The 56,634-nt window shown below is 57.7% G+C and carries 53 protein-coding genes and 1 pseudogene (1 of these 54 cut by a window edge); 19 read left to right on the forward strand and 35 right to left on the reverse strand.

What is annotated here, in order from left to right; all coding sequences use genetic code 11:
* The 4 genes from purD to AC0JZ1_RS12455 form a co-directional block, all read left to right on the forward strand.
* Positions 1–958: the 3' portion of a phosphoribosylamine--glycine ligase gene (purD, locus tag AC0JZ1_RS12440; RefSeq protein WP_471882672.1), read on the forward strand. The gene continues 305 nt to the left of window position 1, outside the view; only the last 958 of its 1,263 coding nucleotides appear in the window; the start codon falls outside the window, past its left edge; it ends in the stop codon at positions 956–958.
* A 137-nt stretch (positions 959–1,095) separates the two neighbouring features.
* Positions 1,096–1,578: a plant virulence effector HPE1-like domain-containing protein gene (locus tag AC0JZ1_RS12445; protein WP_471882673.1), complete on the forward strand. Its 483-nt coding sequence runs from the start codon at positions 1,096–1,098 to the stop codon at positions 1,576–1,578.
* Positions 1,579–1,754: 176 nt separating this feature from the next.
* Positions 1,755–3,593, forward strand: coding sequence for a methyl-accepting chemotaxis protein (locus tag AC0JZ1_RS12450; RefSeq protein ID WP_471882674.1), 1,839 nt, complete (start codon positions 1,755–1,757; stop codon positions 3,591–3,593).
* 209 nt (positions 3,594–3,802) lie between these two features.
* Positions 3,803–5,641, forward strand: coding sequence for a methyl-accepting chemotaxis protein (locus tag AC0JZ1_RS12455; protein ID WP_471882675.1), 1,839 nt, complete (start codon positions 3,803–3,805; stop codon positions 5,639–5,641).
* A gap of 67 nt (positions 5,642–5,708) precedes the next feature.
* Here the strand turns inward: AC0JZ1_RS12455 and AC0JZ1_RS12460 are convergent, their stop codons facing one another.
* From AC0JZ1_RS12460 to AC0JZ1_RS12510, 11 genes are all read right to left on the reverse strand, one after another.
* Positions 5,709–6,191: a 2-thiouracil desulfurase family protein gene (locus AC0JZ1_RS12460; protein WP_471882676.1), complete on the reverse strand. Its 483-nt coding sequence runs from the start codon at positions 6,189–6,191 to the stop codon at positions 5,709–5,711.
* Positions 6,192–6,196: 5 nt separating this feature from the next.
* Complete coding sequence (gene glyS, locus AC0JZ1_RS12465) at positions 6,197–8,350, reverse strand: glycine--tRNA ligase subunit beta (protein ID WP_471882677.1); 2,154 nt, start codon at positions 8,348–8,350, stop codon at positions 6,197–6,199.
* Positions 8,351–8,512: 162 nt separating this feature from the next.
* Complete coding sequence (locus tag AC0JZ1_RS12470; protein WP_471882678.1) at positions 8,513–8,842, reverse strand: TM2 domain-containing protein; 330 nt, start codon at positions 8,840–8,842, stop codon at positions 8,513–8,515.
* Between the two features lie 111 nt (positions 8,843–8,953).
* Entirely contained in the window at positions 8,954–10,897 is a 1,944-nt protein-coding gene (locus tag AC0JZ1_RS12475; RefSeq protein ID WP_471883436.1) for a DUF2207 domain-containing protein, read from the reverse strand.
* Positions 10,898–10,906: 9 nt separating this feature from the next.
* On the reverse strand, positions 10,907–12,163 hold the full coding sequence (aroA, locus tag AC0JZ1_RS12480) for a 3-phosphoshikimate 1-carboxyvinyltransferase (RefSeq protein ID WP_471882679.1): 1,257 nt from the start codon (positions 12,161–12,163) through the stop codon (positions 10,907–10,909).
* 58 nt (positions 12,164–12,221) lie between these two features.
* A complete protein-coding gene (locus tag AC0JZ1_RS12485) occupies positions 12,222–12,773 on the reverse strand; it encodes a LemA family protein (protein ID WP_471882680.1) in 552 nt (183 codons plus the stop codon).
* Positions 12,774–12,849: 76 nt separating this feature from the next.
* The gene (locus AC0JZ1_RS12490) at positions 12,850–13,818 is read right to left on the reverse strand and encodes a glycine--tRNA ligase subunit alpha (protein ID WP_471883437.1); all 969 of its coding nucleotides are present in this window, start codon (positions 13,816–13,818) and stop codon (positions 12,850–12,852) included.
* Positions 13,819–13,936: 118 nt separating this feature from the next.
* The gene (locus AC0JZ1_RS12495) at positions 13,937–14,131 is read right to left on the reverse strand and encodes a hypothetical protein (protein ID WP_471882681.1); all 195 of its coding nucleotides are present in this window, start codon (positions 14,129–14,131) and stop codon (positions 13,937–13,939) included.
* A gap of 27 nt (positions 14,132–14,158) precedes the next feature.
* Complete coding sequence (locus tag AC0JZ1_RS12500) at positions 14,159–15,031, reverse strand: S49 family peptidase (RefSeq protein ID WP_471882682.1); 873 nt, start codon at positions 15,029–15,031, stop codon at positions 14,159–14,161.
* Between the two features lie 85 nt (positions 15,032–15,116).
* Entirely contained in the window at positions 15,117–15,887 is a 771-nt protein-coding gene (locus AC0JZ1_RS12505) for a tRNA1(Val) (adenine(37)-N6)-methyltransferase (RefSeq protein ID WP_471882683.1), read from the reverse strand.
* A complete protein-coding gene (locus tag AC0JZ1_RS12510; protein ID WP_471882684.1) occupies positions 15,884–16,111 on the reverse strand; it encodes a putative signal transducing protein in 228 nt (75 codons plus the stop codon). The genes AC0JZ1_RS12505 and AC0JZ1_RS12510 overlap by 4 nt, the downstream gene beginning before the upstream one ends.
* Before the next feature lie 104 nt (positions 16,112–16,215).
* Between AC0JZ1_RS12510 and AC0JZ1_RS12515 the strand changes: the two genes are divergently transcribed.
* From AC0JZ1_RS12515 to moaB, 4 genes and pseudogenes are all read left to right on the forward strand, one after another.
* On the forward strand, positions 16,216–17,232 hold the full coding sequence (locus tag AC0JZ1_RS12515; RefSeq protein ID WP_471882685.1) for a polyprenyl synthetase family protein: 1,017 nt from the start codon (positions 16,216–16,218) through the stop codon (positions 17,230–17,232).
* A gap of 227 nt (positions 17,233–17,459) precedes the next feature.
* A pseudogene (locus tag AC0JZ1_RS12520) lies at positions 17,460–19,196 on the forward strand (tetratricopeptide repeat protein); the annotation flags it as partial.
* 276 nt (positions 19,197–19,472) lie between these two features.
* Positions 19,473–20,363 carry a 4-(cytidine 5'-diphospho)-2-C-methyl-D-erythritol kinase gene (locus AC0JZ1_RS12525; protein WP_471882686.1) on the forward strand — a complete coding sequence of 297 codons (891 nt, stop codon included), beginning with the start codon at positions 19,473–19,475 and terminating at the stop codon, positions 20,361–20,363.
* Complete coding sequence (gene moaB / locus AC0JZ1_RS12530) at positions 20,350–20,898, forward strand: molybdenum cofactor biosynthesis protein B (RefSeq protein WP_471882687.1); 549 nt, start codon at positions 20,350–20,352, stop codon at positions 20,896–20,898. The genes AC0JZ1_RS12525 and moaB overlap by 14 nt, the downstream gene beginning before the upstream one ends.
* Before the next feature lie 7 nt (positions 20,899–20,905).
* On the opposite strand, the gene AC0JZ1_RS12535 is transcribed toward moaB, so the two are convergent.
* Positions 20,906–21,421, reverse strand: coding sequence for a glycosyl transferase (locus AC0JZ1_RS12535; protein ID WP_471883438.1), 516 nt, complete (start codon positions 21,419–21,421; stop codon positions 20,906–20,908).
* A gap of 132 nt (positions 21,422–21,553) precedes the next feature.
* On the opposite strand from AC0JZ1_RS12535, the gene AC0JZ1_RS12540 reads away from it, so the two are divergent.
* On the forward strand, positions 21,554–22,711 hold the full coding sequence (locus AC0JZ1_RS12540; protein ID WP_471882688.1) for a PA0069 family radical SAM protein: 1,158 nt from the start codon (positions 21,554–21,556) through the stop codon (positions 22,709–22,711).
* A gap of 207 nt (positions 22,712–22,918) precedes the next feature.
* Positions 22,919–23,572, forward strand: a complete 654-nt coding sequence (locus tag AC0JZ1_RS12545; protein WP_471882689.1) for a ribonuclease HII — start codon at positions 22,919–22,921, stop codon at positions 23,570–23,572.
* Positions 23,573–23,977: 405 nt separating this feature from the next.
* Here the strand turns inward: AC0JZ1_RS12545 and AC0JZ1_RS12550 are convergent, their stop codons facing one another.
* The 11 genes from AC0JZ1_RS12550 to AC0JZ1_RS12600 form a co-directional block, all read right to left on the reverse strand.
* Positions 23,978–24,463 carry a F0F1 ATP synthase subunit B gene (locus AC0JZ1_RS12550; RefSeq protein WP_471882690.1) on the reverse strand — a complete coding sequence of 162 codons (486 nt, stop codon included), beginning with the start codon at positions 24,461–24,463 and terminating at the stop codon, positions 23,978–23,980.
* A gap of 6 nt (positions 24,464–24,469) precedes the next feature.
* Positions 24,470–25,081, reverse strand: coding sequence for a F0F1 ATP synthase subunit B (locus AC0JZ1_RS12555; protein WP_471882691.1), 612 nt, complete (start codon positions 25,079–25,081; stop codon positions 24,470–24,472).
* Positions 25,082–25,158: 77 nt separating this feature from the next.
* Positions 25,159–25,386, reverse strand: coding sequence for a F0F1 ATP synthase subunit C (locus AC0JZ1_RS12560; protein WP_010026583.1), 228 nt, complete (start codon positions 25,384–25,386; stop codon positions 25,159–25,161).
* A gap of 66 nt (positions 25,387–25,452) precedes the next feature.
* Positions 25,453–26,205, reverse strand: coding sequence for a F0F1 ATP synthase subunit A (locus AC0JZ1_RS12565; RefSeq protein ID WP_471882692.1), 753 nt, complete (start codon positions 26,203–26,205; stop codon positions 25,453–25,455).
* Between the two features lie 60 nt (positions 26,206–26,265).
* Entirely contained in the window at positions 26,266–26,616 is a 351-nt protein-coding gene (locus AC0JZ1_RS12570; RefSeq protein WP_471882693.1) for an AtpZ/AtpI family protein, read from the reverse strand.
* A 230-nt stretch (positions 26,617–26,846) separates the two neighbouring features.
* Positions 26,847–28,016, reverse strand: a complete 1,170-nt coding sequence (locus tag AC0JZ1_RS12575) for a cell wall hydrolase (protein WP_471883439.1) — start codon at positions 28,014–28,016, stop codon at positions 26,847–26,849.
* Positions 28,017–28,145: 129 nt separating this feature from the next.
* Complete coding sequence (locus tag AC0JZ1_RS12580) at positions 28,146–30,059, reverse strand: potassium transporter Kup (RefSeq protein ID WP_471882694.1); 1,914 nt, start codon at positions 30,057–30,059, stop codon at positions 28,146–28,148.
* 14 nt (positions 30,060–30,073) lie between these two features.
* A complete protein-coding gene (locus AC0JZ1_RS12585; RefSeq protein ID WP_471882695.1) occupies positions 30,074–31,045 on the reverse strand; it encodes a magnesium transporter CorA family protein in 972 nt (323 codons plus the stop codon).
* 156 nt (positions 31,046–31,201) lie between these two features.
* The gene (locus AC0JZ1_RS12590; protein WP_471882696.1) at positions 31,202–32,371 is read right to left on the reverse strand and encodes an Mrp/NBP35 family ATP-binding protein; all 1,170 of its coding nucleotides are present in this window, start codon (positions 32,369–32,371) and stop codon (positions 31,202–31,204) included.
* Positions 32,372–32,806: 435 nt separating this feature from the next.
* Positions 32,807–33,538 carry an autoinducer binding domain-containing protein gene (locus tag AC0JZ1_RS12595; protein WP_471882697.1) on the reverse strand — a complete coding sequence of 244 codons (732 nt, stop codon included), beginning with the start codon at positions 33,536–33,538 and terminating at the stop codon, positions 32,807–32,809.
* Positions 33,539–33,705: 167 nt separating this feature from the next.
* On the reverse strand, positions 33,706–34,485 hold the full coding sequence (locus AC0JZ1_RS12600; RefSeq protein ID WP_471882698.1) for an IclR family transcriptional regulator: 780 nt from the start codon (positions 34,483–34,485) through the stop codon (positions 33,706–33,708).
* Between the two features lie 97 nt (positions 34,486–34,582).
* Between AC0JZ1_RS12600 and AC0JZ1_RS12605 the strand changes: the two genes are divergently transcribed.
* The 5 genes from AC0JZ1_RS12605 (at position 34,583) to AC0JZ1_RS12625 (ending at position 38,612) form a co-directional block, all read left to right on the forward strand.
* A complete protein-coding gene (locus tag AC0JZ1_RS12605) occupies positions 34,583–35,347 on the forward strand; it encodes an SDR family NAD(P)-dependent oxidoreductase (protein WP_471882699.1) in 765 nt (254 codons plus the stop codon).
* Positions 35,347–36,267 (forward strand): 2-dehydro-3-deoxygalactonokinase, encoded by a 921-nt coding sequence (locus AC0JZ1_RS12610; protein ID WP_471882700.1) that lies wholly within the window; start codon positions 35,347–35,349, stop codon positions 36,265–36,267. The genes AC0JZ1_RS12605 and AC0JZ1_RS12610 overlap by 1 nt, the downstream gene beginning before the upstream one ends.
* A 13-nt stretch (positions 36,268–36,280) precedes the next feature.
* Entirely contained in the window at positions 36,281–36,919 is a 639-nt protein-coding gene (locus tag AC0JZ1_RS12615) for a 2-dehydro-3-deoxy-6-phosphogalactonate aldolase (protein WP_471882701.1), read from the forward strand.
* Positions 36,916–37,803, forward strand: a complete 888-nt coding sequence (locus AC0JZ1_RS12620) for an SMP-30/gluconolactonase/LRE family protein (protein ID WP_471882702.1) — start codon at positions 36,916–36,918, stop codon at positions 37,801–37,803. Before AC0JZ1_RS12615 ends, AC0JZ1_RS12620 begins: the two co-directional genes overlap by 4 nt.
* 188 nt (positions 37,804–37,991) lie before the next feature.
* On the forward strand, positions 37,992–38,612 hold the full coding sequence (locus tag AC0JZ1_RS12625) for a PRC-barrel domain-containing protein (RefSeq protein ID WP_471882703.1): 621 nt from the start codon (positions 37,992–37,994) through the stop codon (positions 38,610–38,612).
* Positions 38,613–38,689: 77 nt separating this feature from the next.
* Here AC0JZ1_RS12625 and AC0JZ1_RS12630 read toward each other — a convergent pair whose 3' ends face one another.
* Both AC0JZ1_RS12630 and AC0JZ1_RS12635 read right to left on the reverse strand, forming a co-directional pair.
* The gene (locus tag AC0JZ1_RS12630; protein WP_471883440.1) at positions 38,690–39,997 is read right to left on the reverse strand and encodes a putative bifunctional diguanylate cyclase/phosphodiesterase; all 1,308 of its coding nucleotides are present in this window, start codon (positions 39,995–39,997) and stop codon (positions 38,690–38,692) included.
* A gap of 129 nt (positions 39,998–40,126) precedes the next feature.
* On the reverse strand, positions 40,127–41,806 hold the full coding sequence (locus AC0JZ1_RS12635) for a response regulator (protein WP_471882704.1): 1,680 nt from the start codon (positions 41,804–41,806) through the stop codon (positions 40,127–40,129).
* 280 nt (positions 41,807–42,086) lie between these two features.
* Here AC0JZ1_RS12635 and mutL point away from each other — a divergent pair, with 280 nt between their 5' ends.
* Both mutL and AC0JZ1_RS12645 read left to right on the forward strand, forming a co-directional pair.
* Complete coding sequence (mutL, locus tag AC0JZ1_RS12640) at positions 42,087–43,928, forward strand: DNA mismatch repair endonuclease MutL (protein WP_471882705.1); 1,842 nt, start codon at positions 42,087–42,089, stop codon at positions 43,926–43,928.
* Positions 43,929–43,991: 63 nt separating this feature from the next.
* Positions 43,992–44,225, forward strand: a complete 234-nt coding sequence (locus AC0JZ1_RS12645) for a DUF2093 domain-containing protein (RefSeq protein ID WP_471882706.1) — start codon at positions 43,992–43,994, stop codon at positions 44,223–44,225.
* Positions 44,226–44,232: 7 nt separating this feature from the next.
* Here AC0JZ1_RS12645 and lpxK read toward each other — a convergent pair whose 3' ends face one another.
* The 6 genes from lpxK to AC0JZ1_RS12675 form a co-directional block, all read right to left on the reverse strand.
* Positions 44,233–45,258 carry a tetraacyldisaccharide 4'-kinase gene (lpxK, locus tag AC0JZ1_RS12650; protein WP_471882707.1) on the reverse strand — a complete coding sequence of 342 codons (1,026 nt, stop codon included), beginning with the start codon at positions 45,256–45,258 and terminating at the stop codon, positions 44,233–44,235.
* Positions 45,258–45,992, reverse strand: a complete 735-nt coding sequence (locus tag AC0JZ1_RS12655; RefSeq protein ID WP_471882708.1) for an HAD family hydrolase — start codon at positions 45,990–45,992, stop codon at positions 45,258–45,260. The genes lpxK and AC0JZ1_RS12655 overlap by 1 nt, the downstream gene beginning before the upstream one ends.
* Complete coding sequence (gene waaA, locus AC0JZ1_RS12660) at positions 45,992–47,308, reverse strand: lipid IV(A) 3-deoxy-D-manno-octulosonic acid transferase (RefSeq protein ID WP_471882709.1); 1,317 nt, start codon at positions 47,306–47,308, stop codon at positions 45,992–45,994. Before waaA ends, AC0JZ1_RS12655 begins: the two co-directional genes overlap by 1 nt.
* Positions 47,309–47,436: 128 nt before the next feature.
* Complete coding sequence (locus AC0JZ1_RS12665; RefSeq protein ID WP_471882710.1) at positions 47,437–47,676, reverse strand: DUF4170 domain-containing protein; 240 nt, start codon at positions 47,674–47,676, stop codon at positions 47,437–47,439.
* A 57-nt stretch (positions 47,677–47,733) separates the two neighbouring features.
* Entirely contained in the window at positions 47,734–48,522 is a 789-nt protein-coding gene (locus tag AC0JZ1_RS12670) for a 3'(2'),5'-bisphosphate nucleotidase CysQ (protein ID WP_471882711.1), read from the reverse strand.
* A gap of 16 nt (positions 48,523–48,538) precedes the next feature.
* Entirely contained in the window at positions 48,539–49,885 is a 1,347-nt protein-coding gene (locus AC0JZ1_RS12675; RefSeq protein WP_471882712.1) for a TldD/PmbA family protein, read from the reverse strand.
* A gap of 100 nt (positions 49,886–49,985) precedes the next feature.
* On the opposite strand from AC0JZ1_RS12675, the gene AC0JZ1_RS12680 reads away from it, so the two are divergent.
* A complete protein-coding gene (locus AC0JZ1_RS12680; RefSeq protein WP_471882713.1) occupies positions 49,986–51,785 on the forward strand; it encodes a monovalent cation:proton antiporter-2 (CPA2) family protein in 1,800 nt (599 codons plus the stop codon).
* Here AC0JZ1_RS12680 and AC0JZ1_RS12685 read toward each other — a convergent pair.
* From AC0JZ1_RS12685 to AC0JZ1_RS12695, 3 genes are read right to left on the reverse strand one after another with little or no spacing between them, the layout of a single operon-like run.
* The gene (locus AC0JZ1_RS12685; protein WP_471882714.1) at positions 51,776–52,648 is read right to left on the reverse strand and encodes a patatin-like phospholipase family protein; all 873 of its coding nucleotides are present in this window, start codon (positions 52,646–52,648) and stop codon (positions 51,776–51,778) included. The two genes, AC0JZ1_RS12680 and AC0JZ1_RS12685, sit on opposite strands and share 10 nt — an antisense overlap.
* 8 nt (positions 52,649–52,656) lie before the next feature.
* Complete coding sequence (gene rsmD, locus AC0JZ1_RS12690; RefSeq protein WP_471882715.1) at positions 52,657–53,220, reverse strand: 16S rRNA (guanine(966)-N(2))-methyltransferase RsmD; 564 nt, start codon at positions 53,218–53,220, stop codon at positions 52,657–52,659.
* Between the two features lie 3 nt (positions 53,221–53,223).
* Positions 53,224–55,323 carry a pseudouridine synthase gene (locus AC0JZ1_RS12695; RefSeq protein ID WP_471882716.1) on the reverse strand — a complete coding sequence of 700 codons (2,100 nt, stop codon included), beginning with the start codon at positions 55,321–55,323 and terminating at the stop codon, positions 53,224–53,226.
* A gap of 157 nt (positions 55,324–55,480) precedes the next feature.
* Here AC0JZ1_RS12695 and AC0JZ1_RS12700 point away from each other — a divergent pair, with 157 nt between their 5' ends.
* On the forward strand, positions 55,481–55,930 hold the full coding sequence (locus AC0JZ1_RS12700) for a nucleoside deaminase (protein WP_471882717.1): 450 nt from the start codon (positions 55,481–55,483) through the stop codon (positions 55,928–55,930).
* Positions 55,931–55,934: 4 nt separating this feature from the next.
* On the opposite strand, the gene AC0JZ1_RS12705 is transcribed toward AC0JZ1_RS12700, so the two are convergent.
* Positions 55,935–56,564 (reverse strand): hypothetical protein, encoded by a 630-nt coding sequence (locus AC0JZ1_RS12705; RefSeq protein ID WP_471882718.1) that lies wholly within the window; start codon positions 56,562–56,564, stop codon positions 55,935–55,937.
* Between the last annotated feature and the right edge of the window lie 70 nt (positions 56,565–56,634).

Genomic DNA, 56,634 nt, shown 5'->3' on the forward strand with positions numbered 1-56,634 from the left:
CAAAGGTTTTACCAAGGATATCTGCGCCCGCTACAATATTCCGACCGGTGCCTATCAGCGCTTCACAGCCGCAGAACCTGCCAAGGCCTATATTCGCGAACAGGGCGCACCGATTGTGGTGAAGGCAGATGGTTTGGCCGCTGGCAAGGGCGTGACTGTTGCTATGACCATAGATGAAGCCCTTGCCGCCGTGGATGATTGCTTCGCAGGCGCCTTTGGTTCTGCGGGCGCGGAAGTGGTGGTGGAAGCTTATCTGGACGGTGAAGAAGCCAGCTTCTTCTGTTTGTCCGATGGCAAGACGGCATTGGCACTAGCAACCGCGCAGGACCACAAGCGCGTGGGCGATGGCGACACCGGCCCCAACACCGGCGGCATGGGCGCTTACTCCCCCGCCCCGGTCATGACGGCGGAGATGGTTGAGCGGACGATGAAGGAAATCATCGAGCCGACGATCCACGGCATGGCAGACAGCGGCTACCCCTTCACCGGCGTGTTTTTCGCGGGCCTGATGATCACCGCCAAAGGCCCGGAACTGATTGAGTACAATGTGCGCTTTGGCGATCCGGAAACCCAGGTGCTGATGATGCGCCTGAAAAGCGACCTTCTGGAGCTTCTCTATGCCGCCTCCACAGGTACACTGGATCAAGTCACCGCCGCATGGAGCGATGACGTTGCCCTGACAGTGGTGATGGCCTCCAAGGGCTATCCCGCCGCATTCGAGAAGAACACGCCGATCCGCTCCGTGCCGGAAGCGAGAACCGGTTCCAAGGTTTTTCATGCCGGAACAGCGCTTAAGGACGGCCAACTCGTGGCAACGGGCGGTCGAGTGCTGAACCTTTCTGCGACGGGGCCGACCGTGGCAGAGGCGCAAGCTGCCGCCTACCGCCTGGCCGATGCGGTGGAATGGGACAATGGCTTTTGCCGTCGCGATATCGGCTGGCGCGCGCTTGAGCGTTGATCCAGCCCAAACGGCCAGTGAGGTGTGCCATTTCGTTCAAAATGGCACTTCTTCAGAATTCGTTAACCTCACTCCCTGACCGGTTGGAAAGAATCTTCCGGTAATTGTTTCCTCACGATGGGGAAGGAATTGCCGAAATGTTCACCTCAATGATTGCTTTGGTTAGCTCACTTGCAGCAATATCTGCGGGTTCGTCTTCCATTGACTACCTTTCCGGCAAGCCCATCGCAAACGCACCCAGCGTCATCTACCTTGCCTGTGCGGCGTGCGACGGCACGCGAACGGCCGAGAGCCGTTCCACCTATCACGTTCCGCTTCTGGAACCCGGCAAGGACAATGTCGTGATTTCAGAGGCTGGCGGCAAACCCGTGGTCACACGCACCGGCAACTGGATGGGCGGCTCACCCGTTCGCTATGTCAGTCTGAACCCGATGTGGATCGAGAGCGAACAGCAATTCATGCTCAGCCGGTCCGGTCGCGGTGCAAAATCCGATGGCGTGGATACAAAAGCGACAACCTCAGCCGTTTCCGCAACGCCTGTATCCGCCCCTGCAACGCCCGCCGTCGAACAGCCTGCCCTGCCGGATTTCTCCGGGTTCGAATTGCGCCCGACACGCTGATAAGGCCTCAGATTCTTCTGCCTTCTTAGACATCGCATTGTCTGATTTTTAATCAATCCGATTCACACTCATAACGTGCAATGTCGTGCATGGCCTTCAAGAGGTCTTGCTGCCATGTCCGTAGCCGCCAGGTTTTGGCGGGCGGAGGCGGCGATTTCCAGACCTCAGGAGATTATATGAAGCGCCTTTCGATTCCCACGCAGCTGGCCATCCTTGTCGGCGGCCTGATCTTCGCCTTTTCCATCGCCACATTTCTTGAAATTCGCTCGTCTTCCAGCGCAATTTACAAACAACGTTACGAACTGCTGCGGACCGAAGTAGAAACGGCCCTCTCGGTTCTTCAGAATTTCTATGAGCGTGAAAAGAGTGGTGAGTTGACGCGTGAACAGGCCCAAAAACAGGCCTACGCGCTGATCACCAAAATGCGGTTTGAACCAGACGGCTATTTCTTTGCCTATGATTTTGATGTGGTGATGGTGCTTCATCCAAACCAGAAGCTGGTGGGCGTTTCCTCCAAGGGCAAACCGGATAGCGCGGGCTTCGCCTATAGGGATGAAATCGTCAAAGTAGCCCGCGCTGGCGGCGGCTATGTGGAGTTTCTGGGACCCAAGCCGAATGCGGGTCAAAACGATTACGTCTTTCCAAAAACGTCCTATAACAAGGTTTTCGAGCCGTGGTCTATCGTCATTTCCACGGGTCTTTACACAGATGATCTCGCCGCCGAAATTCGCGCCACGACCATCAAGGCGCTAAGTGCTGGATTTATCATCCTCCTGTTTGCCGTTGTCGTGTCCTACATCATTATTCGCGGCATCACGCGCCCGCTTTCGGCCATTCACGATGCCTTGGGTGCGGTGGCAAACGAAGATACCAGGATCACGATCCCGCACACGGACATGAACAATGAAGTGGGCAAGATGGCCCGTGCCACACAGGCGCTTCAAGAGAAGGTGCGCGAACGCCACGCCATGGCGGAACGCGAGCAGCAGCAGGAAGCAGAGCTTCAGGCCGAACGCAACCGTGGTGAGGAAGCCCAGCGCAAGGAAGCCGCCGATCAGGCGCATGTGGTATCCACCATCGGCTCGGCGCTGGAAAACCTCGCAACTGGCGACCTGACGGTTCGTTGCGCTGATCTTGGCCCGAAGTATGAGGGTCTGCGCGCCAACTTCAACGATGCGCTCTCGCGTCTCGAGCAAGCCATGTCGCGCGTCAGCCTCAAGGGCAATGACATCGGCGTCAGCAAGGAAGAAATCCGTCGCGCCTCCAGCGAACTGGCCCAGCGCACCGAACGGCAGGCAGCGAACCTGGAGGAAACCTCTGCCGCCCTCGACGAGCTGACAGTTGCCGTTCGCCAGACCGCTGACGGCGCACGCGAAGCCGCGCAGCGCGTGACCACCATCAGTTCCGAAGCCCGCCAGAGCGATACCATTGTCGAACAGGCGATCAGCGCCATGAGCGGCATCGAGCAATCCTCATCCGAGATTACCAAGATCATTGGTGTCATCGACGAGATTGCCTTCCAGACCAACCTTCTGGCGCTCAATGCCGGTGTTGAGGCGGCGCGCGCGGGCGAGAGCGGCAAGGGCTTTGCCGTCGTTGCCCAGGAAGTGCGTGAACTGGCACAGCGCTCTGCCGCTGCCGCCAAGGAGATCAAGGACCAGATCTCACGCTCCGGCGGTCAGGTGGAACAGGGCGTTCAGCTTGTCTCGCAGGCAGGGGAAGCCTTGAAGCGCATCTCGGCCCAGATCGAAGCGGCAAACGATGTTGTCTCCAAGATTGCCCATAGCGCACAGGAGCAGGACACCACCCTTCGCTCCATCTCGTCTGCCCTCAACCAGCTGGACAGTGCAACCCAGCAGAACGCGGCCATGGCGGAAGAAACCACGGCCTCGGCGGAAGTTCTCGCCAATGACACCGGCGATCTTCTGGAACTCATCGGCGGCTTCCGCACCGGCAATGCTTCCGGTGCCAACAGCCTGCACGGCATGGCCCAACAGATGCGACGCGCTGGGTAAGCCAGTCCCATCATGCAAAAGAGCGCCGGTCGAAAGATCGGCGTTTTTTTAGCATTTATGTTTCTTCTTTATGCATATTCAAATTTCTTAACAAAGGCGCGTTATCATCCCACGCGTGCAATGGAGCGCATGGCCTTCGGGGTCTTCTGTCATGGATCGCCGGAAAACCGGTTGGTGGACAGGGTAAAATTGACGTCCCAGGAGATCTCATGAAACGCCTCTCGATCCCCACACAACTTGCTCTTTTGGTCGGCGGACTGATCTTCGCCTTTTCCATTGCGACATTTGTAGAAATTCGTTCCTCATCCAATGCTATCTATCAGCAGCGCTATGAAATGCTGCGCACACAGGTGGAGTCAGCAATTTCCATCCTGAAGGACTTCAACGACCGTGCCACTGCTGGTGAATTCACCCAGGAGGAGGCTCAGAAGCGCGCCTATGCTTTGCTGAATAAGGTAAAGTTCGAGCCGGACGGCTATTTCTTCGGCTATGACTACGATGTGAAGATGATCTTCCACCCGACGTCACCCGATGTCGGCAAGAGCAACAAGGGCAAGGGCGATCCAACCGGCTACCTCTATCGCGACGAGCTTGTTCGCTTGGCGCAGCAGGGCGGCGGTTTTGTGGAATTCATTGGCCCCAAGCCCGGCAAAGACCCGAATGACCGCACCTACCCGAAGGCATCCTATGCCAAGGCGTTCGAGCCGTGGAAGATCGTCATCATCACCGGCCTTTACACAGATGATCTGAAGGCGGAAATTCGCGCCGCTATCTTCCAGGCCATTGGAACCGGCCTCGTCATTCTCCTGCTTGCCATTGGTGCAGCTTACATCATTATTCGCGGCATCACGCGCCCGCTTTCGGCCATTCACGATGCCTTGGGTGCGGTGGCGAACGAAGATACCAGGATCACGATCCCGCACACGGACATGAACAATGAAGTGGGCAAGATGGCCCGTGCCACACAGGCGCTTCAAGAGAAGGTGCGCGAACGCCACGCCATGGCGGAACGCGAGCAGCAGCAGGAAGCAGAGCTTCAGGCCGAACGCAACCGTGGTGAGGAAGCCCAGCGCAAGGAAGCCGCAGATCAGGCGCATGTGGTATCCACCATCGGCTCGGCACTGGAAAACCTCGCAACTGGCGACCTGACGGTTCGTTGCGCTGATCTTGGCCCGAAGTATGAGGGTCTGCGCGCCAACTTCAACGATGCGCTCTCGCGTCTCGAGCAGGCCATGTCGCGCGTCAGCCTCAAGGGCAATGATATCGGCGTCAGCAAGGAAGAAATCCGTCGTGCCTCCAGCGAACTGGCCCAGCGCACTGAACGGCAGGCAGCGAACCTGGAGGAAACCTCTGCTGCCCTCGACGAGCTGACTGTTGCCGTTCGCCAGACCGCTGACGGTGCACGCGAGGCCGCACAGCGGGTCACCACCATCAGTTCCGAAGCCCGCCAGAGCGATACCATTGTCGAACAGGCGATCAGCGCCATGAGCGGCATCGAGCAATCCTCATCCGAGATTACCAAGATCATTGGTGTCATCGACGAGATTGCCTTCCAGACCAACCTTCTGGCGCTCAATGCCGGTGTTGAGGCGGCGCGCGCGGGCGAGAGCGGCAAGGGCTTTGCCGTCGTTGCCCAGGAAGTGCGTGAACTGGCACAGCGCTCTGCCGCTGCCGCCAAGGAGATCAAGGACCAGATCTCACGCTCCGGCGGTCAGGTGGAACAGGGCGTTCAGCTTGTCTCGCAGGCAGGCGAAGCCTTGAAGCGCATCTCGGCCCAGATCGAAGCGGCAAACGATGTTGTCTCCAAGATTGCCCATAGCGCACAGGAGCAGGACACCACCCTTCGCTCCATCTCCTCTGCCCTCAACCAGCTGGACAGTGCAACCCAGCAGAACGCGGCCATGGCGGAAGAAACCACGGCCTCGGCGGAAGTTCTCGCCAATGACACCGGCGATCTTCTGGAACTCATCGGCGGCTTCCGTACCGGAAACGCTTCCGGTGCCAACAGCCTGCACGGCATGGCCCAACAGATGCGACGCGCCGGGTAAGCTGGCCACTCACCAAATGGCCTGACGACAATCAGAGCGCCGGTCGAAAGATCGGCGTTTTGGCATTTCAGAGAGCTGTTGCGAGATCCTCGATCTGGGATGGGGCGAAGACTTTGATGCCCTCCTGGCTGAGAAGAGCAGCGGTCACGCCACGACCGGGAATTTTGTGGCCCGAGAATGCGCCATCATAAATCATCTTTGATCCGCAGGATGGGCTGCCATCGATGAGAAGGGCAAAGCGGCAATCGTTGCCACGGGCAAAGGCCAAGGCCTGTTGGGCACCCGCGATGAAGGCGGCGGTGACATCCCCGCCGGTCAGTTCCAGAACACGCGCACGGCCTGCCAGAACATCCTCGCCCGCCATACCATCTTCAATCTCTGCCGGTGGGCGCGGCACGCTCATGCCGCCCGCCAGTTCCGGGCAGAAGGGAACAAGACGCCCCTCCCCCTTCCACTGTTCGATAAGCGGATGGGCAAGAGGCTTTCCCTTACCATCATAGCGGACGGGTTGGCCGAGAAGGCAGGCGCTGATAAGAATGCGACCTGCCATTCAATTTAACCGCTGATCTTGGAGAAATCCGCAACCGTGCCTGTCGCTTCACGAATGGCCTTTAACAGGGCCAGGCGATTGGCGCGAACGGCGGCATCCTCATCATTGACGAGGACGTCTTCAAAGAACTTGTCCACGGGGCCGCGCAGGCTGGACAATGCTTCCATGGCGGAGCGGAAATCTTCAGTCTTCACTGCTGCCGCCACATCCCGCGTGGCGGATGTGATGGCCGCATGAAGCGCGTTTTCCGCATCGAGCTTCAAGAGGTCCGCAGAGACTGCATCGGCAACGACGGTGCCCTTCTTTTCTTCGGCGGCAAGAAGCTGTGTTGCACGCTTGGTGCCAGCCAGCAGGTTCTTGCCATCCTCCGAAGTGATGAAGGCGGTGAGCGCTTCCGCACGACGGGCCACCAACAGCAGGTCATCGGCATCCGGTGTCAGCACCGCATCGATAATGTCATGTCGCGCACCCATGTCGCGCAGGTAGACTTTCAGGCGCTCGTGGAAGAAGGCGAGAAGATCAGCATCCTTGACGATCTGCGACAGCGGCAACCGCACCTTGCGCTCCAGCATGATGCGCACTACGCCAAGGGCTGCACGGCGAAGGGCGTAAGGGTCTTTCGAGCCGGTTGGCTTTTCATCGATGGCCCAGAAGCCGACGAGTGTGTCGAGCTTATCGGCGAGAGCAACGGTAATTGCCACCTTGTCTTCCGGCACGCGGTCCGACGGGCCTTGCGGCTTGTAATGATCTTCAATGGCGGCAGCAACCGAGGCATCTTCGCCCTGAAGCACCGCATATTTGCGGCCCATGAGGCCTTGGAGTTCCGGGAATTCGCCCACAGCTTCCGTGCGCAGATCAGCCTTTGAGAGAACCACGGCACGATCCACCAGCTTCTCATCGGCACCGACAAGGGGAGCCAATTGGCTGGCCAATGAGCGGATGCGCTCCACGCGCTCGCCCTGCGTGCCGAGCTTGGCGTGGAAGGTGACGTTCAGCGCATCGAGCTTGGCCATGCGCTGATCGAGCGGCTTTGCCAGATCAAGGCCGAACTTTTCGGCGGAAGCCTTCAAGGTTTCCAGATCCGGCAGGTTGCCCTGGTCACGAGTCCAGAAATGCTTGGCATCGGACAGACGCGCACGCACGACCTTGCCATTGCCATGCATGATTTCCTGGCCGCCATCTTTCGCATCGATATTGGAAACGAGAATGAAGCGGTTGGAGAGACCTTCGCTTGCACCTTGTGGACGGGTGACGAAGCATTTCTGGTTCGTCTTGATGGTCAGGCGAATGATTTCCGCCGGGATTTCCAGATATTCTTCCTCGAAAGAGCCCATCAACACATGCGGCCATTCGACAAGACCGGAAACTTCTTCCAGAAGGCCTTCATCTTCCACCAGATCCAGACCATTGGCAAAGGAGAGATCGCGGGCATCGTGCAGGATCACATCCTTGCGGCGGTCCGCATCCAGCATGACCTTTGCCTTTTCCAGGCTCGAAACATAATCGTCAAAACGGCGAACCGTGATGGCGCCCGGCGCATGGAAACGGTGGCCATAGGTAAGGTTTGAAGCTTTGATGCCATCAACTTCGAAAGGAATGATCTGCGTTTCATCATGCTCCGGCCCGAACATGCAGACAATGGATTGCAGCGGGCGGACCCAGCGCAGACTTTCCATGCCCCTGCCCTCAATGCCTGCATACTTCATGCCCTTCGGCATGGAAGCAGAACCGGAGCGCATGCTCTTTGGCCAAGGAAAAGTGCGGATGATACCGGGCATCACATCGGCGATAATCTCTTCCGCCGCACGACCGGGCTTGGAGATGACGGCAACGTAGAACTCACCCTTCTTTGGGTCGGAAACCACCTGGGCTTCTGATACGGAAGAAAGACCCGCCCCGCGCAGAAAGCCTTCGATTGCCTTTTCCGGCGCATCGGTGCGCGGGCCTTTACGCTCTTCCCGCTGATCGGCGGAACGAGCCGTCAGACCACGGATATCCAGCGTCAGGCGGCGCGGCGTCCAGTATTCGCGCGCCCCTTCATAAGTCAGACCTGCCTCAACCAGCGCATCGGTTACAAGCTTCTTCAGATCGCCCGCAGCCTTGCGCTGCATGCGGGCAGGAATTTCCTCAGAGCGAAGTTCGAGCAGAAGATCAGGCATTGTTCAGTTCCTTGGCCTTATCAGAAGATCAGGCACGGTTCGGGCGGGCGTCATTGTTTTGCGTTGCGCCGACTTAGCAAGGCCACAGGCAAATGTCATCTGCCGCGCATGCAAAAATGCAAGGCTTCCGGGAACGATAAACCCGGAAAGCCTCGCCAAATATCATGCACCCGTCAGCATCGCCTGCTGCACCAGATCGTTACGGATCTTGTTCTTGTGCTCAGACACCATGCCCGGAATAAGAAAGGCATCGACGAGCGCCCAGACGCCCACAACAAGAAAGAGAAAAAGCCCAATACCAATGAAGCTGGTGATGAAGCCCGCCACCGTCAACAACAGCATAGCCAAACCTGAACCTTTGCGGCCCAGGTAAAAGCGGTGACCGCCCAGGCCGCCAACAAATAACCAGAGAAGATAGGCCGCGCCAATAGACTTGGCTTCATTTGTTACACGTTGCTCAATTAGTATTTGCTTTTCTGTCGAAATCGTCATCATCTTACCCCCGATTGACTGGCGACGGATTAGCGACCCTTTCGACCTCAAGCAATTCCTAAAAATGACTGTGTATAGTTTCAATTCATGAAGAGAATTGGTGGACGTTGCTTACCAGCCACCGCCGCCACCGCCACCGCCGCCACCCCCGGAGGAGCCGCCGGACGAGAATCCGGAGGAGGAGGATGCCACAGGCTGCGGGATAGTGGAGGCAATGGTGGATGACATGGACGACGAGAAACTGCCGATACTATCCCCGAACGAGTTGTAGGTGTCACCGCTGTACCAGCCCGGATGGTAGCTGGCGGCGACAGCACCGGCAGCAGCGGTCGCCAGCCAGGTCTCGAAAGTCTGGCTCCAGGGTTTTTCCACACCAAGCGCCACAGCATAGGGCAGCAGCGTTTCGAAATGACGAGGCGACATGTCCGGTGCGCCCATCATGTTCATCCGGTCTTTTTCGGCCAGCATCAGATAGGTCCGCAGGCCTTCGATCTCATCCATCCGCTTTGCGCCAAGCGGTGTTGGTGCGCCCATCAGGAAGAAGAAAAGCGCGTTGACGAGCACAATGCCGCCGACGCCGACGAAAAGCGGCCATTGACCGTTGCCGAGACTATCGACCATCGACACAATAAATGCGCCGAAAACGCTGATGCCCATGAAGCCCAGAACGGCGAAGCTGAACACCGCCCCAAGTCGGCGACCAAGGGTCTTGCGATGCCGCAGCGATTTGGCAATCTTGATGGCCAGGCCACCCCAAATCAGGCCGAAGAAGGCGGGCATGACCAGAAGTCCTGCCAGATCCGGGTTGATATCGCCAAACACCAGCATGGCACCCAGCGCCAAAATGCTGAGAGCAATGCCAGCGACGATATAGGCCGTATTGGCATTATAATAGCGCCCGCGATTTTCCTTCTCGATGGCCTGCCGAAACAGTTTGCCGAGAGATTGAACGGCCTCACCGTTTTTCTTGTCGATGACGAACTTGTCGTTGGCCATGCCTAGCTGGCGGATCAGCACCATTTGCCCCACAGGCAGGTCAGCCGCGACAGGTTTATCCGTTCGGCGAATGACGATGCTCTTCTTCAGGTCTTCCAGTTGCACATAACCCTTCACCGCCAGATCGATGAAGCTGGCGGAAAGTGCGTTCCAACCCTCGCCGGAAAAGCCCTTGTTATCGACATAGTTGACGAGCGCCGGAGAAAGCCCTTCGGGCGGATGCCAATTCGGAACCACCACACCACGCGGCGGATCGCGGCCCACGCGACGCCAGCCCCACATGTAATAAAGGCCAACCACCGCCAGCCCAATCGCTGCAATCATCAGGTTGAGGTTGTCGCGTAGCATCCAGCCTCGTTGCTGCGCCGAACTTGGCGGCAGGATGGAGCCCTTCGGCATGGCAATGGCGATGGTGAAGCCTTCATTTGCACCCAAGGGCCGGGTGGTCACAAAACCCGGCGCGGTTTCGCTGCCAGTACGGCGCGCATCCTTGCCGGTTGCCCCTTCCGGGCCCGTGAAGAAATCCGTGTTGAGCGCCTTTACCGCCGGTGGCAACTGCACCACCACAGAGGCCTGATCGATACGGAAAATCCAGCCATTGCCGGTGACATTCCAATAGAACTCGTCGAAATTCTCCTGAAAGCGAATTTGACGGTCCGTGCGATAGGTCAGCTCATAGGTGTGCAGGCCGCGATCGAGAAGCGTGTTTTCCGAACCCATATAGATGCGCACGCCGCCGGAAACGCTCTCCGTTTTCCAGTCTTCCGGCTTGCCATCCCGCGTAACGGATAGGACCTCGAAGCCCACTTTCTGGCGCTTCCCCTGCTGATCCAGCATATAGAGCGGAAAATCCCGGAAGATGCCGCGGCGGATATCATGCCCCTCGGCATTGACGGTGATGATCTCCGTCACCGTCACATCGCCCTGACGCGCAATCTGAATTTCGGAGCGATAGGCGGCAATATATTCCGCAGCCCGCCCATCCACGGCAAAGCCGAGTAGCGCCGCCTGCACCAAAAACAGGAGGAGAAACCGCAGCACCGCCGATGGAATACGTATAGGTAACACTCAGCCGCGCTCCAGCGTCACGCCAAGTGCTTCCATGGCATCCCAGTAATCCGGGTAGGTTTTGGCCACACAGCCGGGATCAAGGATCGTGATGCCGCCGATTTTCAATCCTGCCAGTGCAAAGCTCATGGCAATGCGGTGATCGGCAAAGGTATCGATGCGGGCTGGCAGCGTCTGGTCCGCAAGCTTCGGATCGGAGGCCACGAGAAGATCATCGCCCTCCTCCGTCGCCAAACCATCGCGAATAGTGTTGAGGCCAGTGGAAAGCGCCCGAATGCGGTCGCATTCTTTCACCCGCAGGTTCGCAATACCAACGAACCGCACCGGCGTTTCATTGAAAGCTGCGAGAACCGCAATGGTGGGGATGGCATCCTGCATCTGGCTGCCATCGATCACGGCAGGCATATGCGGAAAGGCGGAAATCACGTCGTATGCCTTGGCATCCGGCTGGGTGAATGCCGTTGCTGGAGTGCCGATATCGATTGCTCCGCCCGTCAGCACTTCCGCGCCCCAGAGATAGGTTGCGGCAGAGGCATCGGGCTCGATGTGGAAATCAGTGGCCGTATAACCTGTTGGCTCAATGCGCCAGACGGCAGCGGACGGCTGCTCCACCTTCGCACCAAAGGCCCGCATGGCGGCAAGCGTCAGATCAATATAGCCGCGTGCGCCGATATCGGCACCGGCCAATTCGATCTCGAGAGGCTCGGCAGCGCAGGCGGCGGCCATCAACAGCGCCGATACGTATTGGCTGGAAAGGCCCGCATCGATAACCACGCGATTGGTCTCGAATCGTCCTGTTGCTTCAATCGTGACCGGAGGGCAGCCTGATGGCGCTTCCACCGAAACGCCAAGCGAGCGCAACGCCTCGACGAGCGGCTGGATGGGCCGCTTGCGCATGTGCTGATCGCCATCCACCACATAGCGACCGTGGCCCAGCGCCACGGCTGCGGTGAGAAAGCGCGTTGCCGTTCCAGCATTGCCGAGAAAAAGCGGATGCGCCGGTGGCTTCAACTGGCCGCTGCTGGTGACGACGAAGGTCGTCGGGTCCGGCTCATTCACCGTCACCCCCATCGCCCGCAAAGCTTCGGCCATATAGCGGGTGTCGTCGCTTTTCAAAGCGCCGGTCAGGCGGCTGGTACCCTTGGCCAACCCGGCCAGAAGCAGGGCGCGGTTGGTGATGGATTTGGAACCCGGCGGGCTCACCTTGCCCTTCAAGGGCTGGCTGGTCGGCTGAATGGTCAGTTGATCGGTACTCATTCTCGTCTCACACGGGCATGGCGGCGAAGCCTTGGGCGGCAACGCTTGGCGCTGCATATCAGAATTTCACGGAAGGGACGGCACGATCCGCTTCATTGGCAATTTCGAAATAGGGCTTCTTGGCAAAACCGAACTGGCCCGCAATGAGGTTGGAAGGAAAGCTTTCCACCTTCACATTCAGATCGCGTGCAGCGCCATTATAGTAACGCCGCGACATCTGGATTTCGCCCTCTACTGTTTCCAGCGAGCGCTGAAGCTCCAGAAAGTTCTGGTTTGCCTTCAGATCGGGATAGGCTTCCGCCAGTGCCACGACACGACCGAGCGCCTGCCCGAGAAGACCTTCCGCCGCCGCGCGGCCTGCCACATCGCCACTTGGCACGGCTTGCGCCTTGTTGCGCAGCGCCACCACCTCTTCCAGCGTCGATTTCTCGTGGGCGGCATAGCCCTTCACGGTCTCGATCAGGTTCGGGATCAGATCAGCACGGCGTTTCAGCTGCACGTCGATGCCTGACCACGCCTCTTCCGCCATCTGGCGAGACTTCACCAGGCCGTTGTAGACAAAGACAACATAGAGAGCGACGACCGCCAAGGCGGCTAAAGCGATATACATGAAAAGCTCCCGAATTCAGCGCGCGCGAACCCTAATCGTTTAGCGCGCGCCTGTCATCGGGATTCTCTTGTCGATTTCAGGCCGCTGTCGTCAGGTTCACGCCACCGGCATCCGTCAGCAGGAAGGCTTCGCCACAGGCCTTGGCCAGCGTGCGGACCCGCAGGATGTAGCTCTGGCGTTCGGTGACGGAAATGACGCCGCGAGCATCCAGAAGGTTGAAGACGTGGCTGGCCTTGATGCACTGGTCATAGGCCGGGAAAACGCACTTATGTACGATCCCCGTCGCGCCTCCGGCGCTCCCCGCCTCTTGTTGTGCAGCCGCTTCGCCTTGCAGGCGGCCCGCCTCCAGCAGCGCCAAACACTCTTTCTCCGCATCGATGAAGTGACGATGCAGCATTTCCGTATTGGCGAATTCGAAGTTGTGGCGGGAATATTCCTGCTCTGCCTGCAAGAAGACATCGCCGTAGGAAATCTTTTCCTCGCCTTCGCGACCGTTGAAGTTCAGGTCATAGACATTGTCCACGCCTTGCACATACATGGCCAGACGTTCCAGACCGTAGGTCAATTCACCGGCAACCGGCGAGCAATCAATGCCGCAGACGGCCTGGAAGTAAGTGAACTGCGAAACTTCCATGCCATCGCACCAGCATTCCCAGCCAAGGCCCCAGGCGCCCAAAGTCGGGCTTTCCCAATCGTCTTCCACGAAGCGAATATCGTGCAATAGAGGATCGAGCCCGATGGCGGCCAGCGAACCGAGGTAGAGTTCCTGCAGGTTGGACGGGTTCGGCTTCAGAATGACCTGATACTGGTAGTAATGCTGCAAGCGGTTGGGGTTTTCGCCATAGCGCCCGTCGGATGGACGGCGCGACGGCTGCACATAGGCCGCTTTCCAGGGCTTAGGACCGAGAGCGCGTAGCGTCGTTGCCGGGTGGAAGGTCCCCGCGCCCACTTCCATGTCATAGGGCTGCAGAACTGCGCAGCCCTTGTCCGCCCAATAGTTATGGAGCGTCAGGATCAGCGCCTGAAACGAGCGCTTCGGGTCCATATGCGGGGCAAGAGTCGAGGTCATGGGTTCTGATCCGGCAAACAAAGTCTGGGTAAGGAGGTATTTGGGCCCGTCTGGTGCCACGCTATTCACCGAGGGTCAAGTGAGGCGGCGGCTCTCAGGCGTCCTCATCGCGGCGCACGCGATACTCTCCCGTCACCGGATCTTTCACTAGCGTGCCGATGGCACCCGTCTGCCGCTCCTTTTCCTGAGCGCGACGCAGACGTGCCAGCCTTTCGGCATCTCTGATGAATTTGCGATACAACAGCCAGCCCCCGCCGATGAGAATGGCAAGAAACAGAAGCTGCGGCATGATGGCGAAGTCCTTGTGTCTGGATAATTAGAGACCGTATCGGCCCCACAATGCCTTTTCTTCCAGCGTTGCCGCAAGACCGGAAGCAGCACCTGCTGCAATTTCCGCAGCATTTGGTACGCCAGTGAGGGAGGCTACGCCCGGCACCTTGCGGCCCAGGAGACCACGTGCGGCCCCGATCAGCTGCAACTTCGCCTTCGGCCCGAAGCGGCGCGTCAGCACATCACGCATTTCACCGATACCATCGACAAGTCCAAGCTCAACACCGTGATTTCCGGTCCAGAAGAGGCCTGAGAAAATGGTCTCGTCATCGCTCAAACGCTCGCCACGCCGTGTCTTCACCATGTCGATGAAGACTTTGTGGATCTCGAGTTGCAGCGTCTTGAGATAGGCAATATCGCTTTCTTTTTCCGGCTGGAAGGGATCAAGGATGACCTTGTTTTCACCTGCCGTATAGACACGCCGCTCCACACCGATCTTATTCAACAGTTCCGGAAAGCCGAAACCGCCGGAGACGACGCCAATCGAGCCGACGATGGAGGTGGGGTCCACGAAGATTTCATCGCCCGCCAGCGCAATCATGTAACCGCCTGAAGCGGCAACATCTTCCACGAACATCAGCACGCGCTTGTTCTTTTCTTCGGCAAGGGCCCGGATGCGCTGATAGATCAGCCGCGACTGGACCGGCGAACCACCTGGCGAGTTGATCGAGATGGCGACGACCGGCACATCCTTGCGGGAAAATGCCCGCTCCAGCATGGGGGCCACATTGGCAAGGTTCAGCGTGGGACGAAGCTGGCTGCCGCCGGCCATGATGGCCCCATGAAGCCGCACGACCGGAATGACCGTTTCATCCTTGCGAAACCGCTTTGGAACCAAAGTCTTCAACAAGCCGGCCATGTTATCTCCTGTTATCTCTGCTTTTCCGTCATGTATGCAACGGAATGGCCGGCGCAATGGTTGGTTCCTGTAAATTCCGCGTCATTCAACGGCCTGTACGCCGATAGGCCTCGCGTCCATTGTTGAGAGCGTCGACCGTCGGAGTGAACGCGTGCCCCTCTTCACCATGCATGAAAAGCGGTGCGCGCCAGACAAGCCGCGATTTCGAACCCTTGATGGCCGTGACCAGAAGGCGGATCGCATCTTCACCGGGGCGCGGATGAATGGCTGTGAGTTCCAGCCCGCCGAAGCGTTTTCCACAGGCGGTGATGATGTCTGCCACCGATTGCGGCCGGGCAATCAGAGACAGCTGCCCACCCGGCATCGTGATGGCGCAGGCCGTGCGCAACCATTCCTCGAACAGATCCTCTGTCATGGCATGGGCTTGCGCCTTCAAAGCGTCCGGCGTCCGGCGGTCGCGCCCGTCATTGAAGGGCGGATTCATGATGACGTGGTGAAAATGATCGTCCAGCAGCCCCGCCTCCACGCGGGCCTTTCCACGCAAGGTGACATCCGCTTCGATGACTGACAGACGGTTCGCAAAGGCGGCGTTTTCAGCCAGTGCAAGATTTCGCCGCGCATAGTCCGCCATCAGCGCGGAACGCTCCACCAGCACGACCTTCGCGTTCGCCAGGCGTGACGCAACGGCAAAACCTGCCGCGCCCGCACCCGCTCCGAGATCCGCTACCCTTATATCTTTGTCGTCTGCAACCAGAGACGCAAGAACCATGGCATCCATGCCAGCGCGATGAGCACCTTTTTCCGGCTGGAGCAGATGAAAGGCGCCGCGATGGAAAGCATCCAGCGTTTCGCTCATGGCTCTGTCCGCAGTTCCGATTCAAGCCCAGCGTCGATGAGCAGGCGACGGGCTTCCCTGGCGCGATCTTCTTCCACCAGAAGGCGTTTTGGCAGAAGCCCCAAGGAACCTTCCAGCACGCTCATCGATTGGTCAGCCACCAGCGAGTGAATGCCAGCATCGTTGAGGAGGCTCGTGGCGAAGGATAGGACAACCGCATTATTGGTGCGGATCAATTCTTTCATGCGTCAAAGCACCTCAATTCCCGGTCATAATGATAATTGGCACTTGCCGGTTCTAGCGCCCCTTTCTATTGTCCGGCGCAACATTTGAACAGGAGGCCATTTCATTGGGCGTCGTTATTCCGCTCGAAGAGGGCAAAAACAAGCAGGCATCCGTCAAGCCATTGGTCGATCTGACCAAATCGGACATGGATCGGGTCAACCAGCTGATCCTGTCGAAAGCGGGATCGGATGTACAGATGATTCCCGAGGTGGCCAACCACCTGATCTCTTCCGGGGGCAAGCGCCTGCGCCCGATGCTGACTTTGGCTGCGGCACAGATGTTCGGCTATCAGGGCGATGGTCACATCAAGCTCGCCACCAGCGTCGAGTTCATGCACACCGCCACGCTACTGCACGACGACGTGGTGGACGAAAGCGATTTGCGACGAGGCAAATCCACCGCCCGCATGATCTGGGGCAACCAGGCCAGCGTTCTGGTGGGCGACTTCCTGCTTGGCCAAGCCTTCAAGATGATGGTGGAAACCGGATCGATGGATGCGCTGGACGTTCTGGCTTCCGCCGCAGCCGTGATTGCCGAAGGTGAAGTGTTGCAGCTTTCCGTCGCCAAGAACATGGAAACGACGGAGGACGACTATCTTTCGGTTATCCGGGCCAAGACGGCAGCGCTTTTTGCCGCAGCAGCAGAGGTTGGCCCCATCGTTGCAGGCACAGACAAGGCCAGCCGCGCCGCCCTTCGCTCCTACGGCATGAACCTTGGCCTCGCCTTCCAGCTGGTCGATGACGCGCTGGATTATGGTGGCAAGGCAGCCGATCTGGGCAAGAATGTTGGCGATGATTTCCGCGAGGGCAAAATTACTCTGCCGGTCATCCTGTCCTATCGCCGTGGCACAGCCGAAGACCGCAGCTTCTGGAAGACGGCCATCGAAAACGGCGAAAGTACGGATGAAAATCTCGAGCGCGCTTTAGGCCTGATCAACAAGTATAACGGGCTTGGTGATACGATTGCTCGAGCAAAGCATTATGGCGCCATTGCCCGCGATGCGCTTTCGCCGCTTCCAGCTTCCGCACACAAGGATGCGTTGATGGAAGTGATCGATTTCTGCATCGCTCGCGTAAACTGAACCGGACAACAAGGACAGCGCGCCGACCATAGACTGGCCGGCGTCGCGCAAAATCGGCGCGAACGGATGGTATTCGGCTCTTCACGAATTTTCGAACTCCGCGACAGCCGTGGAGAGCGCCAGATTCTTGCGAAGCTGCTTCAAAAAAGCCATTCTGTAGTGAATCATCGGCTGAACTTTTTCGGCGGCCACAGGCTCGCCATCAGCTTTTCATGAAAGGCATCTTCATGCGGCAGAATTTCGCCCATCGTCTGCTATCCGGCGCGGCCTTCGTGTCCGCTCTCGTGCTGGCGACGGTCGCGCCTGGTCTTGCATCGGCGCAGGATAATCCCGTAACGGAAACGGCGGTTTTCTCGGCTGACAAGGTCAACACCTTCTCCGGCGCTTTCCTTGCGGCCCGCACGGCCGATGTTGACCACGACTACGCCACCGCCATCACGCTCTACCAGAAGGCGCTGGAATTCGAACCAGCCAACCTGGACATTCGCGAGCGATTGATGGTTTCGCTTTTGATGAACGGCCAGTTCGATGAGAGCCTGAAACATGTCAATGCGCTGAAGGATGATGACGCTGTCGAGCGCATCACCACCATCGTCCGCGGCCTGGAATCCATTCGCAAGGGCTCCTACACCGACGCGCAGAAGATCCTTGCCTACAAAGGTGGCAACGACCTCGACCGACTCACCCACTCCCTGCTGATTGCCTGGGCGAAGGTTGGCGCGGGCAAGGGGCAAGAGGCCGTCAAGCAGATCAAGTCCCTCAAGGGACCGGACTGGTTCAAGGTCTTCACCGAATATCATATGGGTGCAATGGCGATTGTTGCCGGTGATGTTTCAACCGCCCGCCAGCATCTGACAACTGCCATCACCAGCGAAGAAGCCGTTGCCACGACGCCGGATACCTTCATGCGCGCCGTCATGGCTCTGGCGCGGCTGGAAGCGGCGCAGGGCAACAAGCAGAAAGCGCTTGACGCCATTTCCGTAGCCGAGCGGCTGATGTTGAACTATGCCCCACTGAAGGCATTGCGCACCAGCATCGAGCGCGGCGAAAAGCCGGAACAGCAGGTGACGGATGCCACCCAAGGTGCGGCTGCGGTTCTGTTTTCCATCGGAGGAGCGCTGAACCGGCAGGGCGCTGAAGAGATGGTTTCGCTGTATTTGCAAATTTCCCATGCGCTTGATCCGAAAAGCGCCGACACGCTGATTATTCTTGGCGGAATTGCGGAAAAGCTGGAACAGCCGAAACAGGCGATTGAACTTTACAGCCGCGTGCCGCAGGATTCGCCCATGCGGCGCATTTCCGAGTTGCAACTGGGCCTGACGCTGGCACAAACCGGCGATATGGATGGTGCCAAGAAACACCTGAAATCCCTTCTCGAGTCAGATCCTTCTGATCTGCGCAGTTACATTGCCTATGGCAGTGTACTTTCCGATGCGAAAGACTACGCGGAAATGGCGCGCACCTATGACAAGGCTGTCGACGTCATTGGTCCGGCACCTCGGCCAACCGATTGGTCTGTGTTCTTCCAGCGCGGCATCGCCTATGAGCGCCTGAAGGAGTGGGACAAGGCAGAGCCAAACTTCAGCAAGGCGCTGGAACTGAACCCGGACCAGCCTCAGGTGCTTAACTATCTGGGTTATTCCTGGGTGGATATGAACCGCAACCTGGAAAAGGGACTGGATCTCATCCGCAAGGCTGTGGATCTGCGCCCTGACGATGGATACATCGTGGATTCGCTGGGGTGGGCCTATTATCGTTTGGGTCGCTATGACGATGCCGTGACCGAACTTGAGCGCGCCGTACAACTTCGCGCCGGTGACGCAGCCATTAACGACCATCTGGGCGATGCCTATTGGCGCGTTGGCCGTCAGCTCGAGGCCAAATATCAGTGGCAGCGGGCGCTGACCATGAAGCCGGAAGAGAGTGAAATCCCCAAGATCGAGCAAAAAATTCGCGAGGGGCTGACCGCTGCGGCCACGCCTTTGGTGCAGACGGCCATGTCTTCGCCGGCAGCAACCGCACCTCAGGCCAACGCCGATTCGAAAGAAGCCCCAGCAAAGCCAGCCGAGGGACAGGTCTATACTGTCGGAACAGGCGATACGCTGCGGAAGATCGCTACAGATACCCTGGGCAATGGTGATCGCGTTCAGGACATTATTGAAATCAACCCGGAGCTGAAGCGTGATCCGACCCGGCTTTATCCCGGCCAGATTCTGAAGATCCCCGCGAAAAACTGAACCATGGCGGGTTCAATCTCGGAGGCAGCGCGAGCGAAAATCAATCTCGCGCTGCATGTGACCGGGCGTCGCGCGGATGGCTATCACCTGCTCGATAGTCTGGTGACATTTATGGACGACGGCGATGAGCTGGAGTTTTCAATCTCAAATGCCGACTCACTTCGCATAGAAGGCCGCTTTGCATCGCTGCTCGATGTCGATCAGGGCAATCTGGTTTTAGATGCACGCGACGGACTTCGTACACTCGCCCTTAGCCTTGGGCAGCCAGCCTCGCCTGTCGCTATCAGACTGGTGAAGAACCTTCCCATTGCATCTGGTATCGGCGGCGGATCGGCGGATGCTGCGGCAACGCTGCGCGGGCTCTCGAAGCTCTGGAATTTTAAGGTACCACGAGAAAGCTTGGAGGCTCTGGCGCTCTCGCTTGGAGCCGATGTGCCCATGTGCCTGCAAAGTCAGCCGCTGATTGCACGCGGGATCGGCGAGGATTTGACGCTTTTGCCGAACCTCCCATCTTTCCCCATTCTTCTTGCCAATCCGCTCGTTGGCGTCTCAACACCGCAGATTTTCCAAGCGTTGACTAAACGTGACAATACACCTTTGCCGCCGCCTCCCGCAGACGGCGCTGAGTGGTGGTCCTATCTCCGTAGTCTTCGCAACGACCTCCAGCCTCCGGCGGAGGCGCTTGAGCCAGTTATCTCCACGGTTATAAAGGCGCTTGCGTCCACGGGTGCGGAAATCGCCCGCATGTCCGGTTCCGGTGCAACATGTTTTGCACTTTATCGTTCAGAAGAGAGAGCCGCGGATGCATTTGCCCGACTTCGCGCGCAATTCCCAAACTGGTATCTCGCTGCGGGCAGCACATTGACCGGAAGGAACGCCCATGAGCCGTCTTGATGAAAGCCGCCCCTTCATTCCCGTTGGCATTGCGGTTCTGACGGTGTCCGACACAAGGCGATTGGATAATGACAAGTCTGGTGACACGCTGGTGCAGCGGATTGCCGAGGTGGGCCATAAGCTCGTAGCACGCGCCATCGTTGCCGATGATCGCCAACAGATTTACGAACAGGTTCGCAACTGGACATTGGCGGATGAGGTGGATGTGGTGATCACCACCGGTGGCACAGGTTTCACCGGACGCGATGTGACACCGGAGGCGTTGGAGCCGCTATTTGAAAAGCGCATGGATGGCTTTTCAGAGGTCTTCCACCGGATTTCCTATGACAAGATTGGCACCTCCACCATCCAATCCCGTGCAACAGGTGGTGTGGCGAATGCAACTTTCATTTTCGTGCTTCCCGGTTCTCCCGGTGCCTGCAAGGATGCCTGGGACGGTATTCTGAAATGGCAGCTGGATTACCGGCATATGCCGTGCAACTTCGTGGAAATCATGCCGCGTCTGGACGAACACCTGCGGCGTAACGGCGGGTAACTGCGCTTCAGGAGCGTACCGCCGCCCAGGCTGGCACCATTTCCGATGTCAGACGGAAAGGTTTCAGGGCTGTGGCTAGATCAGCCAAACCAGAGCCAGCCTTCACCTTGGCGGTCGCCAGAATAGTGGGCAGAACAAGGCCCTGTTCTAGCATATTTGCTGGCTTGAAAATGCGCTTCAGCAGGGACGTCTTATAGTTTCGAGACGGCGAAAAGCGAATTGGCTGGCTGCTATGGGCCATGTGCTCGGCGAGCTCATCGATCCAGCCCACTTGTGGTCGCGCGCCTGGCTCCATCAACATCACCCAATCGCCGCGAACGGATCGAATCACATCGGGTAAGCTCCATTGAACATGGAACCGGCAGCCGGCGGCATCGGCAACACGCGCGCTGCCATCCTGAGAACCATGGTCGAGAATGATGACATCACCCACGAGACCTTCGACAGCGCCTGCAACCAGCGCAGACAGTGTCTGCACAAGCTCCTTCTCCTGATCTCGACATTCCATCAGCACGGTCAACATCATTGACCTTTAACCGATTACCCAGCGTGATGCCACAATTCACACAGGACAATTTTGTTCTTGCATTGTTCTCATCTGCGCGTTAGGTTCTCCTCACGCTCGGCAATGGCCGGTGGCGTCAGGAGTTTTCCAATGAACGAGTTGTCGCAATTGCGGCAGGCTGCTTTTGCGCCTGCCCATGGGGCAGATATTGCCGATGCTCTGGTTCAGTCTTCCGGCCTTCGGGTGGAGGAGGATCGTCGCCGTGGTCGGGGTGCTGGTCTCAATCCTAGCGGCCGCTTCGAGGAGCAGCGGCGTGAAAACTTCGACGATGGCTGGCAGAGCCTGGAAGAGCTGGAGCCGTTCAAAACGACGGTGCAGATCGAAAAGCCCAAGACTGCCATCACGCGTAATGACTCACCCGATATTCCCTTCGACCGATCCGTTAACCCCTATCGCGGTTGCGAACACGGATGCATCTATTGTTTCGCAAGACCAAGCCACAGCTATATGGGCCTTTCGGCTGGGCTGGATTTCGAATCCAAGCTGTTTGCAAAACCTGACGCACCGCGCCTTCTGGAACGGGAACTCAGCAAGCCGGACTACAAGGTGAAGCCAATTGCTATTGGCACCAATACCGATCCCTATCAACCCATCGAGAAAGAATGGCGCATCATGCGGCAGCTTCTCGAGGTGTTGAGCAAAGCCAACCATCCGGTAATGATCGTGACAAAATCGGCCTTGGTCACGCGCGATATCGATATTCTGTCCGACATGGCAGCCAAGGGTCTGGCAAAAGTAGCGATCTCCGTTACGACGCTGGACCGTAAATTGGCACGCGCCATGGAGCCGCGCTGTTCGACGCCTGAAAAGCGGCTGGAGGCTATACGTCAACTCAGCGATGCTGGCATTCCAACGGCCACCCTGGTTTCGCCTCTCATACCGGCGCTGAACGATCACGAGCTGGAGCGTATATTAGACGCAGCAAAAGCCGCCGGCGCTTCGGTGGCCAGCTATATTCTGCTGCGGCTTCCCCTAGAAGTCAGCCCGCTGTTTCGCGACTGGCTGTTGCGCCACTACCCGGACCGCTATCGTCACGTCATGTCGCTGATCAAATCCATGCGGGGCGGCAAGGATTACGACGCAGAGTTCGGTAAGCGCATGAAGGGTGAAGGCCCCTATGCCTGGCAGATCTCCCGCCGTTTCGAGATGGCCACCAAGCGGTTGGGCCTTGGGCGGCGCGGGGTAACATTACGCGATGATCTGTTCATCCGCCCCGATGGAGGAGGCATACAACTTTCACTTCTTTGAATCGGATGAATGACTTGCCAGTCTTTGCTCCCAGCTTGGAGCAGACTTGTTCAGAACCAACTTTAAGTTCTGACGACTTCGATTTCAGTTCCAGCCGCCGCAGCTGGTTCACCCCGGATGCCTGATCCCCTCAGGCACGAAGCGAAACCGCCAAAATCGCTTCCACGGGGCTTGCAGGAAATCGGGTGAGCGTGCGAGTGAAGCCGCATGTCACCTGTTACGCCACCCGATTCTCCCGCTCTTTTTGATATGGTAGATCCACAGCCCGATTACGGTCTAGAAGAGGCCGCGCGAAAAGCGGGCTTCTGGCCGGTTGCGGGCACGGATGAGGCCGGTCGAGGACCTCTGGCGGGACCTGTCGTTGCAGCAGCCGTTATTCTCGACCCGGATCACATTCCTCTCGGCCTGAACGATTCCAAACAATTGACGCTCAAGCAGCGTGAGCGCCTGTTCGAAGAAATCATGGCAACAGCGCATGTATCCATCGCCTCTTCCAGCCCTCGGACGATTGACGAACGCAATATCCTGCGGGCCAGTCTCGACGCCATGAGCCGGGCCGTTGCCAGCTTATCCATCAAACCCGCCTATCTGCTGGTCGACGGTCGCGACATACCACCCGCTATCCACTGCGAGGCAAAGGCGGTTATTAAGGGTGATTCCCGAAGCCTCTCCATTGCGGCCGCATCGATAATCGCCAAGGTGACACGCGACCGTATGATGACCCGCGCCCACGCACTCTATGATGCTTATGGCTTCGCCCAGCATGCCGGTTACGGGACAGCGCTTCATCGCAACGCCATTGAAGAACACGGCCCCTGCCCTCTCCATCGAATGAGCTTTCGTCCTTTGCGCAAGGATTGATGGCGACCACTCCGGTGGCTCGTGCCACGTCTCTTGGCGACGGGACCCGGCGGGAACCGTCGCTTGGTATCTATCCCTCCTGTCCTGATTCAACCCGACCCTCGAGATCGCTGGTCTGGTGCGTCGTTACGGCTAACTTTCTTGCTCTCCACCGATCAAAGCCAGTCGGAGAAACAGGGCCCAGCAGATAAGCTTTAGCCAAGTGTGTCCACGCAGTCTGGAGGGAAGCCGCTATCGGACTGATATAGCGCATGGTGCTCTGAGTGCCTTAGCCATGCCACCCAAGGCTTGAGCCATCAACCTAAGCTGCTCAAAGATAACACGACCAAGCCCGAAACGTATTAAAGGCCGGGTTACCCCAGCCTTTAGATATTGGTTTCCGATCGCAAGGGTCGGCTATGCCGCTTAGTTCAGGCGCGCCTTAACCTGACCGAGAGACTGCTGGAACAGAGCCTGCTGAGTTGCAGCATCCGCCTTGGCGGCAACAACCTTTTCAGCGGCAGCCACAGCAAGATCGACGGCAGCAGCGCGAACAGCGCCGATAGCATCGGCCTCAGCCTGACGGATCTTCTGTTCGGAAAGAGCGTTGCGGCGAGCGACGAATTCTTCCGTCTTCTGGCGCGCTTCTTCCGTCAGGGCAGCCGCTTCGCGCTCAGCAGAAGCGATGATGTTTGCAGCATCGGCTTCGGCTTCCTGGCGCTTCTTCTTGTATTCGGCAAGAAGAGCCTGAGCTTCTTCACGCAGACGCTTGGCCTGCTCAAGCTCCTCACGAATATTGTCTGCGCGCTTGTCCAGCGCACCAGCCATCATGCCAGGAACCTTGAGATAGGCAATCAGAACAAAGAAGAGAACGAGGCCAACAAAGGCAAAAAATGTTGCATCAAATGCCATGGCGGATCATGCTCCCATCTTCGAAGCGGCAACCGCGGACTTGACGTCCTCGGCGCTGGCCTTCGGTCCGATCAACTGATCGACGATGGCAGCCGCTGTTTCTTCAGCAATCGTGCCTACTTCGGCGAATGCCTTCGCCTTGATATCAGCAATACGCGCTTCAGCAGCGGCGATCTTGCTGGAAAGTTCGGCTTCAATCGCGGCGCGGTCAGCGTTTGCCTTGGCCTTGGCAGCTTCGCGAGCAGCTTCAGCGATAGAGCCAGCCTTTGCGCGTGCGTCAGCCAATTCCTTTTCATAGGTCTCGACTGCAGCATCGGCTTCCGCCTTCATGCGGGATGCTTCGTCGAGGTCTTGAGCGATGCGGTCATGACGGTGCTCAAGAATGCCACCGATACGGGGCACGATCACCTTCTGCATCACCAGGAAGAAAAATCCGAATGTGATGACCAGCCAGAGCAACTGGGACGGATAGGTCGTCTGGTCAAAGGGCGGAAATACGCCAGTGCCATGCTCACCGTGAGCCACACCGGTTTCCGTATGCACTTCGCCAGATGCTCCATGCGTATCGCCATTGGCCGGCGCGACGTCTTGCGCATATGCCGGTGTCACGAACATCATCACCTCCGAGGGTATTCAATAAAGAGGATCACGGCACACCATGCGATGTCGCCGTGATCCAAAGAGACTGCTGGCTATTAAACAGCGAACAGCAGGAGGAGAGCTACGAGCAGCGAGAAGATGCCCAGAGCTTCCGTAACGGCGAAGCCGAATACCAGACGGCCGAACTGGCTGTCAGCAGCAGACGGGTTACGCAGCGCGCCGGACAGGTAGTTGCCGAAGATGTTGCCAAGGCCAAGAGCCGTGCCAGCCATGCCAAAGCAAGCCAGACCTGCACCGATGAACTTTGCTGCTTCCGCTTCCATGTGAGAACTCCTTAGAATGGTTTGTTGCGGCGGTTGACTGACGCTTCAATACGCCAATGTCGTTCCTCAGTGGCCGCCCGGATGGACTGCGTCGTTCAGGTACATGCAAGTCAGTACCGCGAAGACGTAGGCCTGCAGGAAGGCAACGAGGAATTCCAGACCGGTCAGAGCGACCGTCATGATCAGGGGCAGTGTCGCGCCACCGATTCCGAGAGCGCCCAGGGTTCCGAGCGAGGCAACGAAGCCTGCGAACACCTTGAGCGTAATGTGACCCGCCAGCATGTTGGCGAAAAGACGAACCGACAGCGAAATCGGGCGGGACAGGAAGGAGATGATTTCAATCGCAACCACGAGCGGCAGAAGAACACCCGGAACGCCGCTTGGAACAAAGACATTCAGGAAGTGGAAGCCATGCTTGTAGAAGCCATAGACCAGAACCGTGCCGATGACGAGGAGCGCCAGGGCAAAGGTTACGATGATCTGGCTCGTTACCGTAAAGAAGTACGGGAACATGCCGAGCAAGTTTGCCGTCAAGACGAACATGAACAGCGAGAACACCATTGGGAAGAACTTCATCCCATGGCTGCCCGCGCCTTCGCGCAACATTGAGGCAATAAATTCGTAGGACAGTTCAGCCACGGACTGGGCGCGGCCCGGAATGACGCCACGCTTGCCAGTCGCAAAATAAAGGAAGCCAGCAGCGCAAGCGACCGTTGCGACCATGAACAGGGACGCATTGGTAAAGGAGAAATCGATGCCACCAACTTCGATTGGCACGATCTTGAAGATCTGGAACTGATGCGTCGGGTCGTTCGCCACCGCTCTACCTTTTCTTTCCTCATGGCCGCCGCAATCGGCAGCTAGCCGTCATCCATCGCCTCAGCGATCACCACCCTTGTGATTACCACCTCCCGGAGCGGAAGGAGCAACCATGCCAAGCGCGCGAAGCACATTCAGCACTCCAGCACAGAAACCGAGAAGAAGAAGTATGATCATCCCCCAAGGCGTCGTACCGGCAAAACGGTCAATCAGATAGCCCAGAATCGCGCCCACAGCGATTGCAGCGATAAATTCTGAAGAGATCTTCAATCCAAGAGCCATTCCCTTACGGCTCTCTTCCGATTGCTTTTCCCTTGCAGTTTCCACTGCCTCGTCACGTTGCCTTTTAGCCAGCTTGGCTTCAAGCGCCTTGCGCCGATCTTCCAGACCATCATCCCGATTATCCGTCATGCGCTCTCCCCCTGCTTCAGCCGACCGTATCACCGGTCTTCAGCCTCTCTCGAAGCCTTGGGAAATAGCGCCTTCCGGCCCGTTTTGAAGTCGGGCGCACCATAGTTTTGCGCGCCCCCATAGTCAAGGCGTTAACCGAGCGTCATCCAGAACAAATTAATCACGGGAAATCAATTATTTAGGCAAAATCGATATGCTTTCGCTGACCCAACTGACGGAATCAGCATCCGTCAGCTCCAGCCGCCGCCATATGTGCGATAGAAGACGTGAAGGCCGATGCGGCCCACCTTCTTCATGGTATGCGCCCAATTGGGACGCACATAAACCGCGTGATAGTGGGTCGCAGAGCCGACTTCCTTGAGCCAAATCTTACCGGCAGTGGTCGCCATGGCGACTTCACGCGCCAGTTTCCAATGCTCCTGCGAGCGGATTCTGTCCTTGATATTGTCACAGGCAAACGAGAACTGGCAACGGTTGCGCCAATCCTCATTCTGGTAAACCACGCCGCAAATCGTCTTGGGATAAGCCGGATTGCGCACGCGATTGAGAATCACCTGCGCCACGGCAGCCTGTCCACGCACCGATTCGCCGCGTGCTTCAAAATAGATGCCGGAGGCCAGGCATTGCTGTTCTTCAGGTGTAAACACGCCAGCTGGCAGGGGGGTCGCCGCCCAAGCATGGTCGTCCGGGCCAATCGTGGGGACAAAGCGTCCATCATCCTTCTTTTCCGTCAGGATGGCATCAAAGGGAGATTGGCGAGCAAAATCCGGCTTTGCGGGTGCAAAGGCAGTGGCGAGAATATCGCCCTTGTCATTATTGATGAGGCTCGCCACCATGGGTGACATATCCGGCTCAGGCATCTTTTCCTTTTCTCGCCGGAAATAGAAGGCAGCCAGCTTCACATCTTCACTCGCCTTCGGTGGCTTGACGAAAGCAACATGCTCCGCGCCTTTGATCACCGGCTCCAGAAGCGATGTACTGCGCTGAAGAACAGAGCCGGCGCTGAAAGCACGTGGCGGCAGCATGGGTTCCACAGCGACCACACGCCCCTTCTTGTCGGATCGCTTGACGCGATCCTCATCCGGCACGGTTTGGCCGTTCTTGGAACCGGCGGTAAAGGCGATCTTGCGGCCATCCGGCAAAGCCAGGCCAGCATTTTCCACAAGGCGCTGTTCTTCAGCGGGAAAAGCCAGTTCCGCCGTATGAAGAGAGCCCGCAGGAGAATTGGTCAGCACCATTCGCCATTGCGCCCCTGCCCTGTCAAAACCAGTGAACAAATCCGTCAGATCACCATGCCCGGGAAGGGAAGGAAAAATCAGCCAGGCAGCCAAGCCGAGGCATGCAGGTGCAGTCCACCGTTCGCGCAAGGACGAGCGGCCTGCTCTTTTTATTTTACGCAGCTTTACACGCAAAACCGCTTACTCCAACGCGTCAACTCATGAGCGAGGAGAATCTAATATTAACCTAAATGGAGGGTTAACGCGCAGTCGCTCACGCCCGCATTCACGCGAGCGTGAGATGAACTTGCCTCAAATGATGACGTGTGAACCGAGTTCCACGACGCGGTTGGCCGGAAGATGGAAGTAATCCGATGGGTCCGTGGATGTATTGGCCAGCGCGATGAACAATCTGTCCTGCCACATAGGCATGCCTGATTCGGCATCCGGCACTAGCTTGCGACGACCCAGGTAGAAGGACGTTGACATGATATCGAACTTGATGCCGCATTTGCGCAAGTAACCCAGCGCCTGTGACACATTGTGCGACTGCATGAAGCCATAGCGCAATTCGATCAGCGTGAACCGATCGTTCAGCTTCTCGACGGAGAAGCTGTTTTCCTGCGCAACACGCGGCTTGTTGACCGTGCGGATCGTCAGGATCACATTCTTCTCATGCAAAACATGATTATGCTTCAGATTGTGCATCAAGGCAGCGGGAGCTGATTCGGGATCACTTGTCAGGAAGATTGCAGTTCCCGGCACATTGACAGGAGCATGAGCGCTCTTGTTCTCGATGGATTTTTCGATTGATGTGGCAAAGCTTGTCAGCGGCACATCAATACGCTTGGTTTTCTCCGCCAGAATGAGCGTACCGCGCTTCCAGGTCCACATGATCAGCGTGAACGCTGCTGCCATCAGTACAGGCACATAGCCGCCATCGTGGATCTTCAAAAGGTTTGCGCCAAGGAATATCAGTTCCAGCACCAGCAGCGGCGCAAGCGCGATAGCTGCCAGCAAACGTGGCCAGTGCCAACGGGCGCGCACGAACTCGAATGCCATCATGGTGGTGACAACCATGGCACCCGTCACCGAGATACCATAGGCCGTGGCCAGCGCATCGGAGCTTTCAAAACCAAGCACCAGTGCCAGAACGCCAACCAGCAGAACAATGTTCACGCCCGGCAGGAAAATCTGGCCGGTGTTGGTTTCGGAGGTGAACAGGATCTGCATACGCGGCAGATAGCCAAGATGGATGGCTTGGCGCACCAGCGAAAAGCCGCCGGTGATGACCGCCTGGCTGGCAATGATGGTGGCAGCCGTGGCCAAGAGCACCATGGGCAGAAGTGCCCAGGATGGGAACATCAGATAAAACGGATTTTCCATGGTCTCGGGATGCTTCATCACCAAGGCCCCCTGGCCCAGGTAGTTGAGCGTGAGCGCCGGAAACACGAGCAGGAACCATGCCCATTGAATAGGACGACGACCGAAGTGACCAAGATCGGCATAGAGTGCTTCAGCGCCGGTCACCGTCAGGAAGACAGCGCCCAGCACAACGACGCCGACGTATTTTTCCTGGAGAAGGAAGGTAACGGCATTCATGGGATTGAAAGCCCACAGGATGGAAAGATCATCCGTAATATGGAGAATGCCACCTGCTCCCATGGCCAAAAACCACACGGCGGTAATTGGCCCAAAATAGCGAGATACCTTTGCGGTGCCTTGCGACTGAATTGCGAAGAGCCCGATGAGAATGACGACCGAAATCGGCAGCACCCACTCGTTGAAGGCAGGCGTGACCAGTTTCAAGCCTTCCACGGCTGACATGACCGACAGGGCTGGCGTTATCATGGCATCGCCCAGAAACAGGGCAGCGCCAATCAATCCGAGGAAGATCAGCGCCATTTTGCTGCCGCCCGCTGTCTTGATCAGCATGGCCAGCAGGGAAAGCGTTCCGCCTTCACCATCGTTATCGGCTCTCAACAGGAAGAGCACGTATTTGATGGTGACGATGATGGTCAGCGTCCAGATCATCAAGGAAATGATGCCGATGATTTCCATCTGCGTGACGCCATCGGCGGAAACCGGGCGCAGAGCCTCGCGAAAGGCATAGAGCGGGCTGGTGCCGATATCGCCATAGACGACGCCGATCGAGCCAATTGTCAGTCCTACAAACTGCTTGAGGCTGTTCGGGTCGTGAGTCTGTGCATCAGAAGCATGAGACATCGGCTGATCTGGCATCAAAGCCAGCCTTTCCAACGAAAGAAAAAGAAGGGAACAATGGCCGAAACAAGCATGGCGACAAGCGCCAGCGGATAGCCAAAGCTCCAGCTGAGTTCAGGCATGAACTGAAAATTCATGCCGTAGATGGATGCAACGAGAGTGGGCGGCAGAAAGACCACCGAAGCAATGGAGAAAATCTTGATGATTGCATTCTGCTCAACATTGATGAGGCCCAATGAAGCATCCAGAAGGAAGGAAATATTGCCCGCCACAAAACTCGCATGCTCCGAAAGCGTGGTAACGTCCCGTCCCACGGTAGCGCACAGATTGCGCACATTCTCGTCGCTCTGAATAGCGGGGGTATTCAAAAGAAATGTGAGTAGTCGCGACAGCGAGCCAAGACTATCGCGCACTTTACCAACCAACCGATGGCATTCGGCGATTTCAGCCAGCTTGCCTTCCAGAAATTTCGGCGGGCGTCGCTTTTCCCGGTCCCGAAAAATATCGCTCGACAAGCGGTCCACATGTGCCACTGCCGTTTCCAGAATTTCTGCCGTGCGGTCTGCAATTGTTTCCAGCAGATGAGCCAGCAGCGTAGAGCCGTTGCAGGCATCTTCCGGCACACGCCCGAGCGCGGCGATAAAAAGGTTGAAGGACTTCGGATCAGCGTAACGCACAGTCACCAAACGGTTGCCGGACAGGATGAATCCAACATCCGTCAGGCGTGGATCGTGCGAGTCCGCCCGCCAGACCAGCGAAGCCGTCATGTAGATGGCGCCATTTTCCAAATACAGGCGACTGGAAGGCTCTATATCCTTCAACTCATCGCGCGTGGGAATATCAATGCCCAGCCATTGCTCGACACGGCTCTCCTCATCCGGCTTGGGGCTGATCAGGTCAAGCCAGACCACGCCTTCGGGCAAGGCACCGATTGACTCTTCCAGTAAGAGCCTCTTCGTCGATCCATCGGAAAGGTAGGCGTTGATCAAGCAGCAACTCCGTGCCGAAATATCGCGGCACATGTTAACCCAGACCAGCTTTTTCAGTTCCCTCGGGTGAGGTTCTGGCCCAAACGAAGGCGGCGTATAAGACTAGCCCCCTTCGATTGCAAGCAAAACGAATCGCCTATTTGCCTTTATGCTCCCTTAGTCGAAGACAATTGCAGGGGCTGCCCGCTGTTTATTTCCCGTAAACTGCTCCCAGACGCGCTTTGCAATATCTCGATAAATAAGGGCGGAAGGGCTTGCCGGGTCAGACACCACCACAGGCGTACCCGCATCGGATTTCTCACGAATATCCATCGTCAGCGGCACTTCTCCGAGGAAAGGAACGCCGATGCGCTCGGCTTCTGCCTTTGCGCCACCATGACCGAAGATATCGTAGCGGGCACCGGTATCGGGGGCGAGGAAGTAGCTCATATTCTCCACAATGCCGAGAAGTGGAACCTCCACCTTCTTGAACATGGCGATGCCCTTGCGCGCATCGATCAGGGCGAGATCCTGCGGCGTGGACACGATGACAGCACCGGCCAGCGGCACTTGCTGAGCCATGGTTAGCTGCGCATCACCGGTACCGGGCGGCATATCGACGATCAAAACATCCAGCTCGCCCCAGGCAACTTCTCGCAACATTTGCAGAATGGCCGATTGCACCATGGGACCGCGCCAGATCATCGCGGCATCCTCATCCACCAGAAAGCCCATCGACATGGCTTTCAGCCCATAATTTTCCATGGGCACGATGATGCGGTTGTCGATCTGCTGCGGGCGGCCGGAAATCTTCAGAAGCTTCGGCACTGAAGGGCCGTAGATATCCGCATCCAGAATGCCAACGCGCAAGCCATTGGCAAGCATGCCGAGCGCCAGGTTGATGGCGGTGGTGGATTTGCCAACACCGCCCTTGCCTGAAGCAACGGCGATAATGGCACCCACGCCCGGAACACCCGCCTTTTGTGGACGCTGTGCACCGGTCTGCGGGCCTGGAGCATGAGAATGTCCAGCTGCATGACCATGAGCATGATCGTGGCCATTCTGCGCGGCAGGCTTGGGTGCAGGCGAGCCTGCTTTGCGATCCGCCGTTAATGTAACGAGTGCGCCCTTCACGCCCGGAATGGCAGTGACCGAACGCTCCGCGGCCATGCGCAGGGGTTCCAGTTCCTTGGCTCGTTCCGCCGGAACAGAGATAGAGAAATAGACTTTACTGTCGGCGATGAAGACATCCGACACCATGTTGCGCGAGACGATATCGCCTTCCAGATCCGGACCACGCACCTTTCGCAAGGCCTCGATGACCATATCCTTCGTTATTTCGGACATGCCTGCTCCTGCTGCTTGCCCATCGTCAATGGGCGTAAGAAATTGTTAGGCGGACTTATAGGTTTGCCAGCGCAATGGTGGCAACCCGGTTTCGCAAGGATGAAAGTTCAGGTGCGGCAGGGAACGCTGCGTTCCCACCCTCAAGAAAAGTCGCCGCCCGGCTGCCGCGATCAACAACGCGCAATCCGGGCAGCCAACTTTCTTCTTACACGCGCCTCTGTGTGCGCTTCTTCAGTCCCCTCTGGACCGTCTGCAAATATGCATGCTGCGTGCCAGTTGAAACTCAACCTCGAAATTTCATTGCAACTACAGGATTTTCCGCGACATTGAATGTCAAATCGAACTGATATGCGTTGTAGGTAGCTGTAAGCTGCTTCATTTTTATGCGTCGCACCTCCCTCATTTGCCCCAATGCACTTTGATTGGCCAGTTCAATTATTTGATTAACCCAAGCCGCAACGCCTTTGCCACGGTCTGCGTACGGTTGACAGCGTCGAGCTTTTTCGTCGCCCGGTTCAGGTAGTGATTGACCGTATGTTCGGATAGGTTGAGAATCTCGGCGATTTCTGCACTTGTCTTCCCAGCCGCAGTCCAGACGAGGCAGGAAATCTCCCGCTCCACAAGGTCGCTGCCTACCCGTTGGTCACGCTGCTGAACGTTGGAGAGGCGCTGATAAACGTGGATGGAGAGGTAGGACAACTCCATCATCTGGCTCAGTGTGAAATTGATTGCCTCGCCCCGGAAGCTGACGGCCCCGCGTATTCCGAGGGCATCATGCACTGGGAAGACACATCCAGTCTGCATGCCGAACCGCTCAAACAGACGTTTGGAGCTATCGTCACCGCGCAACAGCGCGATCTCATCCATGGTGTAGGTAAAAGGAAGCGTTGACTCCCGGACTCTCTTAATGAGAGGGCTGTCGTGAGCCAAATTTGCCTTGTCGACGAGAACCAATAGTTCACTGGGCCAGTTCGTGATGATGGTTCGACCTGACAACTCCATCGTTGCAGGCTCCGGAATGTGAGCGATCAAGAAGGCTCGGCAGTCATAGCTTTCGCATAGCCTTCGCATAAAGCGGAATATTTCAAACTGGGTGTCGAGCGTTGCCAGTTCGTCCAGCCAGCGGGCAATCGAGGGGTCGGCAAATTGCCGCTGATCTATGTCCATGATAAAAATTGCGAATCCTGATATCGGCCATTCAAGGTTGCTAGCCGCATTACACCTATGGAAGGCACGCTTATCTCAGTATGATTAAGAGCGCTATTGCAACTTTTCGCAACCACAAAGCTTAGGGCGAAAAAAATTCCATCGAACAGGGCGCATTTATTCTTATGCTACCTCAGCGGACCAAGACCGGACAGAATATCTGCCGATATGTTTTTGGCAGCCGTCTTAACGAGGCCCGACCACAAGCTTAATTGTTTCAAATCGGCACGAAATGAAGGAGCAGTTACTGATATACCCCCTAAAAAGTTCTGGTCTGGCGCATGTATTGGAGCGGCAACGCAGCATATGCCTGCTTGATGTTCCTCCAGATCAAAAGCATGACCCTCTTCGACAACTTTGTTGATTTGTTCCTGCAATTGCCGCGGACAGGTCAGCGTATGCGACGTGAATGATGCCATTTCCAGTTGCCTGATACGCACGTCACGTTCGCTCTCTGTAAGACAAGAGAGTGCTGCCTTGCCAATTCCGGTGCAATAGACTGGAGAGGCATTTCCGATTTGCGAATGCATTCGAACGACCTGAGTGCTCTCCAGCTTATTGAGATAAATAACCTCCGTTCCCCGCAGCATGCCCAGATGAACGGTTTCCTTCGTTGCTTCATGCAAAGCCAACATATGCCGCTCTGCCAATTGGCGAATCGAGTTTTTTGCCCAGGCGCGCGATGCAAAGGATAGAAGCCGCAGGCCCGGCATAAAGGCACCATCACCATTCTGATCGAGCAGGCCTTCCGCCAGCAGGTGACGCAATTGCCGGTGCAGACTGCCACGCGGCTGTCCGGTCATTTTCAGAAGATCGGTGAAACGTACGGGCGCATCGCTGCGGGAAACCAGATCCAGAAGCTGAATGGCCTTGCCCAATGTGCCGGTTTCCAGCTTTTCCTCAGCCATCTGCCTTTGCCCAAACTTGACAATGTGAGCAGGTTAGATCTTCTATTCCAAATAGTCAAACTTAGTTCCATATAATGGAACTTCACGAGGAGCTGGGATGGGCGGGGCAAGGCATCCGGACTTGGCAGGGCGCGGCGTGTTGATCACTGGTGGAGGATCAGGCATCGGTGCTGCGCTGACAGAAGGTTTTGTTGCACAAGGCGCAAAGGTCGCCTTCATCGACATTGCGGAGCAGGAATCCCGCGATCTGAGCCAGCGTCTTGCACAGATCTACGGTCAGCCGGTTCATCATATAAAGGCGGATTTGCGCAACGTAGCCGCAATCCGTGATGCGGTTCAGAAAGCTGTTGATCAGCTTGGCGGAATTGGTGTGCTCATCAACAATGCAGCGCTGGATGACCGCCACGACCTTTTGGAGATGAGCGAAGACTACTGGGACCAGAATCAGGCGATCAACCTTCGGCATATGGCCTTCACTGCCCAGGCGGCTGCGCCTTACCTTATTGCGGATGGCCAGGGCGCAATTGTCAATATGTCTTCCATTGCCTTCATGCTGAACATGGGCGGGATGCCCGCCTATGAAACGGCAAAGGCTGGTGTTCTTGGCCTCACCAAAAGCCTTGCGGGACGGCTGGGACCGGACGGTGTTCGCGTCAATGCCATCCTCCCCGGCATGGTGGTGACCGAGCGTCAGCTGAAGCTGTGGCTGACGGATGAAAGCATGGCGGCGATGCGCGAGCGTCAATGCCTGAAACGCAACCTTTTGCCAGAGGACCTGGTGGGACCATGCCTGTTTCTGGCATCCTTCGCGTCCGCTGGAATGACGGCGCAATGGATCACCGTCGATGCAGGAGTATTATAATGAGCGATGCTGCCTATGTGGCTGTAGACTGGGGAACATCGAGCTTTCGACTGTGGCTGATGGACCGGCAGGATCACGTTCTGGCTGAGAGACGAAGCGGCGAAGGCATGACCAGCGCGAGCCAGACTGGCTTCGCGCAGGTTCTCAACAGCCATCTGCAAGCCGTTGAGGCCGACGCTGCGCTTCCCGTTATGATTTGCGGCATGGCGGGCGCACGTCAGGGCTGGATGGAAGCGGGTTATGTGGATGTGCCAGCCAAGCTTTCGACCGTGCTGGAGGGCGCAGTAAAGGTAACGGGCGAGACCCGAGATATTCGCATTTTGCCGGGCATTGCCCAGCGTAGTGAAGAAATGCCGGATGTAATGCGTGGCGAAGAGACGCAATTGCTCGGTTCCATGGATCAGAGCGGTTCGCGGTTGGTCTGCATGCCGGGCACTCACTCCAAATGGGTAAGCGTCGTGGGTGAAACCGTGGAGCGCTTCTCTTCCTTCATGACCGGCGAAGTTTTCGAAGCGCTGTCCAAGCAAACGATATTGAAACACGCCATGACCGATGCGCAGAGTTTTGACGGCAGCCATCCTGCCTTCATCTCGGCGCTCAAAGCCGCATACAGCCGTCCGGCAATGTTCACGAACCTGATTTTTACCTGCCGGTCCGGCCAATTGCTGCATGGTCTTGATGCGACAGCTGCGGCTGCCCGCCTCTCCGGCATCCTGATCGGTACCGAGATGGCAGGCGGCCTTTCCATTGCCGGTGCAGGGACAACTGTTCAGCTCGTTGCATCCGGCAAGCTTCAGGCGCTTTATGAAGCGGCCTTTGCGGCACTCGGCCTGGACTGTGTGACAGTGGATGCCGATGTTGCCGTGAGAAAAGGCCTTTCAGCCGCCGCTCATTCCGTATTTTCTATTCCCCGAACATGAGAGAACCAGCGCTATGAACCGCATACCTTTTCCTGACATGAAGCGTCCGCTGGTTGCCATCCTGCGCGGCTTGAAACCTGAAGAGACAGAGGCCGTTGTTGGTGGCCTGATCGAGACTGGCTTTACCGCCATCGAAATCCCGCTGAACTCTCCCAATCCTTTCCAATCCATCGAGATCGCCGCCAAGATGGCACCTGCCAACTGCCTGATTGGCGCTGGCACGGTTTTGACCGTGGAGGACGTTCAGTCTCTCGATGCAGCGGGTGGCAAGTTGATGGTATCGCCAAATGTCGAACCGGAGGTCATTTCCACCGCCGCCGCCAAAGGAATGATCACACTTCCGGGCTGCTTCACCGCAACGGAAGCGCTGGCAGCGGCCCGTGCTGGCGCGACCGGCCTGAAATTTTTCCCGGCCAGCGTTCTCGGGCCATCCGGCATCAATGCCATCCGTGCCGTTCTGCCAAAGGACCTGTTGATCGCGGCAGTTGGCGGTGTATCGGACACGAATTTCGAGGAATATGTCAAAGGCGGCATTACTGCCTTTGGGCTTGGCTCGAGCCTTTACAAACCCGGCATGAGTGCAGCTGACGTGGTCGAGAAAGCCCGCATCACCATTGAAGCCTATGACCGCGCAATGGGAGCAGCCGCATGACGGACGTTCATTCCTTTCAAGGCAAGATCCTCTCTGACGCTGCCTGTGAACTTGGTGAAGGCCCAACCTTCGATCCGCATACGGGCACGCTCTACTGGTTCAACATTCTGGGCAAGGAGTTGCATGAGCTTCACCTCGCATCCAATGCCAAAAAAGTTCATGCCCTTCCCTGCAAGGCAAGCGTTCTCGCCCGCATTGATGATGAGCGCCAGCTTCTGGCAACGGAACAGGGCCTGATGATCCGCAACCAGGGAACCGGCAATCTGGAGCGCTATCTGGAACTCGAGCCCTCGCACATGGGCAACCGCTCCAATGATGGGCGCGTTCACCAGAGCGGTGCATTATGGATCGGCACCATGGGCCTCAAGGCGCAGGATGGCGCAGGCTCGATTTATCATGTCGCCAAAGGCAGCGTTACGCGCCTGTTCACCGGCATCAGCATTCCGAACTGCATCTGCTTCTCCCCCGACGGGTCGATTGCCTATTTTACTGATACGCGGATAAACCGCATCATGCGCGTATCGCTTGATCCGGCAACGGGTCTGCCAAAAGAAGATCCTTCTGTTTTCATCGATACGAGCGACCGTGACGGCGGATCGGATGGCGCGGTCTGCGATGCGGAGGGCAATCTGTGGAACGCCCGTTGGGGTGAAGGCGCAATCGACCGCTACTCTGCTGGCGGACGCCACCTTGAGCGCTATGCGCTTCCGACGAAGCGCACATCCTGTCCCGCCTTTTTTGGCGAAAAGGCAGACCGCATGTTCGTGACGACTGCTTTTGAAGGTGCAAGCGCAAAAGAACGTGCTGAAGATACACAGGCCGGCTTCACCTTCGACCTTGGCATTCAGGTTAAAGGGCGGTTGGAGCCTGACTACCAGCTATGAAGCCATCGGGTGCGGAAGCGCTCGCAAACCATTGAAAGGCAAAAATGTTCCGGCATTTTTGCCTCTTTTTTTAGCGAATTTGTTCGGAACTTCCCTTTCGGTGTTGCATTTCCCTCTCGAACCGGCGCGGAGAAAAGGCAAAAGCTACCCGCGCTAACGTTAAGACACCCAAGGAAGGTAGATTAGATATGAAAAAGACGCTTAGCACCATGGCAGCCGCCGCCGTACTGATGGCCTCCACAGCAATTGCGCCGGCCTTCGCACAGTCTTCTACTGCACCGGCAGCGCCGAATGCACAGCAGATGGACAAGGGTGCAATGCCCAAGACGGACGCCATGTCCAAGGATAGCGCAGCATCTGGCACCGCAGCTATGCCGAATTCCACAGCCTCTGCCACTGGCGAATACCTGACGCAGCAGAGCGAAACGCAGGTCAGCGCCAATGACTACATCGGCAAGGCCATCTACAACGCCGAGAACAACAGCATCGGTGATGTAAACGACCTGATCATGGAACAGAATGGCGGCATCGTTGCAGCTGTGGTTGGCGTAGGCGGCTTCCTCGGCATCGGCGAAAAGGACGTAGCCGTTCCGATGAGCAAGATCACCATGTCGCGCGATGACTCCAACAAGGTTCGCCTGACGACGACTGAAACGGCCGACAGCCTGAAGTCGGCTCCAGAATTCAAGACGCTGGACGACCAGCAAGCAGAAGCAAACACGAAGTCGACGGATACCACCACCACCTCCTCGACTGGCACAGCTCCGGCAGGCAACGCCACTACCCCGTCGACGCAGGCCAAGCCGTAATCTACGGCTAGCCGCTGGAACGAGAGACACGTTGCCAATAAACTTGGGATGGCGCACCAGCGCCATCCTTTTTTGGTTTAGGCTGTTTCCCGACGCAGATTGAAGGTTTCTCGATAGTTCCGGTCCAGATAGGCAAGCGTCGCTGCCGCATCGACCGGGCGGCCATAGAAATAGCCCTGCCCCATGGCGCAACCAAGGGTGCGAAGCTTTTCAGCATCCGCTGCCTCTTCAATGCCTTCCGCAACGACCTGCAAATCAAGACCATCGCACATGGCAATGATTGCCTTGACGATATGCTCCGAAGCGCGGTCCGTGGTGATGCGCGACACGAAGGCGCGATCAATTTTCACCTTGTCGAACGTAAAGTCCCTCAGGCGCCCAAGGCTCGATTGCCCGGTACCAAAATCATCAAGCGAGATGCGCATTCCGGCGTCTCGAAGTTCGGAAATAATACGCTGTGCCGTCTCAGCCGACGTCATGACCGCTGTCTCGGTAATTTCCAGCTCGACCCTTCCCGGATCAAGGCCTACGCGCGACAAGGTTGCGAGAATGGTGGGCGCTGTCGATGTGTCCATCAATTGCGCAGACGAGAGATTGAAGGACAGGAACAGTTCACGAGGCCAGGAGAGCGCGGCCTCCGCCGCCTTGCGCAGCAATGTTTCCGACAGCGCATCGATGAAGCCGCGTTCCTCTGCCAGTGGCACGAAGACCGCGGGTGACACGAAACCCAGATCAGGATCGTTCCATCGGGCCAAGGCTTCAAAGCCGACGGGCGATCCATCGCGAATGCGCACGATAGGCTGGAAATGTACATCCACCGCATCCGCCATGATGGCATTCCGAAGCGCCTGTTCCAATTGCGTCGAACGTTTCATTTCCTGCGCGATTTCGCGCGAATAGACCGTAACTTGTCCACGACCACGACGCTTTGACCGATAGAGCGCTGTCTCAGCGCTTTTCAGCAATTCGTCGAATTCTTCGCCTGCGAAGGGATAGATGGCAAAGCCGAAAGATGCGGAAAGCCGCACATTACGATCCCCCAGATCGTAAGGCGCGGACAGAACTTCGCGGATCATCAGGCCTACACGTTCGGCGCTTGTCTTTTCAAAAACAAGCGGAAAGAGGAAGGCAAACTCGTCACCATCATGCCGGGTGACGACGGCACCGTCGGGGATGCAGGCCTTCAAGCGATGCGCAACCTGACAGAGGATTTGATCACCGGCCTCGCTGCCGAAGAGATCGTTTATGGGTTTAAAACCATCGAGATTGGCAATTCCGAGCGTGAAAGGTGCCGGATCTTCCGCCCTCTCCTCAACAATGGCCCGCAATTTTTCGCGCAACCGGTAGCGATTGCCCAGGCCCGTCAGAGGGTCGCGATAGGCCATCACCTGCAGTTCGTTTTGCGTAACCTGTGGCAATGTACCCGCCGAATTACCAACCTGCCCTGTTTTAGGGAATTTGCTCACAATGCGGCGGAAAGTTTAAGAAACTCTATCGGCCACCATAGGATTGCCTTAATAGGCGGAAGGCACCTTCAAAATCCCCGGTGTCCTTTCACCTAGGAATTTACGAAATTTTTCATCCAGGATGTCAGGGCTCAAGGGCTTCAGAACCACATCATCCATTCCTGACGCCCAACACGCATCGCGGTCTCCTTCGACAACAGGGGACAGGACGCCAATAATCGGCGTCGTTCCTGCCACGGCTTCACTGGCACGAATTTGGGAAGCGGCTTCAAAACCATTGAGTTTTGGCAGGGTAATATCCATCAAGACAATGCGGGGATTAAGCTCGCGCCACATCTGCACCGCCTCTTCGCCATCGCCAGCAATGGCATAACGATAACCGAAGCCCTCCAGGATTTGCTGGAAGACGATCCGGTTGACCGCATTATCTTCCGCCACGAGAACATCAATACATGTATCAGCCTGCGGCTGGTGTTGCTCAGCCGGTTCAGCTGCGACCTGCTCCGCCTTCAGGCTAATCAGATGGCGGACGATCTTGTGAACGAGCTCGCATCCCAATGCATAACTCTCGCAGATCATCACATTGGTGCCGCTGGCTTCTGCGACCTCAAGGCAGGCGAAATCCATGGCATTGTCGATGACGATCAGGTCGATACTCAATCCTGTTTCGGTTGCCATTTGCAGAATGGCCTGCAGTTCCTCGCAACTGCGGGCAGAACTTGCATCCAGACCGATCTCCGTCATCTGATTTAGACAGGCCGCCTCGCCTTTGTCGTTGGCGGTGACCAGCAAAACCCGCTTTCCGGCAAGCTCTGACGCAGCAGGCTCGGCAGGCGCCTCATGATCATCAGGCGACTGACCAAGGTCGGAGCGGAAGGTATCGATGCCTTCAAACCCTTCAAATACCTGCTGGATGTTGATGCCAGAGCGTAAGAGACTGGATACATCCTGCATGGCCTTCACCACGAGATACCGACCGGGCTTGCCAGCCCTGTACAGATGGGTGAGCATGGCGGCCGGATGCCCATCATCGCGTAGGATGTGTTCTGCCACCTGATAGGGCTCACCCGTTTCGAGCACACGCCGATCCGCAGCATCGATCCGCGCCGCAACATCTGGCGGCAGCATGTCGGAGGCGCGGTGCCCCAGAATCTGGTCGGCTGAACGCTCCATAAGGCTTGCAGTGGCCTTGTTGATGCCGATGACACTCAGGCTGCGATCTTTCACCATGACAGGGAAAGGAAGGTTTTCGAGAATTTCTTCCGTAACCTGCACACGCTCCAGATCCGCGCGCCACTGGTCCTCCCGCTTGCGAAGCTCGGAAACATCGCGAAAAACGCAGACGCCATAGCCAGATGGGAGCCTGCGTTTCGATAGGCTCATCCAGCGATCTGGTCCGCGCCGCTCAATGGTTTCGGCACGTTCCTTCCACAGCGAGGCAATTTCGCCAGAAATCCAGTCTTCGCGGCTGACACGTGGGCTGTGCTTGCTATCGTCTTTTTTGAACGAATAGCCGCCCTGATCATAAATGGCACCAAACAGATCTCGCAGCCGTGTTCCAGCCGTGGGTGCAATCACATGGAGGGGGAGAAAGTTGCGAATATGGGCACTTGCATGGACGAGGATATCTTTGGAATCGTAGATCAGGACGGCACCGGATATGGCCTCCGCGACGACATCGAGGAGGTGGAGTTGAGCAATGCTATCCGTGCGTACGCTCTCACTCATCGGCTTTTCCAATGAGTGCGAGGGGTCTCCCTTCAGGAGCCGGCCGTTTGACGGGCGCCGGTCGCATTCCAACCATTCCTTTTCCAGCGTTTCTCTACCTGACGCCGGTTGCCGTTGTTCTTTCGTCCGTGCCTCACTATAAAGCGCATCCAGATGCCAGATTGGACGCGTTTCGAAACAATCCATAGCTTTCGGATGTTAAGTTGAGATTAATCTCAAAATCGTGGACAGAGTGATTGAATAGCTGTGCGTTCGATCCCGAATTTGAGATCATGACGATATGCCTGTCAAACAACTGCCAGAAACCCTCATCAACCAGATCGCCGCCGGTGAGGTTATTGAAAGACCTGCCAGTGCCGCGAAGGAATTGATTGAAAACGCAATCGATGCAGGCGCAAGCCGGATCGAGATTGCGACGGCTGGCGGCGGCAAAAGCCTCATTCGCATCACCGACAATGGTGGCGGCATGGATGCGCAGGATTTGAGCCTTGCCGTGCGTCGCCACTGCACCTCCAAGATCGACCAGACGCTGGATGATATCCGCACACTCGGCTTTCGTGGTGAAGCGCTGCCCTCCATCGGTTCAGTTGCCAAGCTCTCCATCGTGAGCCGTCGTGCGGGATCGGACATGGGTGTAGAGATTGCCGTGACAGGCGGACGGATGGAGGCTGTGCGCCCTGCTGCGGCCAATCAGGGTACCGTGGTGGAAGTGCGCGACATTTTCTTTGCCACGCCCGCCCGCCTGAAGTTCCTGAAGACTGAGCGGGCCGAAGCCGGTGCGATTACCGAAGTGGTGAAGCGCATGGCGATTGCCTTCCCGCATATCCGCTTCACGCTTTCCGGCTCCGACCGCTCGACACTTGAGTTTCCAGCCACGCCCGGCGATCCGCTGGGCCGTATGGCGCAGGTTCTCGGCAGCGATTTCAAGGACAATGCGATTGAGATCGAGGCAGAGCGCGAGGATGTGGGGCTGAAGGGCTTTGTTGGCGTGCCAACCTTTAATCGCGGCAATTCCGCCCACCAATATGCCTTCGTCAACGGACGCCCGGTTCAGGACAAGCTCATCCTCTCGGCCATTCGCGGTGCCTATGCGGAAACCATCCCTTCCGGGCGTTATCCGGTCGCGGTTCTTTCCATTACGCTCGATCCGGCCCTAGTGGATGTGAACGTGCATCCCGCCAAGGCTGATGTACGCTTTCGCGATCCGGGTCTGGTGCGCGGCTTGATCGTGGGTGCCATTCGGGAAGCCTTGTCTCGCGAAGGAGATCGCGCCGCAACCACTGGCGCAGATGGGCTTCTTCGCGCGTTCCGTCCTGGCAGCATTCCGCAACCCGGCTTTGCCCGGCAGAATTATAACGCGAGCTGGTCTGCCGCGACCTCACCTTCCCGCCCTTTCGCAATGGCGGAAAGCACGCGATTTGCCGAACAGCGCCAGAGCAGTTTCGAAACCTTTTCCACGCCCAGTGCGCGTGGTGAAGAGACGGCGAGCAGTTATGCGCCTGTTATGCCAGCGACAGAAGTACCGAGTTCTCCCGAACTTCAGCATCGGTTGGGTGCGGCACGGGCGCAGGTGCATGAGAACTATATTGTTGCGCAGACGGAAAATGGTCTGGTGATCGTGGATCAGCACGCCGCCCATGAGCGCCTTGTTTTCGAGGCCATGCGCAAAGCGTTGGAAAAAGACCGCCTCACCTCGCAGGTTCTGCTTATCCCGGAAATCATTGATCTGCCGGAAGAGGATTGTGACCGGCTTATGATTCATGCCGAACAGTTGGACAGGCTCGGCTTATCCATAGAACGCTTTGGTCCCGGGGCCATTGCCGTTCGCGAAACACCGGCCATGTTGGGTGAAGTGGATGCGTCGAGCCTCATCCGTGATCTGGCGGATGAAATCGGTGAGTGGAACACAGCGGGAGGGCTGAAAAGCCGCCTGGAACATGTGGCAGCCACCATGGCCTGCCACGGCTCCGTTCGCTCGGGCCGCAGACTTCGCACCGATGAAATGAATGCGCTCCTGAGGCAAATGGAAGCTACGCCCGGCTCCGGCCAGTGCAATCACGGCCGCCCCACCTATATTGAATTGAAGCTGACGGACATTGAGCGTTTGTTCGGCCGTAGTTAGATGTAGCTTGCAGGATCACGCTAGGCTAAAAGCATTCTCATGATTTTCGGCAGGAGACAACGCATGAACCGATTTGAAGGAGGCGGAAGCCGCGAGGCCCAGATCCGCTATCTCGATGGAGATTATCAGATCCTTCAGCCGGGTTCTTTCGTGACCTGCGCCATGACAGGCGAGACCATTCCGGTGGATGAGTTACGTTATTGGAGCGTGGCCCGTCAGGAAGCCTATGCCAGTTGTGCCGCCTCCCTGGAGGCTGACAAGCGCGCAGGCATTCTGCCCAACCAGAGCCGTGCCTGAAACGCGTCTACCGAAGCAGGCGCTTGCGGCAATTTTCCAGAGCGAGATCGATCATCTTCGACGGGCCTTGCGGATCGTCGAAGACAAGTTCCACCTCGACCACTTGGCAGCGTGCCAGAAGTTCTTCTGCCGCACCATGATGCCCGGCGAGACGCGCCGCATCCTTGGCCGTGGTCACGAGGGTTAGCCCCTGTTTCTCCGCATCGCGCATGAGATCACGAATTTCATCCTCGGCGAAATAATGATGATCAGGAAAATCGCGCGTCGCGACAATCTCACCGCCAATGGAGGTGACCGTGCGATAGAACTTTGCTGGATCGGCAATGCCTGCGAAAGCCAGCAGTTTACTGCCCGACACGGCAGGGTTGGCGATCGGTACGAGATTGGCAACAGCAACGGGCTTCCCTGCCCTTGACGCCTGACGCACCAATGGATCGGCGGCACCGGCATTGCCGACCTTCAACATTGAAGACATTTGCTGCATCTGAAGAACAAGCGGCGCCCGGACCGGGCCAGCAGGCACCATATGGCCATTGCCGATACCACGCACGGAATCCACGACCACAAGCGCGAAATCGAGCGTCAGCCTGGCGCTCTGGAAACCATCATCCATGATGATGAGATCGCAGCCTTCGGAGACCAGCCTTTGCGCACCTTCCAGCCGCCGGCGTGAAATGACGGTCGGCGCTTCCCGTACCAGAAGCAGAGGCTCATCGCCCACCGCATCGGCGCGATGATGACCCGCATCGACGAGTGTCGTGACATCAAGGGAGCCGCCATAACCACGGCTGAGGAAACCGGGTTTCAAGCCTTTGGCCTTGGCGGCGCGTGCAATCGCAATGGCGGTGGGCGTTTTGCCAGCGCCACCCACCGTAAAATTACCGACGCAGAATACCGGCGCCGGCACGGAAGGCCGCTTCGACCGCGCCATGCGGTGACCGGCAACCTTGCCATACACAAAGGATAGCGGGGATAAACACCAGGCTCGCCAATCCGCCTTTTCCCACCAGAAGGGAGGCGCTTCGGACACCATCAGGCTTGCTCGCGAACGGGCAGAAGTGTTTCAACGCCTGTGATATCGCCAAGCACATGATCGGCCATGGCCTCCAGCGTGGCGGGGGAGCCGGTGCCGGTCAGTACCGCGAGCTTCAGGCCCGCTCCAGCCGACGCTGCCATATGCAGATCGTGATTATTGTCGCCAATCACAGCGACCTCTTTCGGATCGAGGCCAACGGCCTCGCAAAAGCCCAGCACCATGCCCGGCTGAGGCTTGCTGCCATGGCCGCTATCGTAACCGGCAATAAAATCCAGATGGCCGAGAAAACCGAAGCGGCGCGCGGTCTCGCGAATCGAGCGCTCGTTATCGCTGGAGGCAACGCCCAGACGAAACCCCCTCGTCTTCAAACGACCGAAAAAGGCACCAAGATCCGTTACCGCCACCGAGAAATCCGAGGCGCGGACGAAGAGATTATCCAGTTCAACAGTGAGGGCATCGACGGCCAGAGGCGACCCGGCCGCGACGAAGCCTGCGGCAATTTCCGCCGCTGTTCCTGCTGCAAACAGGCTGTCGGCCCGCGTCTTGCCCGTGACCGGGTCCATGCCACAGGCATCCAGCAGCCGCTCTTCGAACTCCTGGCCAAGACCTGCCGCTGCAATGCGCGCCGCTTCGCGGTTCACCGGGCCCCAGCTTTCGTCATAACGAAGCAATGTGCCGTCCTTATCGAACAGCAGCCCCTTGATGACGGAAAGATCAGCTTTCGCACTCATCAGCCACTCGCACTGACAGGACGCAGACGGGCGGTGACCGTCAGCGGATTGATATAGGGTTCCAGCGCCTTGATGGTGGTGGAGAGCGCGCCGCGCATATCCTGGATCGCCTCGTGGCCACTATCGATCATCTTGCGGCGAGCCAGCTCATTGCTCATCAGATAATGCACAGCCTTCGCCAGCATTTCCACATCGCGCACCATGCGCGCACCACCGCGACGAATGATGTGCTGATAGGTCTCGCGGAAATTCTGAACGTTGGGACCGGAAAGAACGGCACAGCCAAGCATGGAGGATTCCATGGGGTTCTGCCCGCCCTCAGCAGTCAGTGAACGACCAACGAAAGAGATTTCGGTCAGGCGCAGGTAGAGCCCCATCTCACCAATCGTATCGCCCAGGAACACATCGGTCTCAGGCGTGATATCATCATTGCGGGACCGACGTGCCACGGTGAGACCCTTTTCCTGCAACATCGCCTCAATGGCATCGCCCCGTTCTGGATGGCGCGGCACAAGAATGGTCAATTGTTGGTGGCGGGGTTTCAAGGCACGCTGAACAAACGCGGCCCCCTCCTCCTCTCCTTCGAAGGTGCAGACGGCAGCCCATGTCGGGCGGTCCCCAATCTGGCTGCGGTAACGTGCAAGCACTGCTTCGTCGCAAGGTGGTGGATCGCTATCGCCTTTGAGATTACCGGAAATGATGACCGGCCATGCGCCCAAATCCTTGAACCGCTCCGCATCGACATCGGACCGCGCCACCACGAGCGAGAGCTTGCCAAACAGAAGCTCGGCAATCTTGCGATGGTTCTTCCAGCGATCAAAGGAGCGATCCGACATGCGTGCATTCACGCGGATCTGCGGAATATTTCTGCGCGCCAACTCGGCAAGAGTCGTCGGCCAGATCTCGGATTCGGCAGTCACCACCGCATCCGGATGCCAGTAGGCAATAAAGCGCTTGATGGAGAATTTGAGATCCAGCGGCACATATTGATGGATGACTTGGCCACCGAGGCGGCTTTCCACCAGCGAGGCTGAAGTCACTGTTCCGGTCGTCAGCAACACATGAATTTCGCGGCGCAGAAGTTCCTGAATAAGCGGGATGACGGCGTTCGTCTCACCAACACTTGCGGCATGAACCCATATGAGCGGCCCATAGGGGCGCGGCTGGCTGGCATAGCCAAACCGTTCAAGCTTGCGCTTTTTGTCTTCCTTGCCCTTGAAAGCGCGGTAGGCCAAGTAAGGAGAGGCGAGTGGATAGGCGCATATGCCTGCCACTCGATATCCCAAAAGGGCCACTTGCGCCATGCCGCTACTCAAATCGCCTGCCCCCTGAAACCCACTCTTCGCCTTTGGCCTTCGCCCGCCGTGCAGCACCCATCATGCTATGATCATGAATTGCGTCAAAAACGCGCCACGTCGTGGCAGGCGATGGCGCATCCGTGAACTCAGGCCGAAGCGTCCGGGTCCAGCAAGCGGTGCATATGCACGATGAAGTAACGCATCTGGGCATTGTCTACCGTCTGCTGCGCCTTAGCCTTCCAGGCCTGAAGCGCGCTGGCGTAGTCTGGAAAGATGCCAACGATATCGAGTGCCTGGAGATCCTTGAACTCGACACCCTGAAGACTGGACAGCTCGCCCCCGAAAACAAGGTGAAGAAGTTGCTTCTTGCCGTTTTGATCGGTCATTTTAAGCTTTTCCTTTCATCTCCCCCGTCTCTCTCCTGCGAGATTTCGCAGCAAAGGTCAACAGGAGCCAATGCCCTCTAACAGGCTTTCCAGAACATGTTCAGCCCCGGCGCAGAGTTCTTCATGCGCAACCCCACGACGATTATAGGCAAGACGCTGACCCTCGGCATCCACCAGCCTGCCGCCAGCGCATTCCAGAATGATATCGGCTGCTGCCAGATCCCAATCATGCGAGTTGCGCTTGACCACTGTGCCATCGATCCGGCCATCCGCCACCATGGCAAGACGATAAGCCAGCGATGGGACATGGCGAATGCGCGTCAAGGTTTGGCGCAACTCCTTCGGGAAGCGCACCAGCATGTCTTCCGGCAGTGCAATCTTGCGTGGTTCGCCCGCTTGCGCCTCAGATACGCGGATCACATTTCCGTTTTTGAACGCCTCGCCACCGCTCACCGCCCAGAATTCTTCCCTCAGCGCCGGCGCGAACAGTACGCCTGCCACAGGCTGCCCGCCGTGCACCACAGCCACGCTGACGCACCAGACCTTATCGCCATTGATGAAAGCCCGCGTGCCATCGATCGGATCGATGACGAAGACAGTCGAAGCGGTCAGCCGCGTTTCATCGTCATCGGTCTCTTCAGACAGCCAGCCATAATCGGGCCTTTCCCGGCCAAGGATTGCGCGAATTCGATCATTGGCGGCAAAATCGGCAGCACTCACAGGCGAACGCCCACCCTCGTTCTTCCACCAGACCTCTGGCGATTGACCGAAAAAGCCAAGCGCCACCTCTCCCGCCTCGCGGGCGGCGTGTCTGATCAGCGATAGGTCTTCTGTCCAGTCTGTCATTGCGGTCTTGCGTGGTTCACCGTCCGGCAAGCGTCATGCCCTCGATTGCGATGGTGGGGGCTGCCGTGCCGAACTTGCGGTCAATGTCGTTGGCGGGTGTCACGCGCATGAACATGTCCTTGAGGTTCGATGCAATCGTGACTTCAGAAACCGGATAGGCGATTTCGCCATTCTCGATCCAGAAACCGGTTGCACCCCGGCTGTATTCTCCGGTGATCATGTTGACGCCATGGCCGATGAGTTCCGTCACGTAGAAGCCGGTGCCAATGCTGCGGATCAGGTCTTCGGGCGAAATATCACCCGGTTCCAGCGCCAGGTTGGTGGAGGCTGGCGTGACACTGTTGCCGCCTCGTACGCCACGTCCATTGGTGGGCAGGCCCAATTCCCGGCCTGTGGAGGTGGAGAGGAACCAATGATTGAGGACGCCGTCCCCGATCATGACCAATCGCTCGCCTTGCACGCCTTCGCCATCGAAGGGGCGCGACGAGGAGCCGCGCACGATCAGCGGATCGTCGGTCAGATGCAGGCCGGATTTCAGCACCTGTTGGCCCATCTTGTCGCGCAGGAAGCTGGTCTTGCGGGCAACCGAGGCCCCGTTGATCGCGCCGGCAATGTGCCCGACGAAACCGCGTGCGAGACGCGGCTCGAACACCACCGTGACATTGCTTGCCGTTGGCACCTGACGTGGGTTGACGCGTTTCACCACCCGTTCGCCTGCACGTCGTCCGATCTCTGCCGAGCTATCGAGATCAGCGGCATAAAGACGGCTATCGAATTCGTAATCGCGCTCCATCTTGGTGCCCTCGCCAGCGATAACGCTGACGGAGCGACCGAAGCGGCTGGCCATGTAGCTGCCGGAAAAACCATGCGACGTCACAAGCACCAAACCGCCTGCCCCGGCAGAGGCACCAGCGCCGGAAGAATTGCTCACACCTTGAACGGCAAGTGCGGCCGCCTCACAGGCCAATGCCTCTTGCGTTAACGATTCCGTTGAAATCTCCGTCGGATCGAAAAGCTCAAGATCCGGGAATTCATGGGCCAGATCCTTGGCTTCGGCTTGGGTCGCAAACGGATCTTCCGGCGAAACCTTGGCCATGGCAACGGCACGTTCGGCCAGCGCCTTCAGATCAAAGCCCGGATTGGCGGAAACGCTCGCCACCCGCTGCCCGACAAAGACGCGCAACGAAAAATCATCGCTTTCCGAGCTTTGTGTATTTTCCACCTTGCCGAGGCGAACACTGACGGAACGGGATCTCGACCGCACGATCACGGCATCCGCCTGATCGGCCCCCGCCTTCTTTGCCAGATCGATCAGATCACCGGCCCGCGCCAGCAGAGAAGAAGAGGATATTTCAGACGCCATGATTATACCTTTCGTTCACGAACCATGTATTGTGCGCTCAAGAATCCATCAAGGGTGAGTTGGAGATTCTTCCACTCTCGCCCATCGCATCGAGATACCTATGGCTGCCCCTGATCCGCTTTTCAACGAGACCCTTCTTCTTTTGGGCGGCGCTGTACTTGCAGCACCCATTTTCCGCAAACTAGGCCTGGGCACGGTGCTGGGTTATCTGGCGGCAGGCGTCGTGATTGGCCCAATCCTGCGGCTGATTTCTGATCCGGAAGAGGTTTTGCACGTCTCGGAACTCGGCGTTGTGTTTCTGCTCTTCATTATCGGGCTGGAATTGAAGCCGACCCGTCTTTGGCAGATGCGCGGCGATATTTTCGTGCTCGGCACGGCGCAGGTTCTCTTTTCCGGCCTCATTCTCTCCGGCCTTGCCTATCTCGCCAATATCGCCAGCTGGCAGGGAAGCGTGATTGCGGGCTTTGGACTTGCCCTTTCCTCCACGGCTTTTGCGCTGCAAATCCTGGCGGATAACGGTGAAACCAATGCGCTTTATGGCAGGCGGGCCTTTTCGATCCTTCTCTTTCAAGATCTGGCTATCGTGCCGCTTCTGGCGCTGGTCACCATCCTTGGCTCCGGCCCCGAAGCCAGCACCTCCACCATTCTCGTGGATGTTGGTCGCGCCGTGGTCGCCATTGTCGCCATGATTGTTGCGGGCCGCTATCTGCTAACGCCGATGTTCCAGATCATTGCCCGCACGGGTGCACGTGAAGTCATGCTGGCGGCTGCCCTTCTGGTGGTGCTTGGGTCTGCGGTTGCCATGCAGCTCGTTGGCCTTTCCATGGCCATGGGGGCTTTTTTAGCGGGTATCATGCTTGCCGAATCCAGCTACCGGCATGAACTGGAAGCGGATATCGAGCCCTTTCGTGGGCTGCTGCTTGCCATGTTCTTCATGGCTGTGGGCCTGTCGCTGGATCTGAATGCCATTCTTTCAAACCTGCTGCTGATCCTCGCGGGTGTGCCGCTGTTCATGTTGGCAAAAGGTCTGGTGATCTTCGTTCTGTGTCGGCTTTGGGGGTCTAACAAAGAGGATTCGTTGAGCATTGCAGCCCTTCTTCCGCAAGGCGGGGAATTCGGGTTCGTGCTGTTTACCACAGCTGTCAGTGCCGGGCTGCTTTCGGCTCAGACCTCCTCGTTGCTGATTGCCAGCGTTACGCTATCCATGGCCCTCACCCCACTTGGAGCTGCCCTCGTGCGGCGCACCCTGCCAGATGGAAAGCCGCATGAGGAAATCGAAGAGGATTTCGAGGGTGCCGGTGCGGATGTGCTGATGGTGGGCTTTTCCCGCTTCGGCCAGATTGCCGCGCAAATCCTGCTGGCTGGTGGGCGCGATGTCACCGTGATCGACGATTCGCCGGATCGTATTCGCCAGGCGAGTTCCTTTGGTTTCCGCATCTATTTCGGGGATGGAACACGCAAGGAAGTGCTTCTTGCCGCAGGCATCGAACGCGCCAAGATCGTTGCGGTCTGCACCCATCGGCGGGATATTACCGACCGCGTAGTGGACCTGATCCGGGCGGAATTTCCCGAAGTAAAGCTCTTCGTGCGCTCCTATGATCGCATCCACACGATTTCTCTGCGAGCCCGCGAAGTAGCCTACGAACTTCGCGAGACGCTGGAATCTGGTCTAGTCTTCGGCCAGAAAACGCTGGAAGCGCTGGGCAAGACGGAAGCCGAAGCCGCTGAGATTGTTGACGATATCCGCGAACGCGATGAGGAAAGGCTGCAGATCCAGGCGGCGGAAGGTCTCTCAGCTGGCCTTCACATGCTGCACACGCGCCCCGTTCGCCCGGAGCCTCTTACCAAGCCAAAGCGGGTGCCAACCGTGCAGGATGCGGAATCCGCCGGTCAGGCGTGAGCCAGAATTCCTGCATAGGCACGCTTCAGCTCATCCTTGATCGGATCGGATTCCTCCAGGATTTCCCGCGCTTTCAGGAAATCCAGCACACGGAAACGGTTGACCGAGGGACGCAGGAAGATATGCGGCGGGTGCAGTTTCATCTTGATGGCTATGGCCGATTGCATCATCAACTGGCTAGCCCCGAACATGCTGTCGAAGCGGTTGGGGGCATGGGTTCCATCGCCTTCCGGCGCACCAACCACATCAACACCGATGACGATGTCGCACACATCCATCAGGTGTTCCCATGGGATTGGATTGAAGATGCCGCCATCCACCATGATGCGGCCATTGATGCGCACCGGCATGAAAAGACCCGGAATAGCCGCGGAAGCTGCGATAGCCGTGTGCAGGTTGCCGCTTTCCAGCATGGCTTCCGCTTGCCCGTAGTAATCGGTAACGGCAATCTTCAACGGAATTTTGAGATCAGCAAAATCCTGCGGAATGGCGCTGGGCAGGAAGGCTTCCAGAATACGCTCAAGATTGAAATGGCCAAGACGGAAACCGCCGATGCCATCACGCATGCTGGCGGGTCCCAGTGACCATAGCCGGTTGAGAACCGCGCCGCGATTGCCGATGGTTTCTAGCGTGTAGGCCCGGATTTCGGACCCGCTCATGCCAGCGGCCATGCCAGCGCCGAAAATGGCACCGATGGAAGACCCGGCAATGGCAACCGGGCGGATGCCCATTTCATCCAGCGCTTCAATAACAGCGATATGGGCGATGCCACGCGCACCGCCACCACCGAAGGCAATGGCGACACGCGGCACTCTTCCATCCGACACGGGCTTCTCATCAAGGAGCGAAATCCGTGTGGTCATGAGGTGCCTCAGCCTGGCTGATAACGGAAGAAATCGACGCGGGTATCGCCAAATACGCGGCTTTCCAGCGGCTGGAACACGGGATCGCACTGGATGGCGACGTCTGCCCGCTCTTCCAGCACGACAAGCGCGCCGGACATGATCCAGCCACCCTGATGCGCGGAAAGAAGCGCCGTTTCACCAAGACCCTGACCATAAGGCGGATCGGCAAAGACGAAATGAAACGGCTCGATATTGCCGACAGACCCGAGCTTTGTGGCATCGCGCCGCATGATGCGGGCGCGGCCATGCAAGCCGAACTGCTCGATATTCTCCCAGAGAATACCGCGCCCTTCGACGCCGTTCTCAACAAAGAGCGCCGTGCGGCAACCACGCGACAAAGCTTCCAGACCAACGGCTCCCGTTCCGGCGAAGAGGTCCAGCACACGTGCTGAACCCTCAATTGCTTCCGGGTAAACATGCCCGATGATGTTGAACAGGCTCTCGCGGGTCCGGTCTATCGTTGGCCGGATCGCATTCGTTTTCGGCGTGACCAAAGAGCGGCCGCGAAACTCACCACCAACAATGCGCATCAATTAGCCCCTTGGACCTCTGGAGCGGTTTCCACCGCCCTTCGGGCCAGAACCGGGACCACGGCTACCGGAGGGCTTGCCACCGGGACGACCGCCGGAAGGCTTCCCGCCACCCGGTTTACCGCCGAAGGACTTTCCACCACCCGGCTTGCCGCCGAAGGACTTTCCACCGCCTGGCTTGCCGCCTTCAGATCTGCCACCGAAACCGCCGCGCGCGCCATCACGCTCACCGGAGGGACGGCCACGACCTTCGCCGCGTTCGCCGAATGGCTTGCCACGAGCCTCGCCGCGCTCACCTTGCGGCCGGCCAAAGCCACCCTCGCGGTTCGGGCGTTCCGATCTTTCCGAACGCTCGCCACGGAAAGGACGATCGCTGCGCGGCGGACGGTCGCCACGATCCGGGCGTTCGCTACGCTCGGTTCTTTCAGCCCGGAACGGACGGTCTGTGCGTGCGGGACGGTCAGAACGCTCTCCGCGATCCGGTCTCTCGCTGCGGAATGGACGCTCACCACGCGGTGGGCGATCCCCATTGTCAGGGCGCTGACCGCGATCTGATTTTTCCCCACGGAAGGGGCGGTCAGAGCGTGCCGGACGCTCGGAACGTTCACCGCGATCCGGTCTGTCACCACGGAAGGGTGGGCGGTCCGAACGTTCGCGGCGTTCGCCACCACGACCACCGAAGCCGCGATCACCCTCATCACGCGAACGCTCCGGCGGGGATTCAGCGCGAATCCAGTCGCTATCCCCTTCAACGCGGTTGACGTTAGAGCGGCGTGTCTCTTGCTGATCCTTCTTGAAGAAGCGTTCAGCCTCGGCGCGGGCCGCAGATTTTTTCTCTACGCCATCTGCCGTTGGACGTGCACCCGGTGCCATCCACACATTGGCTGTGCGCGACGAACCCATGGGTGGGCGCTTCTTCGGCTGCTCCTCATCGAAGCGGCCGCCGCCCCTGCCCTCGGATTTGCCCTGGAACTTGCCGCCGGACCGACCGGCTGGCTTGTCACCGAACCGGCCCTTCGGCTTATCACCAAAGCGGTCCCCGCCTTCGCGTCTTGGCTTGGCACCCCGGTCATCACGCTCAGTGCGCTCGCCACGGTCGCTCGTCCAGCCCCGATCTCCATCGGTGCGCGCTGCCTTTGGCTGCGGCTTTTCCTCGTCAGCGACAGGATTGCTATAGATCGGCGCGTCGAAATTGGCCTTGGATTCTTCAATCAGGCGCGGACCCAACTGGTCGCGCAACATGCGGCCACGCACTTCCACCACATGGCCTTCCGGCAGGTCTCCAAGCTGGAACGGGCCATAGGAAATGCGGATCAGACGGTTCACGTCGAGACCGAGCGCTCCCAGCACGTTCTTGATTTCGCGGTTCTTGCCTTCGCGAAGCCCCATGGTGATCCACACATTGTGGCCCTGGGTGCGATCCAGCGTGGCATCGATGGAGCCGTAGAGAACACCATCGACCGCAATGCCATCCTTCAGCTTGTCCAGATCTTCCTGGCTTACCTCACCATGGGCGCGCACGCGGTAGCGGCGCAGCCAGCCAGTTGTCGGCAGCTCCAGAACACGGGAAAGACCACCATCATTTGTGAGAAGCAGCAGGCCTTCGGTATTGATATCGAGGCGACCGATGGACATCACACGCGGCAGATCATCCGGCAGGTTTTCAAACACTGTCGAACGGCCTTCTGGATCGGAATTCGTCGTCACCAAACCGGCTGGCTTGTGGTAAAGCCAGAGGCGCGTGCGCTCGATGCCGCGGATCGGCTGGCCATCCACCTCGATCTTGTCCGCCAGCGTGGCATTCACCACCGGCGTTTCCAGCACCTTGCCATTGAGACTGACACGGCCTTCCATGATCATGCGCTCGACATCGCGACGAGAGGCAATACCTGCACGTGCAAGGATTTTGGAAATGCGCTCCGGCTTATCGGCCGTCGCTGCCGCTGCTTCCGCAGCATCTACAGCGGGCTTGCGCGAAAACTTCGGTGCACCCTTTTCGCCGGAAAAGGATGAACCGCCATTTTTGCGCGGTGCGTTTGTTTTTTTGCTGTCGCGAGCGAAGGGTTTGCCCCCTTCGCGCTTCGGCTTGTCTTTAAAGCTCATTCGTTGTTTGCCTGAAGCGTGGGTCGAGCGGCAATCGCCCGGACCGAGTGCGTGTTGACTTATACTTGCATCTTGTCGCATCTCGGAAAACCGGCGCGACGCAGGTTGGCAGTGTTCCTATCAGGTCAAGCCCGCCGGGTTAAGAGGGAATCGCCGCATGGGCGGGACAAATCGTTTCATGGACGCGGCATTTGAGGAGGCCGAAAAGGCCGGGCAGCGCGATGAAGTGCCGATTGGTGCGGTCGTGGTTCTCGACAATCGCATTATCGGGCGCGGCGGCAACCGCACCCGCGAGTGGAAAGATGTAACCGCCCACGCGGAAATCGTGGCACTGCGCATGGCTTGCGAAGAGGTATCCGAGGAACGGCTGGTGGGAGCTGATCTTTACGTGACACTGGAGCCCTGCACCATGTGCGCAGGCGCCATATCTTTTGCGCGGATACGCCGCCTCTATTACGGCGCGAACGACCCAAAGGGGGGTGCGGTGGAAAGCGGTGTGCGCTTTTTCAACCAGCCGACCTGCCATCACGCGCCGGAAGTATATTCCGGTCTGGCCGAAACGGATTCAGCCAGACTGCTGATGGATTTCTTTCGATCCAGACGCTAACCCCTTACTTGAAGGGGTTCCACCAGGAAGATGTATTGGCGGAAGCAGCCGCGGCAGACTTCTTACGCTCACGCTCTTTCTTCAACTCCGGCTCGCCCAGATCGTTCAAATTGGCATTATCGGCAATGCGATACTGCGTTGGCGGTTCTGTCAGCGTGCGGCGCTGGCCAACGACTCCGGGGCTTTCCGCATTGGCCTTGGCCTGACGGAAGGCTTCCCATTTCTGGCTTTCAGTCATGGTTCCAGCGGTTCCGTTGCCAGCCAGAAGCGGCGAACGGTAGTTCGGATTGTTCTTGTTGGCTTCAGCCTCATCGCGAAGACGTGCGCGGGTCTCTTCTGGCGATTCGAGCCAGTTGGCATTGGAATCGCGGCTGGCGAGAGAGGTTTGTGGCGCGGGAAGCTGGTCCGTCCGCGTCTTGTTCACCACAAGTCCGGGGCGTGGATTATACTTGGTGTTGGGCTTTTCACTCGGTCCCATAGAGACAGCCGAGCCAAGGTCATCCACCAACTGTTCTCCGGCAGTCTTGCTTGTGCCGTAGGTTGGGCTGGACATGCAGCCGGACAAACCCATTGCAGCAAGAATGGCCACGGCGCACACGCCAGACCTTGCACGAATTGCCTGCATCGTCTTCATACGAACCCTTCCAGACGCGCCCGTCCCGGCACGCGAGATCTTCAAAAACCTCGACTGACCGAAAATTCCG

It is taken from the genome of Affinirhizobium capsici, from assembly GCF_977018625.1.

Excerpts from the sequence above, each read along its gene's own strand:
- AC0JZ1_RS12445 (WP_471882673.1), top strand. The coding sequence starts at position 1,096 with ATGTTCACCTCAATGATTGCTTTGGTTAGCTCACTTGCAGCAATATCT.
- AC0JZ1_RS12450 (WP_471882674.1), top strand. The coding sequence starts at position 1,755 with ATGAAGCGCCTTTCGATTCCCACGCAGCTGGCCATCCTTGTCGGCGGC.
- AC0JZ1_RS12455 (WP_471882675.1), top strand. The coding sequence starts at position 3,803 with ATGAAACGCCTCTCGATCCCCACACAACTTGCTCTTTTGGTCGGCGGA.
- AC0JZ1_RS12460 (WP_471882676.1), bottom strand. The coding sequence starts at position 6,191 with ATGGCAGGTCGCATTCTTATCAGCGCCTGCCTTCTCGGCCAACCCGTC.
- glyS (WP_471882677.1), bottom strand. The coding sequence starts at position 8,350 with ATGCCTGATCTTCTGCTCGAACTTCGCTCTGAGGAAATTCCTGCCCGC.
- AC0JZ1_RS12470 (WP_471882678.1), bottom strand. The coding sequence starts at position 8,842 with ATGACGATTTCGACAGAAAAGCAAATACTAATTGAGCAACGTGTAACA.
- aroA (WP_471882679.1), bottom strand. The coding sequence starts at position 12,163 with ATGAGTACCGATCAACTGACCATTCAGCCGACCAGCCAGCCCTTGAAG.
- AC0JZ1_RS12485 (WP_471882680.1), bottom strand. The coding sequence starts at position 12,773 with ATGTATATCGCTTTAGCCGCCTTGGCGGTCGTCGCTCTCTATGTTGTC.
- AC0JZ1_RS12490 (WP_471883437.1), bottom strand. The coding sequence starts at position 13,818 with ATGGACCCGAAGCGCTCGTTTCAGGCGCTGATCCTGACGCTCCATAAC.
- AC0JZ1_RS12495 (WP_471882681.1), bottom strand. The coding sequence starts at position 14,131 with ATGCCGCAGCTTCTGTTTCTTGCCATTCTCATCGGCGGGGGCTGGCTG.
- AC0JZ1_RS12500 (WP_471882682.1), bottom strand. The coding sequence starts at position 15,031 with ATGGCCGGCTTGTTGAAGACTTTGGTTCCAAAGCGGTTTCGCAAGGAT.
- AC0JZ1_RS12505 (WP_471882683.1), bottom strand. The coding sequence starts at position 15,887 with ATGAGCGAAACGCTGGATGCTTTCCATCGCGGCGCCTTTCATCTGCTC.
- AC0JZ1_RS12510 (WP_471882684.1), bottom strand. The coding sequence starts at position 16,111 with ATGAAAGAATTGATCCGCACCAATAATGCGGTTGTCCTATCCTTCGCC.
- AC0JZ1_RS12525 (WP_471882686.1), top strand. The coding sequence starts at position 19,473 with ATGGCGGGTTCAATCTCGGAGGCAGCGCGAGCGAAAATCAATCTCGCG.
- moaB (WP_471882687.1), top strand. The coding sequence starts at position 20,350 with ATGAGCCGTCTTGATGAAAGCCGCCCCTTCATTCCCGTTGGCATTGCG.
- AC0JZ1_RS12535 (WP_471883438.1), bottom strand. The coding sequence starts at position 21,421 with ATGTTGACCGTGCTGATGGAATGTCGAGATCAGGAGAAGGAGCTTGTG.
- AC0JZ1_RS12540 (WP_471882688.1), top strand. The coding sequence starts at position 21,554 with ATGAACGAGTTGTCGCAATTGCGGCAGGCTGCTTTTGCGCCTGCCCAT.
- AC0JZ1_RS12545 (WP_471882689.1), top strand. The coding sequence starts at position 22,919 with ATGTCACCTGTTACGCCACCCGATTCTCCCGCTCTTTTTGATATGGTA.
- AC0JZ1_RS12550 (WP_471882690.1), bottom strand. The coding sequence starts at position 24,463 with ATGGCATTTGATGCAACATTTTTTGCCTTTGTTGGCCTCGTTCTCTTC.
- AC0JZ1_RS12555 (WP_471882691.1), bottom strand. The coding sequence starts at position 25,081 with ATGATGTTCGTGACACCGGCATATGCGCAAGACGTCGCGCCGGCCAAT.
- AC0JZ1_RS12560 (WP_010026583.1), bottom strand. The coding sequence starts at position 25,386 with ATGGAAGCGGAAGCAGCAAAGTTCATCGGTGCAGGTCTGGCTTGCTTT.
- AC0JZ1_RS12570 (WP_471882693.1), bottom strand. The coding sequence starts at position 26,616 with ATGACGGATAATCGGGATGATGGTCTGGAAGATCGGCGCAAGGCGCTT.
- AC0JZ1_RS12580 (WP_471882694.1), bottom strand. The coding sequence starts at position 30,059 with ATGTCTCATGCTTCTGATGCACAGACTCACGACCCGAACAGCCTCAAG.
- AC0JZ1_RS12590 (WP_471882696.1), bottom strand. The coding sequence starts at position 32,371 with ATGTCCGAAATAACGAAGGATATGGTCATCGAGGCCTTGCGAAAGGTG.
- AC0JZ1_RS12595 (WP_471882697.1), bottom strand. The coding sequence starts at position 33,538 with ATGGACATAGATCAGCGGCAATTTGCCGACCCCTCGATTGCCCGCTGG.
- AC0JZ1_RS12600 (WP_471882698.1), bottom strand. The coding sequence starts at position 34,485 with ATGGCTGAGGAAAAGCTGGAAACCGGCACATTGGGCAAGGCCATTCAG.
- AC0JZ1_RS12605 (WP_471882699.1), top strand. The coding sequence starts at position 34,583 with ATGGGCGGGGCAAGGCATCCGGACTTGGCAGGGCGCGGCGTGTTGATC.
- AC0JZ1_RS12610 (WP_471882700.1), top strand. The coding sequence starts at position 35,347 with ATGAGCGATGCTGCCTATGTGGCTGTAGACTGGGGAACATCGAGCTTT.
- AC0JZ1_RS12615 (WP_471882701.1), top strand. The coding sequence starts at position 36,281 with ATGAACCGCATACCTTTTCCTGACATGAAGCGTCCGCTGGTTGCCATC.
- AC0JZ1_RS12620 (WP_471882702.1), top strand. The coding sequence starts at position 36,916 with ATGACGGACGTTCATTCCTTTCAAGGCAAGATCCTCTCTGACGCTGCC.
- AC0JZ1_RS12625 (WP_471882703.1), top strand. The coding sequence starts at position 37,992 with ATGAAAAAGACGCTTAGCACCATGGCAGCCGCCGCCGTACTGATGGCC.
- AC0JZ1_RS12630 (WP_471883440.1), bottom strand. The coding sequence starts at position 39,997 with ATGGCCTATCGCGACCCTCTGACGGGCCTGGGCAATCGCTACCGGTTG.
- AC0JZ1_RS12635 (WP_471882704.1), bottom strand. The coding sequence starts at position 41,806 with ATGAGTGAGAGCGTACGCACGGATAGCATTGCTCAACTCCACCTCCTC.
- mutL (WP_471882705.1), top strand. The coding sequence starts at position 42,087 with ATGCCTGTCAAACAACTGCCAGAAACCCTCATCAACCAGATCGCCGCC.
- AC0JZ1_RS12645 (WP_471882706.1), top strand. The coding sequence starts at position 43,992 with ATGAACCGATTTGAAGGAGGCGGAAGCCGCGAGGCCCAGATCCGCTAT.
- lpxK (WP_471882707.1), bottom strand. The coding sequence starts at position 45,258 with ATGGTGTCCGAAGCGCCTCCCTTCTGGTGGGAAAAGGCGGATTGGCGA.
- AC0JZ1_RS12655 (WP_471882708.1), bottom strand. The coding sequence starts at position 45,992 with ATGAGTGCGAAAGCTGATCTTTCCGTCATCAAGGGGCTGCTGTTCGAT.
- AC0JZ1_RS12665 (WP_471882710.1), bottom strand. The coding sequence starts at position 47,676 with ATGACCGATCAAAACGGCAAGAAGCAACTTCTTCACCTTGTTTTCGGG.
- AC0JZ1_RS12670 (WP_471882711.1), bottom strand. The coding sequence starts at position 48,522 with ATGACAGACTGGACAGAAGACCTATCGCTGATCAGACACGCCGCCCGC.
- AC0JZ1_RS12675 (WP_471882712.1), bottom strand. The coding sequence starts at position 49,885 with ATGGCGTCTGAAATATCCTCTTCTTCTCTGCTGGCGCGGGCCGGTGAT.
- AC0JZ1_RS12680 (WP_471882713.1), top strand. The coding sequence starts at position 49,986 with ATGGCTGCCCCTGATCCGCTTTTCAACGAGACCCTTCTTCTTTTGGGC.
- AC0JZ1_RS12685 (WP_471882714.1), bottom strand. The coding sequence starts at position 52,648 with ATGACCACACGGATTTCGCTCCTTGATGAGAAGCCCGTGTCGGATGGA.
- rsmD (WP_471882715.1), bottom strand. The coding sequence starts at position 53,220 with ATGCGCATTGTTGGTGGTGAGTTTCGCGGCCGCTCTTTGGTCACGCCG.
- AC0JZ1_RS12695 (WP_471882716.1), bottom strand. The coding sequence starts at position 55,323 with ATGAGCTTTAAAGACAAGCCGAAGCGCGAAGGGGGCAAACCCTTCGCT.
- AC0JZ1_RS12700 (WP_471882717.1), top strand. The coding sequence starts at position 55,481 with ATGGGCGGGACAAATCGTTTCATGGACGCGGCATTTGAGGAGGCCGAA.
- AC0JZ1_RS12705 (WP_471882718.1), bottom strand. The coding sequence starts at position 56,564 with ATGAAGACGATGCAGGCAATTCGTGCAAGGTCTGGCGTGTGCGCCGTG.